Annotated in this window: 34 protein-coding genes, 1 tRNA gene and 2 pseudogenes (1 of these 37 cut by a window edge); 14 read left to right on the plus strand and 23 right to left on the minus strand. The window is 64.9% G+C overall.

What is annotated here, in order from left to right; genetic code table 11:
- From CXY71_RS11820 to CXY71_RS11865, 10 genes and pseudogenes are all read right to left on the minus strand, one after another.
- Positions 1-47 carry the 5' portion of a Gfo/Idh/MocA family protein gene (locus CXY71_RS11820; protein ID WP_104135838.1) on the minus strand. It extends 979 nt beyond the left edge of the window, so 47 of the gene's 1,026 nt are visible here — the first part of the coding sequence; it begins with the start codon at positions 45-47; its stop codon lies off the left edge, out of view.
- A gap of 46 nt (positions 48-93) precedes the next feature.
- Positions 94-1,009: pseudogene (locus tag CXY71_RS11825) on the minus strand (sugar phosphate isomerase/epimerase family protein).
- A 2-nt stretch (positions 1,010-1,011) separates the two neighbouring features.
- Positions 1,012-2,919 (minus strand): 3D-(3,5/4)-trihydroxycyclohexane-1,2-dione acylhydrolase (decyclizing), encoded by a 1,908-nt coding sequence (gene iolD, locus CXY71_RS11830; RefSeq protein ID WP_104135806.1) that lies wholly within the window; start codon positions 2,917-2,919, stop codon positions 1,012-1,014.
- A 48-nt stretch (positions 2,920-2,967) separates the two neighbouring features.
- Positions 2,968-3,873: a 5-deoxy-glucuronate isomerase gene (gene iolB / locus CXY71_RS11835; RefSeq protein ID WP_104135807.1), complete on the minus strand. Its 906-nt coding sequence runs from the start codon at positions 3,871-3,873 to the stop codon at positions 2,968-2,970.
- A 2-nt stretch (positions 3,874-3,875) separates the two neighbouring features.
- On the minus strand, positions 3,876-5,387 hold the full coding sequence (locus CXY71_RS11840; RefSeq protein WP_104135808.1) for a CoA-acylating methylmalonate-semialdehyde dehydrogenase: 1,512 nt from the start codon (positions 5,385-5,387) through the stop codon (positions 3,876-3,878).
- Positions 5,388-5,424: 37 nt separating this feature from the next.
- On the minus strand, positions 5,425-6,306 hold the full coding sequence (locus CXY71_RS11845; RefSeq protein WP_104135809.1) for a deoxyribose-phosphate aldolase: 882 nt from the start codon (positions 6,304-6,306) through the stop codon (positions 5,425-5,427).
- A complete protein-coding gene (iolC, locus tag CXY71_RS11850) occupies positions 6,303-7,265 on the minus strand; it encodes a 5-dehydro-2-deoxygluconokinase (protein WP_104135810.1) in 963 nt (320 codons plus the stop codon). Before iolC ends, CXY71_RS11845 begins: the two co-directional genes overlap by 4 nt.
- 265 nt (positions 7,266-7,530) lie before the next feature.
- A tRNA-Met gene (locus tag CXY71_RS11855) sits at positions 7,531-7,604 on the minus strand.
- Positions 7,605-8,121: 517 nt separating this feature from the next.
- Positions 8,122-11,055, minus strand: a complete 2,934-nt coding sequence (locus CXY71_RS11860) for a UPF0182 family protein (RefSeq protein WP_199184288.1) — start codon at positions 11,053-11,055, stop codon at positions 8,122-8,124.
- Positions 11,056-11,177: 122 nt separating this feature from the next.
- Positions 11,178-12,278, minus strand: a complete 1,101-nt coding sequence (locus tag CXY71_RS11865) for a PDZ domain-containing protein (RefSeq protein ID WP_104135811.1) — start codon at positions 12,276-12,278, stop codon at positions 11,178-11,180.
- A 226-nt stretch (positions 12,279-12,504) separates the two neighbouring features.
- Between CXY71_RS11865 and CXY71_RS11870 the strand changes: the two genes are divergently transcribed.
- Positions 12,505-13,806, plus strand: a complete 1,302-nt coding sequence (locus CXY71_RS11870) for a zinc-dependent metalloprotease (RefSeq protein ID WP_104135840.1) — start codon at positions 12,505-12,507, stop codon at positions 13,804-13,806.
- Between the two features lie 1,056 nt (positions 13,807-14,862).
- On the opposite strand, the gene CXY71_RS11875 is transcribed toward CXY71_RS11870, so the two are convergent.
- Together CXY71_RS11875 and nudC are read right to left on the minus strand one after the other, a co-directional pair.
- Positions 14,863-16,578, minus strand: coding sequence for an ATP-dependent helicase (locus CXY71_RS11875; RefSeq protein WP_104135812.1), 1,716 nt, complete (start codon positions 16,576-16,578; stop codon positions 14,863-14,865).
- Complete coding sequence (gene nudC, locus CXY71_RS11880) at positions 16,575-17,564, minus strand: NAD(+) diphosphatase (RefSeq protein WP_104135813.1); 990 nt, start codon at positions 17,562-17,564, stop codon at positions 16,575-16,577. The genes CXY71_RS11875 and nudC overlap by 4 nt, the downstream gene beginning before the upstream one ends.
- Before the next feature lie 84 nt (positions 17,565-17,648).
- Here nudC and CXY71_RS22050 point away from each other — a divergent pair, with 84 nt between their 5' ends.
- Positions 17,649-18,806, plus strand: a complete 1,158-nt coding sequence (locus tag CXY71_RS22050; RefSeq protein WP_104135814.1) for a phosphotransferase — start codon at positions 17,649-17,651, stop codon at positions 18,804-18,806.
- A 17-nt stretch (positions 18,807-18,823) separates the two neighbouring features.
- On the opposite strand, the pseudogene CXY71_RS11890 reads toward CXY71_RS22050, so the two are convergent.
- Positions 18,824-22,066 (minus strand): annotated as a pseudogene (locus CXY71_RS11890) (UvrD-helicase domain-containing protein); the annotation flags it as partial.
- A complete protein-coding gene (locus CXY71_RS11895) occupies positions 22,063-25,383 on the minus strand; it encodes an ATP-dependent DNA helicase (RefSeq protein ID WP_104135816.1) in 3,321 nt (1,106 codons plus the stop codon). The pseudogene CXY71_RS11890 and the gene CXY71_RS11895, both read right to left, overlap by 4 nt.
- Before the next feature lie 95 nt (positions 25,384-25,478).
- Between CXY71_RS11895 and CXY71_RS11900 the strand changes: the two genes are divergently transcribed.
- Both CXY71_RS11900 and CXY71_RS11905 read left to right on the plus strand, forming a co-directional pair.
- Positions 25,479-25,703 (plus strand): DUF3107 domain-containing protein, encoded by a 225-nt coding sequence (locus CXY71_RS11900; RefSeq protein WP_092108379.1) that lies wholly within the window; start codon positions 25,479-25,481, stop codon positions 25,701-25,703.
- Between the two features lie 6 nt (positions 25,704-25,709).
- Positions 25,710-26,009: a hypothetical protein gene (locus tag CXY71_RS11905; protein WP_104135817.1), complete on the plus strand. Its 300-nt coding sequence runs from the start codon at positions 25,710-25,712 to the stop codon at positions 26,007-26,009.
- Positions 26,010-26,019: 10 nt separating this feature from the next.
- On the opposite strand, the gene CXY71_RS11910 is transcribed toward CXY71_RS11905, so the two are convergent.
- Complete coding sequence (locus CXY71_RS11910; RefSeq protein ID WP_104135818.1) at positions 26,020-26,739, minus strand: ferritin-like fold-containing protein; 720 nt, start codon at positions 26,737-26,739, stop codon at positions 26,020-26,022.
- 145 nt (positions 26,740-26,884) lie between these two features.
- On the opposite strand from CXY71_RS11910, the gene CXY71_RS11915 reads away from it, so the two are divergent.
- Positions 26,885-28,447, plus strand: a complete 1,563-nt coding sequence (locus CXY71_RS11915; protein WP_104135819.1) for a DEAD/DEAH box helicase — start codon at positions 26,885-26,887, stop codon at positions 28,445-28,447.
- A gap of 29 nt (positions 28,448-28,476) precedes the next feature.
- On the opposite strand, the gene CXY71_RS11920 is transcribed toward CXY71_RS11915, so the two are convergent.
- Positions 28,477-29,346 carry a PHP domain-containing protein gene (locus CXY71_RS11920; protein ID WP_104135820.1) on the minus strand — a complete coding sequence of 290 codons (870 nt, stop codon included), beginning with the start codon at positions 29,344-29,346 and terminating at the stop codon, positions 28,477-28,479.
- A gap of 88 nt (positions 29,347-29,434) precedes the next feature.
- Between CXY71_RS11920 and CXY71_RS11925 the strand changes: the two genes are divergently transcribed.
- Both CXY71_RS11925 and CXY71_RS11930 read left to right on the plus strand, forming a co-directional pair.
- A complete protein-coding gene (locus tag CXY71_RS11925) occupies positions 29,435-30,481 on the plus strand; it encodes an endonuclease/exonuclease/phosphatase family protein (protein ID WP_104135821.1) in 1,047 nt (348 codons plus the stop codon).
- 87 nt (positions 30,482-30,568) lie between these two features.
- Complete coding sequence (locus tag CXY71_RS11930) at positions 30,569-32,113, plus strand: aminopeptidase P family protein (RefSeq protein WP_104135822.1); 1,545 nt, start codon at positions 30,569-30,571, stop codon at positions 32,111-32,113.
- A 71-nt stretch (positions 32,114-32,184) separates the two neighbouring features.
- On the opposite strand, the gene CXY71_RS11935 is transcribed toward CXY71_RS11930, so the two are convergent.
- Both CXY71_RS11935 and CXY71_RS11940 read right to left on the minus strand, forming a co-directional pair.
- Positions 32,185-32,763 (minus strand): general stress protein, encoded by a 579-nt coding sequence (locus CXY71_RS11935; RefSeq protein WP_104135823.1) that lies wholly within the window; start codon positions 32,761-32,763, stop codon positions 32,185-32,187.
- Between the two features lie 47 nt (positions 32,764-32,810).
- The gene (locus CXY71_RS11940; protein ID WP_146072815.1) at positions 32,811-33,338 is read right to left on the minus strand and encodes a hypothetical protein; all 528 of its coding nucleotides are present in this window, start codon (positions 33,336-33,338) and stop codon (positions 32,811-32,813) included.
- A gap of 264 nt (positions 33,339-33,602) precedes the next feature.
- Here CXY71_RS11940 and CXY71_RS11945 point away from each other — a divergent pair, with 264 nt between their 5' ends.
- Genes CXY71_RS11945 through CXY71_RS11955 form a run of 3 tightly spaced genes read left to right on the plus strand, consistent with a single transcriptional unit; the run spans position 33,603 to position 36,626 of the window.
- Positions 33,603-34,934, plus strand: a complete 1,332-nt coding sequence (locus tag CXY71_RS11945) for a CBS domain-containing protein (RefSeq protein WP_104135841.1) — start codon at positions 33,603-33,605, stop codon at positions 34,932-34,934.
- Positions 34,921-35,463: a DUF1003 domain-containing protein gene (locus CXY71_RS11950; protein ID WP_104135825.1), complete on the plus strand. Its 543-nt coding sequence runs from the start codon at positions 34,921-34,923 to the stop codon at positions 35,461-35,463. The genes CXY71_RS11945 and CXY71_RS11950 overlap by 14 nt, the downstream gene beginning before the upstream one ends.
- Positions 35,460-36,626, plus strand: coding sequence for an Mrp/NBP35 family ATP-binding protein (locus tag CXY71_RS11955; protein ID WP_104135826.1), 1,167 nt, complete (start codon positions 35,460-35,462; stop codon positions 36,624-36,626). The genes CXY71_RS11950 and CXY71_RS11955 overlap by 4 nt, the downstream gene beginning before the upstream one ends.
- 42 nt (positions 36,627-36,668) lie before the next feature.
- Here the strand turns inward: CXY71_RS11955 and ppk2 are convergent, their stop codons facing one another.
- Both ppk2 and CXY71_RS11965 read right to left on the minus strand, forming a co-directional pair.
- Positions 36,669-37,490, minus strand: a complete 822-nt coding sequence (ppk2, locus tag CXY71_RS11960) for a polyphosphate kinase 2 (protein WP_199184289.1) — start codon at positions 37,488-37,490, stop codon at positions 36,669-36,671.
- Between the two features lie 17 nt (positions 37,491-37,507).
- Positions 37,508-37,897, minus strand: coding sequence for a sec-independent translocase (locus tag CXY71_RS11965; RefSeq protein ID WP_104135827.1), 390 nt, complete (start codon positions 37,895-37,897; stop codon positions 37,508-37,510).
- Positions 37,898-37,984: 87 nt separating this feature from the next.
- Here CXY71_RS11965 and CXY71_RS11970 point away from each other — a divergent pair, with 87 nt between their 5' ends.
- On the plus strand, positions 37,985-38,617 hold the full coding sequence (locus CXY71_RS11970) for an O-methyltransferase (RefSeq protein WP_104135828.1): 633 nt from the start codon (positions 37,985-37,987) through the stop codon (positions 38,615-38,617).
- 67 nt (positions 38,618-38,684) lie between these two features.
- On the opposite strand, the gene CXY71_RS11975 is transcribed toward CXY71_RS11970, so the two are convergent.
- The 3 genes from CXY71_RS11975 to dapE form a co-directional block, all read right to left on the minus strand.
- Positions 38,685-38,861, minus strand: a complete 177-nt coding sequence (locus CXY71_RS11975; RefSeq protein ID WP_092108645.1) for a DUF3117 domain-containing protein — start codon at positions 38,859-38,861, stop codon at positions 38,685-38,687.
- An 81-nt stretch (positions 38,862-38,942) separates the two neighbouring features.
- Positions 38,943-40,220 carry a hypothetical protein gene (locus CXY71_RS11980; RefSeq protein WP_233204608.1) on the minus strand — a complete coding sequence of 426 codons (1,278 nt, stop codon included), beginning with the start codon at positions 40,218-40,220 and terminating at the stop codon, positions 38,943-38,945.
- Positions 40,221-40,235: 15 nt separating this feature from the next.
- Positions 40,236-41,348 (minus strand): succinyl-diaminopimelate desuccinylase, encoded by a 1,113-nt coding sequence (dapE, locus tag CXY71_RS11985; protein WP_104135829.1) that lies wholly within the window; start codon positions 41,346-41,348, stop codon positions 40,236-40,238.
- Positions 41,349-41,365: 17 nt separating this feature from the next.
- Between dapE and dapD the strand changes: the two genes are divergently transcribed.
- The 3 genes from dapD to CXY71_RS12000 all read left to right on the plus strand — a co-directional run bounded on the left by dapD (position 41,366) and on the right by CXY71_RS12000 (position 45,741).
- Positions 41,366-42,349 (plus strand): 2,3,4,5-tetrahydropyridine-2,6-dicarboxylate N-succinyltransferase, encoded by a 984-nt coding sequence (gene dapD / locus CXY71_RS11990; protein WP_104135830.1) that lies wholly within the window; start codon positions 41,366-41,368, stop codon positions 42,347-42,349.
- A gap of 67 nt (positions 42,350-42,416) precedes the next feature.
- Complete coding sequence (locus CXY71_RS11995) at positions 42,417-45,062, plus strand: penicillin acylase family protein (protein WP_104135831.1); 2,646 nt, start codon at positions 42,417-42,419, stop codon at positions 45,060-45,062.
- 160 nt (positions 45,063-45,222) lie between these two features.
- Positions 45,223-45,741: a hypothetical protein gene (locus tag CXY71_RS12000; RefSeq protein ID WP_146072816.1), complete on the plus strand. Its 519-nt coding sequence runs from the start codon at positions 45,223-45,225 to the stop codon at positions 45,739-45,741.
- Positions 45,742-46,032: the final 291 nt, after the last annotated feature.

Here is a 46,032-nt window from a genome sequence, read left to right on the forward strand (position 1 = left end):
CCCATAAGGCCGGCACCGACGACGGCAATTTTCAGATCAGGCATGATTTTTCCTTCGAAACGTTTGGGTGGGCATAGAACGGATACTGCGGGGCTAGCGGATGCGCGCGGCCCGGGTGCAGCTGAAGATGTGCTCACGAGTGCGCTGGGCGATCGGGAACGGAAAGTCGATGGCGCAGCCGTACATGTCCTGCTCGATGATGGCGAACATCTCGGGGTTGATTTCGGCAGCTTTTTCAATGATCGGTGCCAGCTCCGGCACGCCCTCGAAGCCCGGTTCCGTCATGACTCCCAGCGCCACGGCCTCGACGAACGGCAGGTCGTTTTTTAGCACATCGGCCAAGATGTTGGGTTCTACCTGCTTGAGGTGCAGGTAGCCGATGCGATCCGGGTAGGCCGTCATGAGCTTGACGTTGTCACCGAGGTAGTACGCGAAGTGTCCGGTGTCGAGACACAGGTTGGTGAAGGCCTGGTCGGTCTCCTGAAGAAAGCGTTCGACCTCGCGGTAGGTGCCAACGTGGCTGTCCGCGTGCGAGTGGAACTGCTGCTTGATTCCATACTGCTTCAAGCAGGGCCTGGCCGAGCTTGTCGTGGCCGGCGGAGAGCTTCTTCCACTGGTCGCTATCGAGGTTTCGCGATTCGAGCACCTCGGCCGTGGCATCGGAACGCCACAGGTCCGGAATCACAACGAGGTGTTCGACGCCCAGCTGCGAGACCAGCCCGGCAACGTCGAGCGCCTGGTCCCAGGCCCGCTTCCATTGGTCTTCACCCTTGTGAAAACCGGTGAAGACGGTTCCAGCCGACAGCTTCAAATCTCTCTTAGCCAGCTCATCGGCGAGCTGCGCCGGATCGGTGGGGAGGTAGCCGAACGGGCCGAGTTCCAGCCAGTGGTAGCCGGCCGCCTGCACCTCATCGAGAAAGCGTTCCCACGGAATCTGCTTCGGGTCGTTCGGAAACCATACGCCCCACGAGTCGGGAGCGGTGCCGATGCGAATCTGGGATTCCGACATGACTAGTTGTTCCTTTCGAGGGCGCCGTTGCCGAGGAGCGGCTTCTGGCGGGACCGGTGGGCAAGATATTCGGTGCGGGCCTGCTGCGTACTTGGCAGGGAGGAGACGGCGGCGACGGGTACGTCCCACCAGCCTTCGCCATCGGGTGCATAAAGCCTGGGGTCGTTGTTGATGTGGATCATGGTGGCGCGGGTCGAAGCCTTGGCGGTCTTCATCGCGGCTGAGAGATCGGCGATCGCGTTGGCACTGGGTTCGATGGAAATAACGTCCAGGCCGTAGCTGGCGGCGTTCGCGGCCAGGTCGATCGGCAGAATCTCACCCTGCTCGAAGTTGTTACCCGCCTTGTCCTGATAGCGATAGAGGGTTCCGTAGCGTTGCGATCCGACGTCCTCGCTGAGGTGTCCGATCGAGGCGTAGCCGTGGTTCTGGATCAGCACGATGATGAACTTGATGCCCTCGGCAACAGCCGAGACGATCTCGGAGTGCATCATGAGATATGACCCGTCGCCGACCATCACGATGGAATCGCGGGTCGTGTCGGCCCGAGCCACCCCGATGCCGCCGGCGATCTCGTAGCCCATACAGGAGAAGGCATATTCCACGTGGTAACCGAGGTCGTCGCGCACGCGCCACAGCTTGTGCAGGTCCCCCGGAAGCGAGCCGGCCGCACAGACGACGACGTCGCGGGGGTCGGAGGCCTGCTGTACGGCACCGATGATCTCCGACTGACTCGGAAGGGACCGACGGCGGTCCACGAAGGACTCGTCGACAGCAGTATCCCAGGTGACCTTCTGGCGCGTGTAGTCCGACTCGAAGTCGGCCGAAACATGGAAGCCCGTCAGGGCTGAAGTGAGCTCGAGCAGCGACTCGCGGGCATCCGCTACAACCGGAATGGCGCTGCCGTGCTTGAACGCGTCGAAGGAGGCAATGTTGATGTTGATGAAGCGCACGTTGGCGTTCTGAAAGGCCGTGCGGCTCGCGGCGGTGAAATCGCTGTAGCGTGTACCGATACCGATGATCAGATCAGCCTGGGCGGCAGCGCGGTTGGCGGCGGTGGTTCCGGTAGCTCCGACCGAACCGAGGTTCTGGGCGTGGTCCCAGCTGAGCGAACCGACGCCTGCCTGCGACATGCCCACCGGAATACCGGTATCTTCAACGAATTCGCGCAGGGCCGCGGTGGCATCGGAGTAGATCACGCCGCCGCCAGCGACGATCATCGGGCGCTGGGCCCGGGAAATCGCGCGGGCGACCTCGGCGATGACGCCGCGGTCGGGGCGGGGGCGACGGATATGCCATTCGCGGTCGGCGAGAAATTCCGCCGGCACGTCAACGGCCTCGGCTTGCACGTCTTCCGGCAGGGAAATAGTCACGGCGCCGGTCTCGACCGGATCGGTGAGTACTCGCAGGGCGCCGAGGGCGGCCGAGAACAGCTGCTCGGGGCGATTCACCCGGTCGAAGAAGCGCGAGAGCGGCTTGAAGGCGTCGTTGACGCTCATGCTCGCATCGTGCGGAAGCTCGAGCTGCTGCAGCACCGGGTCGGAGACGCGGGTGGCAAAGGTGTCGGAGGGCAGCAGAAGGACGGGGAGGCGGTTGGTCGTCGCGACGGCTGCACCGGTCAGCATGTTAGTAGCACCGGGGCCGACGGATGCCGCGCAGGCGAAGGTGGACCGGCGACGGGTCATGCGCGAGTAGGCGATGGATTCGTGCACCATTCCCTGCTCGTTGCGCGCCTGGTGATACGGCATCAGGGTGGGGTCTTCAACCGAGAGCTGCTTGAGGGCCTGGCCGATTCCGGCGACGTTTCCGTGGCCGAAGATGCCGAATGTGCCTACGATCGTGCGCTCACGCACCTCGCCATCGACCGTGTACTGGTGGGCCAGAAACTCGATGAGTGCCTGGCTGACTGTCATGCGACGGGTAGTCACTACGCTGTGTCCTTTCGGGGTGCTGCGGTGAAGTTAAGAAGTGTACGGAAGTCGGGAATCGAATTCCTGACCCACCCAGGTATCCCGGATCCAGCCGTGCGCCGGATCATCGCTGATGCGCCACGAACGGTCGGGATCCGGCCCGGCCATCACGTTGAGGTAGTAGAGGTCGTAGCCGGGGGCTGCGACGCAGGGGCCATGCCAGCCGAAGGGCACCAGCGCGACATCGCCGGTGTGCACCTCCGCCATAATGTCGATCGTGCCAGCCTCGGATGAGTAGGTACGCATCAGGCCGAACGGGCTCGCCGTGTCCGGCACGGGCTGGCCGCGCGTGACGCTGCTTTCGAAGTAGTAGATCTCCTCGAGCTTCGACTCCACACCGTCCCGGTATTCGTCGTGCTTGTGCGGCGGGTAACTCGACCAGTTCTCGGCCGGGGTGATCACTTCACACACGATCAACCGGTCGGCCGCGAGGCTCGCCGGCGTGCCGAAGTTGTGTACCTGGCGGCTCGAGCGCCCCGCCCCGCGCAGCTCGATTGGGACATCCGCTATCGGAATGTAGGCCACCGGAAACGCCTGGTCGGTCGGCGCCTCGGCCACCGCCACCCGGCCGGCACCCTCGATCGAGAGCGCGGTGCCGGTGGGCAGGTAAAGCGTGTCGGTGGGTCCGTGAAAAACGGATGCTCGCCCCGCGAGCACCTGCACGCGCGCCTCGGTCTCTCCCACGAGCGTGTAGCGCACCGTGAACGATCCGCTCAGGGGAACCACGATGCGTTCGACCGCTTCTGCGGCGAGTAACACGGAGTCTTCCACCTCGAGGGCCGCGACGCGGATGCCGGTATAGCGCCATCCACTGATAGCCCGGTCGACGACGGTTTCCCAGCCGTCGCGTTCGAGGGAGCCCCGCGCGTAGAACCAGTCTGCGGATGGCGTTGTCATCGTTAGTTGTTCTCGGGGAAGCCGAGGTTGATGCCGCCGTGGCTCGGGTCGAGCCAACGACTGGTGATGGCCTTGCCGCGCGTGAAGAAGTGCACACCCTCGACGCCGTGCGCCTTGGTGTCGCCGAACAGAGAGTTCTTCCAGCCGCCGAAGGAGAAGTACGACACAGGCACCGGGATCGGTACGTTGATGCCGATCATGCCCACCTCGATCTCGTTCTGAAAACGGCGAGCCGCGCCGCCGTCGTTGGTGAAGATGGCGGTTCCGTTGCCGAAGGCACCGGAGTTGATCAGGTCGACGCCCTCCTCGAAGCTCGCCACCCGTACCACCGAAAGTACCGGTCCGAAGATCTCTTCGGTGTATGCCTTCGACGTCACCGGCAGTGCATCGATCAGGGTCGGGCCGAGCCAGAACCCGTTCGGGTCGCCGTCCACCTCGATGCCGCGGCCGTCGACGACGATATTGGCACCGTCATCCTTGGCGATGTCGATGTAGCTCGCGACCTTGTCGCGGTGTACCTCGGTCACGAGCGGACCCATGTCGCAGGAGCGACGGCCGTCGCCTACGGTCAGGGTGTTCATGCGGGTGACGATCTTTTCGATCAGCACGTCGGCAACGGGTTCAACGGCGACGATCACGCTGATGGCCATGCAGCGCTCCCCCGCACTGCCGAAACCCGCGTTGATGGCGGAGTCGGCGACGAGGTCAAGGTCGGCGTCGGGCAGTACGAGCATGTGGTTCTTGGCTCCGCCGAGGGCTTGGATGCGCTTGCCGTGGCGGGTGCCGGTCTCGTAGACGTACTGGGCGATCGGGGTCGAGCCCACGAAGGAGATGGCCCTCACGTCGGGGTGCTCAAGCAGGCCGTCAACTGATTCTTTATCACCCTGCAGCACGGTGAAGACGCCGTCGGGGAGGCCGGCTTCCTGGAGCAGCTTGGCCATCCAGATGGCCGCGCTCGGGTCTTTCTCGCTCGGCTTGAGGATCACCGAGTTACCGGCCGCGAGAGCGAGCGGAAAGAACCACATGGGCACCATGGCCGGAAAGTTGAACGGGCTGATCACAGCGACGACGCCGAGCGCCTGGCGGGTAGAGTACACGTCGACGCCGGTGGAGACGTTTTCGGAGTAGTCGCCCTTGAGCAGGTGCGGAATGCCGCAAGCAAATTCCACGACTTCCTGGCCGCGGGAGATCTCACCGAGCGCGTCGGAGAGTACCTTGCCGTGCTCGCTCGTGATGATCTCGGCCAGCTCGCCCTTGCGGGCGTTCAGCAGTTCGCGAAAGCTGAACAGAACCTGCTGGCGCTTGGCCATGGACAGGTCGCGCCAGGCTGGGAAGGCAGCCTTGGCGCTGGCGATGGCGGTCGCTATTTCGGCTTGGTCAGCGAGCGACACAGTCTTGCTCACCGTTCCCAGGGCTGGATCAAAGACCGGCGCAATACGGCCGGAGGTTCCCGGCTGTTCCTTTCCGTCGATCCAGTGCGGGGCGGTGGCTAAATCCGTGGCTGTTGCGGGCATGGTTGCTTTCCTTGTGTACGAGAGTGGATGAGAGTTCTTAGGCGCCGTGCACGAGTTCGGCGGCGGTATCGATGGCTGTTTGGACGTTGCCGTCGCTCGGGTAGAGCAGGCTGCGGCCCACGACGAGGCCGCGCACGCCGGGAAGCTCGAGGGCGTTGCGCCAGGATTCGAAGGTTTCGGTCTGATCGCCGACCGGGTCACCGCCAAGGAGCAGGGTCGGCAGGGTGGTCGCCGCCATGACGCGAGCCATGTCGGCAACGACCGGCAGCTTCAGCCACGAGTAGGCACTGGAGTTGCCCAAGCCCTCGGCGATGGCGATCGAGAGGATGACGGCATCCGCCGTGAGGTCGTTCTTGACGCGACCGTCGACCCAGGAGCTCATGAACGGCTCCAGCATAATCGGGATGCCGGCCGCAGCCGCTTCGCTCACGGCCAGCGCTGTGGCCTCGAGGGTAGCGAGCGAGCCGGCATCTTCGAGGTTGATGCGCACGAGATTCTTGGCGAAGTCGAGACGGTCGCGCTTGATTTTGTCGATGTCGTAGGCGGTGTAGCGATCGTCCATCTCGAAGGAGGAGCCCCAGAGCCCGCCACGGTTCATCGACCCGACCACGACCTTGTCGTCGAGCAGCCCGAGCAGGGCCAGGTCGTCGATGATGTCGGGGGTGCCCAGCACGCCGTCGACGCCCGGGCGGCGCAGAGCTGTCGCTAGGCTCTCGAGCAGGGCGTAGCGGTTGGCCATGGCGTTGGCGTCCTTGCGCACGCCCAGGGCGCCACGAGCGCGGTGGTCGGCGGCCACGATGAACAGCCGGCCATCACCACGAATCAGCTCACGCCGGGTACGGCCGGCCAGAATCTCACCGATGCGCTCGGGGTGCGCCGCACGGGCGTCGCGCAGCGCGTCGAAGTCAAGCCTGGTCATGCCGGCAGTCCCTTCATTATCTCTTCAACCTCACTGGTTGTGGGCATGGCAGTGGAGCATTCGCGGCGGCCGGCGACGATGGCGCCGGCCACGTTGGCGAATTGCAGGATACGGCGGAGCGGCCAGTCCTGTAGCAGGCCGTAGCAAAGCGCCCCGCCGAAGCTGTCGCCGGCGCCGAGGCCGTTGACCACGTCGACGAAGTACGGCGGTACCTCGACGGTTTCGGTGCGAGTTTTTGCGAGCACGCCCTTAGGCCCCTGCTTGACGATGGCCAGTTCGATGCCACGCTCCAACAGCGCGTCGGCGGCGCGCAGCGGGTCGGTCTCGCCAACGGCGACTTCGCACTCCTCTTTGTTGCCGACAGCGACCGTGACGTGGCCGAGGGCCAGGGCTACCTGGGCGCTCGCCTCTGCGGGCGAGGCCCAGAACATGGGCAGATAGTCTAGATCGAGAATAGTCAGCGGGCTGCGTCCCCGGGCTTCCCAGGCTGCGAAATGAGCGGATCGGCTGGGCTCTTCGCTGAGACCGGTCACGGTCGACCAGTAGATGCGGGCATTCGCGATGGCGGTCAGGTCGAGCTCGTCGGCATGAATGACCAGATCGGGCGCTTTGGGCGCTCGATAGAAGTACAGGGGAAAGTCGTCGGGCGGAAAGATCTCGCAGAACACTACGGGGGTGTTGAGGTTGGCAACCCCAGAGACGAATTCGTCGCTGACGCCCAGGCGCACGAGCTCTTGGTGCACGTAGTTGCCGAAGGGGTCGTTACCGGTGCGGGTGATTACCGCCGAGTTCAATCCGTGGCGTGCGACGGCGACGGCGACGTTGGTCGCGCTGCCACCGAGATACTTGCCGAACGTTGACACGTCTTCGAGGCCGACACCATCCTGCAACGGATAAATATCAACGCCGACGCGACCTATGGTCAGCACATCGTGGGGGGTTCGCGGTGAAGTCGTCATACGTCGATGTACAACTTTCTGTACTAGTAGTGGTCGGCTTATCGCCGTTCCTCCACAGTAGCGCCCTCTGCGCTTAATGTCATGACATATTTACAATTAGATATTTCAGAGCGGATGCGGGATGGCCGGGTCGCCCTGATTTCGCGCGTCGGTCAATGGCGATCTAGACCGGCTCGATCAGCGGGAGGGCGGTGGGCGCCTTGTACAGACGTAGCCACAGCGGGTACAAAAAAACCCCCGAAACCAAGGGTTTCGGGGGCATTCGTTGCGGGGGCAGGATTTGAACCTACGACCTCTGGGTTATGAGCCCAGCGAGCTACCGAACTGCTCCACCCCGCGCTACAAATACAAATTTAGCACACCCCGAAAGCCCGGTCGACCACATTGGGTTGATATCACCCATTGAGCACCGAATTACGCTTCTCTTCTGGTATCAAACACCCGCGACCACAATGGCCGCAAGCCCCCTTTGGCAACGGTTGGCAATGGAGCTCAGCGGGCCCTCTGTGCACCGCGCCAATAACCGTCCACCCCCACCTCGCTTCTCGGGTGCGGACCGAACCACGCGCGAGCACCAGAGTAAGCCGGCAGCACCGCCACACGATCGCGGCGTAGAAGAAAAATCAATCAGATTGTCTCAATAACTTGACAGGCGCACTCCCTGGTAATGAACATTCGCGCGGCCAACTTCGAGGTCGACACCCCGTTGATTTTTCGCCATCGTTGAACGCCATCGTTGAATAATTGCAATCTGGCCGATTTAGGGCCCTGCAGCTACAGGATGGTTGGAGTCCGGAAATGCCGCAAGCCCTCACCCGAGAGAGTGAGGGCTTGCGGCAGTCGTCGTGCGGTCGGGCTACTCGCCAAGCAGGGCGAGCATGCTCGCGATCGTGTCTTCGAGCTTCGCGTCGGCGGTGCCGTAGTCGGCGAAGTTACCATCGGCGAGTGCGGCTGCCTTCTCCGCGAGCGCCGTCTTGGCGACGGCGAGCAGGGACTTGAGCTCGGCATCCGTTGCGGCATCACCGGTCGAACCGGCCGGTACGTCGGTGCTGCCATCGGTTGACCCGTCGGTGCTCGGGTCGGCCGGGCCGCCATTGTTCGTGGTGGCATCCTCGGGCACATCGGTGTCGCCGGCCGTGGCACCCGAGTCACCACCGAACAGCACGTCGAGGGCGCCGTCAAGGGTGTCCTCGAACGCGATCTGGTCACCGAAGGCGACGAGCACCTTTTGCAGCAGTGGGTAGCTGGTCTCACCGGTGGACTGCACGTAGACCGGCTGCACGTAGAGCAGTCCGCCACCGACCGGCAGGGTCAGCAGGTTACCGTTCAGCACGGTCGATGAGCCCTGTCGCAGCAGGTTGAGTTCGGTGGAGACCGTCGGGTCAGCGTTGAACACGTTCTGCACCTGGCCGGGGCCAGGAACGGTACCGTCCTTGGGCAGGTTCAGCAGCCTGAGCTGACCGTACCCGTCGGCGCGCACCCCGTCTTCCGCTCCTGCGTCGGCGTCTACGGCGAGATAGCCATAAAGCACGTTTCGGCTGGATTCGCCGGTTGCTTCCGGCTGGAAGGTCGTGTACAGCGAGAACGACGGTTTATCCGACCCCGGTACCTGCATGGTGAGGTAGTACGGCGGCTGCAGGGTCGGGTCGGTGGCGGGCGAGTCCGGGTCGTTGGGCGAGATCCAGGCGTCGTCCTTGGAGTAGAAGGAACCCGGGTCGGTCACGTGATACTGACCGAGAATGGAGCGCTGCACCTTGAACAGGTCGGCCGGGTAGCGCACGTGGCTCATCAGGTCGCCGCTCATCTCGCTCATGGGTTTGAGTGACGACGGAAAGATCTTCTGCCAGGTCTGCAGCAGCGGGTCCTCGTCGTCCCAAGCGTAGAGGGTGACCTCGCCGCTGTAGGCGTCGACGGTGGCCTTGACCGAGTTGCGCATGTAGTTGATGCTGTCGAGCGCATACGGCTGCGCCGGTGTCTGCGTATCGGCGATGGCCTCACTCAGGCTGACCGGGGTGGAGTACGGGTAGTCCGCCGAAGTGGTGTAGCCGTCAACGATCCACATGACCCGATTGTCAACGACGGAAGGATAGGCCTCGGAGTCGAGCGTCAGGTACGGCGCGACTTTCTGCACGCGGGTGACCGGGTCGCGGTCGTAGAGAATCTCCGACTTGTCGTTGACCGAGGCGGCCAGGAAGATCTGCTCCGACTGGAATTTCAGGGCGTAGATGAGTTTCTTGAACGCGTTGTCCAGTTTCGGCCCACCGTCTCCCGAGAACGTTGTGTAGGTCTGGCCAGCACCCTCTTCACCCGACGGATAGTCGAGCTCGATCGGATTGGCCCCCTCTTCGTCACCGACGATGGAATATTCGGGTGAAGTCTCGCCGAAGTAGATCCGCGGTTCGAAGTCGCCGAGCGCGCCGCTGGTGGGAATGCCGGATTCGAGGAACACCGGCTGTCCGTCGACCGAACGCTGGTTGCCGTAGGCGGCCACCATTCCGTAGCCGTGGGTGTAGACGGTCTTCGAGTTGACCCAGGTGTTACCGGTGTTCAGTCCGTCGATGTTGAGGTCACGCACGGCGACGACGGCATCCTGCGACACGCCGTCGATCACGTAGCGGTCAACATCGAGGTTGTCGGGGAACTGGTAGTACTGGCGGAACTGTTCTAATTGACGGTACGAGTCGCTGACCAGGGCCGGGTCGAGAATACGAATGTTGGCGGTGGTCGCGGCGTCGGCGCGCAGAGCGCCCGGCTCGGCGGTGGTCGTCGCGTTGTACGGGATCTCTTCGATGTCTGCGACATCGTAGGCATCCCGCGTGAGGTCGATATTTCGCTCGATATACGGTTCCTCGAGTGCCTTCGCGCTCGGCTCCACTTGGAAGCGCTCTACCACCCAGGGGTAGAGCGATCCGATCAGCAGGCTGGACACGATCAAAAGCGCGGTACCAATGACCGGCAGGCGCCAGCGGCCGATGATGGCCGTGAGAATGAAGAGCAGAGCGACGACGGCGGCGATGCCGGCGAGGATCGCTCGGCCGGGAATAGTCGCGTTGACGTCGGTATAACCGGCACCGGTGATCAGTGCGTTGTTGTTGGTCAGGGTGGAGTACTGGTCGAACCAGATACTCACGGCCTGCAGCAGCAGGTAGATGGCGGCCGTGACAGCAATCTGCACGCGCGCGGCCTTAGAGATGAGCACCTCACGCCCGGACACCCGAATGGACCCGTACAGGTAGCTGGTCGCGACCGAAACGAGCGCCGAAATCAGCACCACAGCCGATGCGAAGGCGAGCACGGACTGGTAAAACGGCAGGTCCATCAGATAAAAGGAGATGTCGAAGTTGAACTGCGGGTCAACCCGCCCGGTTTCGGTGCGGTTGAGCCACATCAGCACGGTCTGCCAGCGGGTGGCAGCGGCCACACCGGCAAACAGCCCGAGGAGGGCCGGAATGCCGTACATCGCGAGGCGACGCAGCGGCTCGATGACCTGCTGGTAGCGATCAAGTTGCGAGTTGAGCTTCGCGTAGACCGGGCGCAGGCGGTAGGCCAGCTGAATACTCACCCAGACCGGAACGGCCATCGCGACGAAGCCGATCAAGAACAGAACGGTACCGGCGATCCATTGGGTGGTCAGCACGTTGACGAACCCCAGCTGGTCGAACCACAGCACATCGGTATACAGTCCGGCGAAGATAAAGAACAGGATCACCAACCCCGCGATAATGGCTGCGGTAATTGCTAGCGGGGCTCGACTACGCCGTGGGGCGTTGTCGGCTGATGATGAAGTCACGAATTGGCCTCTTGCGCTCAGTTATTAGATACAGGGTGATCACTTGCTGCGTGATCAGGGTTTGCCACCATCATACTTTGGCGGCCCTGAGAGAGTCATCACTACTGCGCGTTGGCCGAGGCTCAACTGGCCGGGCAGCTCGGCAGGTCGCTCGTGTCGGCGCCGGTCTTGATCGCGTCGAGGGCGTTGAGCGCTTCGTCGAGGGTGGCGACCGAGAACACGGTCAGGCCGTCGGGGATATTGCCGGTTACCTCGTCACAATTCTCCGCGGGGGCGAGAAACCAGGTCGCGCCGCTCTCGAGCGCGCCATAGAGCTTTTGCTGGATGCCGCCGATCGGGCCGATGGCGCCGGACTGGTCGATGGTTCCGGTGCCGGCGACGTTCTCGCCGCCCTGCAGCTCGCCTGGAGTGAGCTTGTCGATGATGCCGAGGGCAAACATCATGCCGGCGCTCGGGCCACCGACCTTGTCGAGCTGAATCTGAACCTCGAACGGAAAATCGTAGGCGACCGACACGTTGATGCCGGCCACGATCGTGCCGTCGTTGTCGATCGGAGTGACCTCGACGGTCCGCGCGACGCCGCCCCGCACAACGTCGACGCTCGCAGCGGCCTCGGCGCCGTTGACCTGTAACGCGGCACGCAGTTCGGCGACGTTGGCCACCGGGGTACCGTTCACTGCGGTCACTTTATCGTCGGGTTCGATCAATCCCGCGGCCGCAGAACCTTCGGGCAGGCTCACCACAGACACCGTCGTGGGGTAGTCGTAGCCGAGATGAGTGAGTGCGGCGGCGATGGCATCCTGTTGGGAATTGATCATGTCGGCGCTGCTGCGAGCGTCGCGCTGCTCGGTGCTGACATTGTCGGGAAAAACCTGGTTAATGGGGAGTACTGCCTCGCTCGGGTCGAGCCAGGCGCCGGCCACGGCGAGCCAGCTCGGGCGGTCTTCCCTGTTGCCGAACAGCGACACGGTGAGCAGATCGAGGGTTCCGCCGGTCGGGTAGACGGTCTCGTCGGGGATGGTGATGAGAGCGGTTTCGACGTCATCGTAGGTGGCGGTGCCGAGGGTGTTGAACACTGGACCCGGCTTCTCGATGACGTACGGCGCCGGCATGATGCCTAGAATCACTCCGGCGACGAGGGCGATCAGCAGCGCCGTCCAGCCGAAGGACGGGCCGGAGCGCCGGGCACGTCGAGGTGCCGATGCATCGGTGAATAGCGCCATCGTGATCCTTTGAGTGTTGATTTGTGCGAGGTTGCTGGTCGTGTTCGCGACGGGCGCACAGCAAGCCCTACAGCCTAGGATGTTTCCCAGCCCCGAGCGGGCTACTCGCACTAGCGTAGAAGTATGCAACTGAGAGGGGCCTGAAGTGGCCGACGACTCCCTACCCCCGAACGACAAAAATCCCGGCGAACCCAACGCTCATGACGACGGTGACGAGTTTCGTGACATGCTACGCGACATTCTGAGCGGCAAGAGCGGCATCGACCCGAGCCAGCTCGCCGGCGCTGCCGGCCTGCCCAACGACCCGGCCAGCGTCGCCGCGCTCATGCAGCAGTTGCAGGGCGCGATGAACTCCCAGGGCACCGGCGTTGACTGGAAGATTGCGCTCACGCAGGGTGAACAGCGAGCGGCCACTGGCCAGCTCAGTGCGACCAATGAACAGCAGGCTCAGCTGCGCCAAGCTTTTCACATCGCGGCTCTCTGGCTCGATGACATCATCAGTGTGGCCGAACTCACCGTCGAACCGCGCCTAATGACCCGCCGCGAGTGGGTCACCGCGACCATGCCGCTCTGGACCCAGCTCGCCGAACCGGTCGCCACGAGCATCTCCGATTCCCTTACCCGGGTCTTCGCCGAACAGGTTCCCGAAGAGATGCAGGGCATGGTCGCCAATGCGAGCCAGCTCGTGCGCAGCATCGGCGGCACCCTGTTCGCCATGCAACTCGGCCAAGTCGTCGGCCAGCTGGCCAGCGAGGTTGTCAGCGGCGGCGATGTCGGCATTCCGCTGCTCGGTGAGCAGCAGGCCGCCCTGCTCCCCCAGAACGTTGCCGACTTCGGCGCTGGCCTCGACGTTCCGCGCGACCAGGTGCAAATCTACCTCGCCGTGCGCGAGGTAGCCCACGCCCGATTGTTCCGCCACGCCCGCTGGCTGCGCCTGCACCTGACCAGCGCGGTCACCGCCTATGCGCGCGGCATCAGCATCGACTCCAGCCGGCTCGAAGAACTGGCCGGAAGTTTCGATCCGTCCAACCCCGAAGACCTGCGCCAGGCCATGGTCGACGGTTCGCTTATTCAGCAAAAGTCCGAGTCACAGCTCGCGGCCCTGTCCCGCCTCGAAACGATGCTCGCCCTAGTCGAGGGCTGGGTCGACGTCGTCACCGCTCGCGCCACCGTTCGACTTCCCAAAGCGGATGCGATCGCCGAGACGGTCAAACGCCGCCGGGCTTCAGGCGGTCCGGCTGAGTCCGCTTTCGCGACCCTGGTCGGTCTCGAACTACGTCCGCGGCGGCTACGGGAGGCAGCAGCGATGTGGCAGGCCGTGACGGATGCCGTCGGCAACGAGGCGCGCGACGCGCTCTGGTCGCACCCCGATCTGTTGCCCACTTCGGAGGACATCGACGATCCCCAGCCACTGATCATTCGGCTGACCAGCGTTGCCCGCGGGGAACCCGAGGTGCTCGACGACGTCGACCAGGCCCTCGAAGACCTGCTGCGTGACGACGGCGCCGAGCGCCCGCACGAGGAGTAGCGGCGCTTTTCCTCCGCCTCGCCGAGCAGAACGGCGGCTACCTTGTGTACACCCGCCAAGACATAGAAAAGCCCTGCAGCTCTACGCGCGCGGCTAGATTCACCCGACGGTCTCGGAGCGCCGCATCGACGAGGTCAACGAGGTGCTTGGGGAGATGAAGCACGGCAAGATCGACGGTCGGGTGATCATCCACTATTAAAGCGGCCTGACGATGCTGGCCGAGCGATCGCCGAATCCCACTATTCGGTGGAAGCGCGCCCGCACTCCCGTACCTGTGGATAACTTTTACGCGCGACCACCAGACGCGTCATCATGTCGGCATGGCCCTGAGACTGAATCCGCGGTATCCGCTGGTGTGGCGTACACCGAATTGCGTGCAGCTCGGCATCGACCGCGCCATTGTCACGATCGGCGGGTTGACGCCCGCGCACGAGGCCGTGCTGTCAGCACTTTCTGCGGGGGTACATCGATCGGGTGCGATGCTCCTCGGAACTGCCGCCGGGGCATCCGTTGTCGAGGTAACGCATTTGCTCGACTTGCTCGAACCGGCCCTGTTGTACGTGCCAGACGATGCGCCGGCACCGGTCACCCCGCTGCCCCGCACCGTGCTGGTTGACGGCCACGGACCAACCGCGATCCGGCTGCGCGCGCTGCTGGCCAACCTCGGAATCGAAGAGCCATCACCCGACAACGACCCGGAGCTGGCCGTGTTGATCGGGCAGTACGTCTTCTCTCCTGAACGCCACGGGCACTGGCTGCGCCGCGATATTCCGCACCTGCCGGTGGTCTTCAGTGACAGCGCCGCGCGGGTGGGGCCGCTCGTCGAACCCGGCCGCGGACCCTGCCTGACCTGCCTGGAACTCGCCCACGTCGATGACGATCCGTGCTGGCCGGCCATGGCCTGCCAGCTCGTGCTGCGCGAGGCCCCGAGCGAAACTCCGCGGCTGAGCTTCGAGCTCGCCGCCCGGGTGGCCGGACTCGTTCAGGACCGCCTGGAAACAGGCCGATCCGTGTTGTTCACGCGGTCACTGCGCCTGGACGCGCGGGGCGGTGCGCTCAGGGCCTCTGTACACCGGCTGCACGAGCGGTGCGGCTGCCAAGCTCTTCCAGAAAACGCGAGCGTTCGCGAGCTCCTCGCGCCTGCACTCCCGAGGACGACCAGCTCAGCGCGAGCCGTTTCCGGGCGCGGGTGATGCCGACGTAGAGCAGCCGGCGTTCCTCGTCGATCTGCTCGAACGTGCTCGCATAGCTGATCGGCACCAGGCCCTCGCTCAGGCCGACCACAAACACCGCATCCCACTCGAGGCCCTTAGCGGAGTGCATCGTGGCGAGCGTCACGGCCGACACCGTCGGTTCGTGCTGGCCGGCCTGACGCTCCATCAGCTCGTCGGTGAACTGTCTGAACGTGGTTCCGGCTGCGGCCTGGTCGACCAGACCCATCAGGGCGTTGAGCGATTCCCACCGCGCCTGCACTGCGCCGCGGGTCTCCGGAGCAGCCTGGCTCCAGCCGAGCGAACGCAGAACGTCACTGACCGATTTGAACAGCGGTTCCCCAATGATTGAAACGGATGCCGCGCGCAGGCTCATCACCGCCTGCTTCACCTCTGGGAGGTCAAAGAACCGTTTCGCGCCGCGAATCTGGTAGCTTACCCCGACCTCGGTCAGCGCCGTTTCGATCAGCGCGGCCTGCACGTTGACCCGGAACAAGATGGCCACGTCTTCGGGTTTAGTGCCCGCGTCGATAAGTTGCAGAATCTGCTCGGCCACGCCGCGGGCCTCGGCCATGTCGGAGGCGTAGCCGCGCACCGTTGGGTCGGGGCCGCTGTCGGTCTGGGCAGACTGCAGGGTCAGTGCGCCGGACCGGCCACGCATCAGCTGGTTCGCGGTGGCGACGATCGGAGCGGTCGACCGGTAATTCTGTTCGAGCCGCACTACCGTGGCGTCCTCATAATGCTTCGGAAAGTCCAGCAGGTAGTCGCTGCGAGCACCGGCAAAGGAGTAGATGGTCTGGCTCGCGTCGCCGACGACGCAGAGGTCGCGGCGGTCGCCAAGCCAAAGGGCGAGCAGGTCGTGCTGCAGCGGCGAGACGTCCTGGTATTCGTCGACGACGAAGAACCGGTATTGTTCGCGCACCTGCAGGGCCACGGAGGGCTCGGCCTCGATCATGCCGGCCATGGCGAGCAGTACGTCCTCAAAGTCGATCTGCTTGCGATCGTCTTTGAGCTTCTCGTAGGTCTGCTGCAGGGCGACGACCTGGTCGACGTCGAGTCGGCCGGGCAGGCTGCGGCGGGCGATACCGGCCGCGTACTGCTCAATGCTCAGACCGCTGGTTTTGCGCCATTCCACCTCGGCGGCGAGGTCGCGCAGGGTGGCGGTGTCGAGTTTGAGGTGCAGAGCCTCGGCGGCGTGCCCGAGAATGCGGCCCTTGCCGTCGAGGATGCGCGGCGCCTGCCCGCCGACGACGTGCGGCCAGAAGTAGTTCAGCTGGGACAGCGCTGCGGCATGAAAGGTGCGCGCGGCCACTCCCCCGGCGCCGAGCTGACGCAGGCGTCCGCGCAGTTCGGCGGCCGAGCGGCTGGTGAAGGTGAGCGCCATGACCCGGTTCGGGGCGTAGGCGCCGGTCAGCACGCCGAGCGCAATGCGGTGCGTTATGGCGCGGGTCTTGCCGGTTCCGGCGCCAGCGAGCATGCAGACCGGGCCGATCAAAGCTTCGGCGGCAATACGCTGCTGTTCGTCGAGGCCCGCAAGCAGCGAGTCGGCGGTGACCGTCACGGACGAATCAATTCCGTCGCGGCGGGTAACGGCGCGCCGAGCCAACGCTCGATCATGGCGTGCGCGATGGAGGACGGGCCGGGCAGCAGCATCCACTCACCAGCATCAAGCAGGTCTTTTCGGCTGAACCAGCGCAGCGCGAGAATCTCAGCTCCGTCGGGCAGCAGATCATGAGCTTGCTGGTCGTCGACGAGGCGAGCGGTGAAGCCGCACATAACCGAGGCCGGGAACGGCCACGGCTGGGAGCCGACGTAGGCCGCATCGGTGACGCGCAGGCCGGACTCTTCGAACATCTCGCGGATCACGGCCGCTTCAAGGGCTTCGCCGGGTTCGACGAATCCGGCCAGCAGTGAGTACCGGTTGTTCTCCCACATGGCGTTGGAGCCGAGCAGAATGCGGTCGTCGGCGTCGGTGATCAGCACGATCACGGCGGGGTCGGTGCGCGGAAAAACCTGGCTGTTATCGACCGGGCAGCGGCGCACCCAGCCGCCCTCCTCGACCAGGGTGACGGCACCGCAGCGGGGGCAGTGCCCGTGCGAGGCATGCCAGTTGAATACGCCGAGTGCTTCGGTGAACAGCCCGGCGTCGCGGTCGTCGAGCACGGTCGCGACGGTGCGCAAGGCCGCCCAGCGTGTCTCGTCGGGTTCGAGGCGGGCGGCGGCGTCATCCTCGAGCTGCACGGCAACGATGCGGGTACCGGCCGGTTCGGGCAGATCAGCGGGCAGGGACCGGCCGAGGTAGACGCGCAGGCCGGCGTTGTGCAGACTCGTCGGCGACAGCAGGGCCAGGTGCACGCCGGTGCTGGTCGCATCGGTGCTGGTCGCATCGGGGGGCGCGAGCAGTATTTTGCCGTTCCAGACGGGCAGAAGGCGGGTGGCGGCATCCGCCCAGAGCTGGTCGAACAGCTCAGTCAGGTCGCGGGTAAGGTGGTCGCGGTCGACCGCGTGGCGAGACAGCGGCAACCTCGTCGTGAATGTGAACGACATGGTTTATCTCCGAGCTCTGCGAGAACGCGTTATGGAGGCGTGGCGGATAACCGCCAGACCGCAAGTCGATCTAACCTAGAAGGCATGGCCAGAACTCAACTCACTCTAGCCGCGTTAGCCACCTCCGCTGTTCCGGGGCTCGACGTGGCCTACGCCCGCAAGCACAGTGCCGGCGCGCACGGGCTGTTCGACTCGGCGCTCGTCATCGACAAGGCCGGTCGTGCGCTCATTATTCGCGTTCCCACCAGCCAGTCGGCCGAAACGGAGCAGTCCGCGGACCTCGTGGCGCTGCGCGCGCTCACCACCGGCAATCGCAGCCGGCTGCCGTTCGACGTGCCCGAGTACGTCGGCCAGACACCGATTCAAGGGACCCGTGCTGTGGTCTATGAGCTGCTGGCCGGTGACAGTTTTGATGCGGATGCCCTCACCGGGCATGAGGGCGTCGCCGGGTCGATCGGGCGCGCGATAGCCGCCATCCACTCGCTGCCGAGCGCCTTCATCGGCACCGCCGGCCTGCCGCAGCAAAGCGCCGAACAGTGCCGCAAGGACGCAATCGACCTGATCGACCGAGCCGCCAGCACCGGTTATCTGCCCGCCGCGCTGCTGCGCCGCTGGGAACAGGCCACCGACGACGAGGCCCTGTGGCAGTTCGCGCCGGCCGTGGTGCACGGGTCGATGTCGGCCGATTCCATTCTGATCACCGACGACGCCGTGTCGGGGATTCTCGGCTGGTCGGGTTTGGCCGTCGGCGATCCGGCGCGCGACCTGCACTGGCTGCTGGCCGCCCGCGGTGACGCCGCCGAACTGGCCATCGATACCTATTCCAGCACCCGACAGGGCAGCGACACGCACATCACCCAGCGCGCCATGCTGTACGCCGAACTGGAACTGGCCCGCTGGCTGCTGCACGGTTCCAGCAGCCACGACCAGTCCATCGTCGATGACGCCGTCGCCATGCTCGACGGCCTGGTCGACACTGTGCACAGCCACACCCAGCAGCCGCTCTCCCCCGAAACCGGCCCGATCATGAGCGTCGGTGACGTGGAGAACATGCTCGACCACATGCCGCGCGCCGCCCGCGACTACGACCAGCACGCGGCCATGCACACCGATAGCTATAACTTTTCGGGACTGACCGCTGACTCCGACCGTGACGACGCGGACTCTGACGACGCCAACACCGGGGCCAACACCGGGGCCAATGCCCCGGACCAAGCCGCAAGAAGGTCGGACTCCGAGTAGAGACGCTCGGGGGTGATGACGATATCGTCGGCGACGAAATAGAACACGGCATCGACGATGCTCGGATCGATCCCCTTCCACCGGGCGTAGGCGAGCCGGTACAGCGCGAGCTGAGTCTGTTTGAGTTCCAGGTCGGCGGCGTTCTTGGGCGCCCGCCCGGTTTTCCAGTCGACTACCTGGAACCCGGTTTCGGTACGGTAGACGGCGTCGAGCTTGCAGACGAAAACCTGCCCGGCGAGCACGTGGTGAATTTCGATCTCAACGTCAACCGGCCGGCGATCAGCCCATTCGGAGCGTTCGAAGGTGGCCTGGAGAATAGCGAACTGCGCCTGCTCCGGCACGTCGAGCTGCCCGAGTGTTCCCGTGCCCTGGCCCTCGTCTGCCAGATCGAGATCGAGGTCGAACAGATCGGCATCGACGCGGTCGGTGCCAGTGGCTCCGCCCGCCCGACGCTCGACCCAGGAATGGAACAACGTGCCGAGCCGAGTGGCCCGGTACGGACGCTGCGGCATCGGGCGGCGCAGCTCCGCCGCGACACCGGCCGGATCGTCGACGTAGTCCTTGAACCGGGAGGCCGGGATGCGAGTGGGCACGGGCGCAACCCCGCCGCCTTTGAGGCGCAGGGCGCGTTCCTCAAGCAGCAGGGTTACGGCGTGCGACCAGCGCGTGGGGGTATCCGCTTCGCTCGCGCTCACCCTTGCCGCAGCAGCCTCGACCAGCGCCCGGCGGCCACCGAGTGGGTCGAACGGCCACAGTTCAGTGCCATCATCGACCGAGGCGGGCTTTTCGAACTCGACGGGCACGTCGGGGATTTCGGCGATCAGCCCGGCCTCGACAAGTTCGGTGAGGTAACGGCTGGGCTTGCGGGCGGTACTTCCGGGACCCCAGAATGAGCCGGTCAGCAGCAGCTCGCGCTTGGCGCGGGTGGTCGCGACGTAGATGAGACGGCGTTCCTCGTCGTCGTGCCGGTCGGCCAGCTCGGCCTTGTAGGCCTGAAACGCCAGATCGAAGTCGAACTGGGTGACGTGGCCGGCGATATCGAGATCGGGCAGCTCGGACCGGTCGCCTCGGAACGCATAGGGCAGCTCGCCGAAGCGCAGCCATCCGCTCGTATCGCGAGAGGCGGCTGGCAGGCTCTTCTCGGTCAGGTTAGGAATGGCGACGAAATCCCATTCGAGACCCTTGGCTCCGTGAACGGTCAGCAGCTGCACGGTGCCTTGCTCCGACATTTCAGCGCGAGGGCCGAGATCATCTTGCAGTTCAGCCCGCTTGAGCCAGCGCAGAAAGCTCGCCAAGGTGCCCTGCTCGTCACTGTCGAGAAAGGCCGAGACGGTGTCGTGGAAGGAATACAGGTTAGCCAGGCCGAGGTCGTTGGCCTCGTTCGCGATCAGTTCGACGTCGAGCCGAAATTCCTGCTCGATCAAGCGCACAAGGTCGAGCAACGGCAGGCCGGCCCGGGAGCGCAGCCAGGCCAGCTGACGACCGGCCGACTGTACCCGGGCCCGGCCGAGTTCGCTGAACCCGGCAAGCTGGCCGTGCGAGTCGGGCGCTGAGCCGAGAAAATCAAGCGCATCGACGAGCGAGCTGCCCTCATCGCCGGCAACGGATGCGCGCAGCTTGCCGCGCAAATCGGCCGAGATGGCTTTCTGCGCCCAGTCGTGCCCGGCCAGCCAGCGCGCCACGTCGGCGAGCGCTTGCAGGTCGCGCGCGCCAACGCGGTAGCGGGCACCGCTGAGCAGCCGCACCAGTTCGCTGCCGGCGGCGGGGTCGTGCACCACGCGCAACACACTCACGACATCGGCGACCTCGGGGGTGGAGAGCAAACCACCGAGTCCGAGCACGTGGGCACGAACGCCGTGCACCCGCAGCACCTCGGCGAAGTATTCCATCTCACGACGGGCCCGAAACAGCATCGCGCCGCTGTGCTCGCCGACCAGTCGGGTGGCGAACCAGTCGGCGATGGCTCCGGCCTCTTCGGCGATGGTTTCAGCCATGAGCGCGTCGACCGCGCCGAGCCGGGTGCCGGTGGGCACCTTGAGAGTTTCGACCTGGATTCCGCCTGGTTTGGCGCGGAGCGCGGCGCTCAGCGGGGCGACGAGAGTGTTGGCAGCATCGAGCACAAGGGCAGGATTGCGCCACGTGAAAGACAGCGACATGGTCGGGGCCGTAATCGCTGGGCTGAAGTCGCTGGTGTTGAAATCTCGGCCGAAGCCGAGCAGGTTTGCGCTACTGGCACCGCGCCATCCGTAAATGGATTGGTGGGGATCACCGACGGCCATCACCGGGTGGTCGCGAAACAGGGTATGTAGCAGCTCGGTTTGCAAGACCGAGGTGTCCTGGTACTCGTCGAGGAGCACCACGCGGTATTGGTCCCGGTATCGGTCGACGACGGTGTCGACCTTTTGGCAGACCTGCAGTGCCAGGGCGACCTGATCGGAGAACTCGATCAGTCCGAGGCGACGCTTCTCACGGCTGTAGCGGGCGGCGAGCTCGGCCAGAACGGGGAGCGGGACGACCGCGGCCAGGGAATCAGTGACCGAGGCGTACGGTGTCTTCTTGCGCGGATTGCCGTAGGGCAAATCGGGCAGGTAGCCGAAACTGTCGGCCAGACCGGTGAGGTCGTGGGGAGCCCCGGGCTGACCGAGGTGAACGGCTGGCGGATTCTCGGCCAGGGCACGGCTGAGCTGCAGCACGGCATCGGTGACGAGGTCGAGGCTCTTGCCGAAGGGCACGAGCCGCCCGTCGCCGTAGTCGATGACGACGCGACGGGCCAGGAGCCAGGCGCTGGTTTCGCTCAGCAACACCGACTCGGGTTCGCGGCCGAGCAACAGGGCGTTGTCGGTGAACAGGCGGCTGGCGAAGGAGTTGTAGGTGGACACGCTCGGGGTGTTGAACAGGTCGGAAGACTCCGCAGCCGTGCCATGGTCGGAGTCGGAGTCGGCGTCGACGGTGATCGGCATGAGGCCGGCTGTTTCGAGGTCGCTGATGCGCTTGTTGATGCGCTCACTGAGCTCGCCGGCGGCTTTGCGGGTGAAAGTGAGTCCGAGAATCTGGTCGGGTCGGGCGTGGCCATTGGCGAGCAGCCAAAGCACCCGGTTGGCCATGGTCTCGGTCTTACCGCTGCCGGCTCCGGCGACGACGAGGGTCGGCGTGAGCGGCGCTTCGATGACCGCCTGCTGCTCAATAGTCGGCGCGAACATGTTGAGCGCCGCCGCGATATCGAGCGCGGAAACCGTAGTGGTCGTGGAAAGAAGACTCATGAGCTGACCTGCTTGATGACGTGGATGCGGCAGGACCCGTGAGACCTGGGGTCGAGACAGTGCGAAGTGATCTCGGCGATGAAGGTGGCACCGCCCATTCCGGCAGCGTCATCACCCACCCGGATGCGAAAAGCCTCAAGCTGCTCCGGCGTGAACGCGGGCTGGGTGGGATTGCGATAGTTCTGCTTGACAGTGCCCGAGGAGACGATGACCAAGCGGGCACCGGCCAGAGCCATATCCGAGGACACACCGTCGATGGCGCCTTCCTGAAAGGCCAGCTGGTAGGCGCCAAGCTGCGGATGCTCCGCGACTCCACTGTCGCTCGTCGCATCGCCCTTGCCAGTTTTGAGGTCGACGATCACGGCCCGACCATCAGCCTGGCGCTCGACCCGGTCGATGGTGCCCGACAGCACGGCACCGCTCACCTCGAGCTGAAAGGTGCCCTCGGCGCTCAGCAGCTCGCCGCCGCCGTGCTCGAAATCCAGCAGGTAGGAGGCCAGTCGATCGGTTAGCTTCCGCGCTGCAACCTTCTGCACCCGGGATTGCCAATCAGCATCGAAGTCAAGCTCGTTCCAACGGGCCTCCACCCCCTGCCACAGGGCTTCTGGGCGCCGATCGGTGGCGTCTTCCATGACCTTGTGGATGATCGTGCCGAGGTTAGCGGCGGAGTTGGAGTTGCCGCCACCGACCTGACCGATCAGCCAGTGCAGCGGGCAGGTTTCAAAGGCTGCCATGCGCGACGGCGATACCCGTACCGGTTGGTCACCGGCCTCCGGGTCGTTGAGCAGACGCACGGTGCTCGGATCGGCCAGACCGTACCACTCGTCGGGCGAGGCACCGGGAACATTTTCGTCGGCGAGCCGGGCCAGCGTCGCGGCGGCATCCGCTGCCCGGGTGGCAGAGTCGAACCGACCCGGCGAGTGGATGGCACGGGTCAGGTCGCGACGCAGTCGTGCGGTCAGACCGCGAAGCGACACGGGGTAGTAAGCGGGGTCGTCGGCTCCGAGAGCCGGGGCAGGCTGCGGCAACAGGCGAAAGAACACCGATGGTTCGTTCTCTTCGTTATTGACGGCGGTCACGAGCAGTTCAGTCGTGGCCCGGCTGGCCGCCTGAGCGAACATGCGTAGCTCGTCATGGAGCACCGCCGTTCGGGCGTCGGTATCGGGGACGTCTTGCCCCGAGGCGATGAGGGCGAGGTCGCCGGCGCCGAGCAACGAACCGCGAACACGCAGATCGGGCCAGACGTTGGCCTGCACACCGGCGAGAACGACGATATCAAAATCGCGCCCGATGATACCGCTCGGCGTGGACACGGTGACCGCCGCGCCCAGGGCGCGCGGCGCTAGGGTATCTTCGGGCACGTCAGTGTCGACGAGGTGTTCGAGGAACAAAACCGGTGGGGCCGCGGGGGTACGTTCGACGTAACGCTGAGCGGCCGAGAACAGGGCGACGACGGCATCGAGGTTGTGGTTGGCCTCGTCGGCGACGATTCCGGTGCTGGTGGACTGTTCCTTCCATTCGCGGTCGAGGCCACTGCGCTGCCACAGGCCCCAAAGAAGTTCTTCGATGGTCGCGCCGGCCGCATACTCGATGGCGGCCTGGCGCAGGCTCGCTCCGCAACCGGCTGCGCGGCGGGCGGTGCGGTTGTCGATGGTAGCGAGCAGCTCGGGGTCGTGCAGGGCGGCGACGAGCAGTTCATCGGCGCTGCGCGGGGAGGGGATGTCGTCGCCTAGCTCGTGTTCGCCTAGCTCGTGTTGCCCCAACTCCTGTTGACGCAGTGCGGCGCGCAGCCGACGCAGGGTGATCGGGTCGAGGCCGCCGAGCGGGCCGCGCAGCAGCTCGATCGCGGCCTCGGAGTCGAGCTGTTTACGGCCGAGGGTGACCTCGAGGGCGAGAATAAATGCCTTCACGGCGTACTCGTCGCGCAGCGCCGTGCTGGCAGTCGACACCTGCGTCGGCACCTCGAGAGCGGCGAGCCCCTTGGATATCGACGGAACGAGCGAACCGGTGCGCACAATCACGGCCATGCGCGACCACGGAATGTCGTCGATCACGTGCCGCTCGCGCAGCAGCCGGGCGATCACCGCGAGCTGGTCGGCCGGGCTGGTCGCGATGACGGTGTGCACGGATGGTTCGGGGACGACGTCCGGCGTGGTCACTGCGCTCGGGGCCGAGAGCGCAGGATCATCGGAGCCTTCGACAGCAATCTCGCTCACCACGTCGGGCGCACCCAGCACGCTGCCCGCCGCGCGCTGGGTGCCGGCCGCGGCCGCGCCGATGCGGCTGGTGATCTGCTGAATCACCTGACGGATGCCCGCGCCATGGCGGTAAACGGTGCCGAGCACGATCGGCGGCGCTATCCCGCCGAAAGGCAAAGCCGCCGCGGTGCCGGCGGAGGTCCGCACCGGCGTACCGACCGCGCCGATGCCGAGGTACTGACCGAGGCGGCCGAGGGCATCGGGATGCGCACCGTGGAATGAACCGGTGCTGATGTCGGGGTCGCCAACGGCGATGATCGCGACTCCGCGCGCCTGGAACTGCGCCAGCAGGGTGAGCGTGGCCTGGGTGACTTCCTGGGCATCGTCGAGCACGATCAGACGCAGTCCGGCCAGGGTGCCGAGCGTCGCAGCCCCGGCCGGGCCGGCCTCGGCTCTGGCCACGATCGCCGCTGCATAGCGGGCGAGCTCGGTAGAGTCGTACTGCTCTGGGCGGGCTTGGTCCTTGGCCTCTTCGTAGCCGCGAATAAACTCGGCAGCAGCCACCCACTCCGGCCGGCCCAGGCCGAGACGCTCCAACTGGCCCGGGGTGACGCCATATTCCACGGCGCGCATCATCAGATCGCGCAGTTCGGTACGAAAACCGCGGAGACTGCGCACATCCGCGCCAAGAGTGGTCGGCCAAACCGGGCCGCTCGGCGCTCCGGCCGTCTCGTCGTCTAGATGGCCCTGTAGCAGTTCGGCGATGATCTGGTCCTGCTCGCCGCCGGTGAGCAGGGTCGGAGTCGGCCCACCGGCCTGGGCGACCGCGGAGCGCACGATTTGAAAGGCCACGGAGTTGGCGCTGCGAGCTAGCGGTCCGTTGGTCGGCACGGCCAGGCGCAGCGCGATCCGGTCGCGTAGCACGGTGGCACCGGCGCGCGTCGGAACCAAGACCAGCACCTCGCTCGGTGAATACCCCCGGTTCAACACTCGGTCGGCGACGAGTTCGACGAGTGTGGTGGTCTTGCCGGAGCCGGGCGCACCAATAACGGCGGCGCTCTCCGCTTCGGGGAGGTCGAGAACGGCCTGCTGGTCGGCGTCGAGGTCGTGGTTGGTCACATTTCAACGGTAACGGGTTGCGCCGACAGTGAAATCGGTCAGGGCGGGGGCGCGTTCTGTCGTAATCTGAGCGCAAGGCTACGAAAGGCAGTTCGGTGGATATTCGCATTGGTATTTTCAACTCTCCCCGGGAGATCGGTTTTGAGACTTCGCAGCCAGCGACCGAGATTGAGGAGACCGTTGCGGCGGCCCTCTCCGGTCAGACCGGCTATCTGAAGCTCAGCGACAGCAAGGGTCGCGTCTACATCGTTCCGACCGTTGGGCTCGCCTACGTGGAACTCGGCAGCGAAGAGTCGCGCCGCGTCGGCTTCGTCGCCTAAAACGCCATGGAGTTGTTGTTCGTCGCGCTGTTCGGCACGCTCATAGGCCTCGGCGCACGGTACTTCTTACCCGGACGCTCCACCCAGGGCTCGGTGCTGGTCCCGGCGATCGGAACGGCCGCGGCATCCTTTGTCTGGGTCGCACTGACCTGGCTCGGCTGGAATTGGGCCGGCGGATGGATCTGGTGGGTGTCCCTCGGGGCCGCCTGTGCTGCATCCGTTGTGCTGAATCTTCTGATCAGCCGGCGACGCATTCACGCCGATCAGCGGCTGCTGCAAGCCCTCGCCAAAACCGGAACGGCCTAGTCTCACATTTTTATGCAGTGAGGCCGAGGCCGTCCATGCGGCGGGTGTGCGCCGCGATGAGTTCGGTGAAGACCGGTTCGATGCGTGCCTCATTGCTGTCTGCGGGAGCGTTCGCCAGATCAGTGGCCGACCTGGCCACGAGCAGGGTGTCACCGACGAGCCGACGGCCCCACATCGCCAGCCGTGAGCCGAGCGCCTGGTCGTTTTCGATCGCGGTCTGTAGCTCGTGAATGAGCACGTCGGTACCGGAATCCTCGCCCAGCAATTGCGCGACGCGAGGCCCGATATCACGCGGCAGGCCGTCGGACAGCCGAATGAAGAAGTCGTCGAGCAAGCCACCAACCAGGTAGCAGCTCAGCAGTAATTCATGCCAGTCAGTACCGGCCGTTTTCGCGCGGAACGCATCGAGGCTCAGGACGAACGGGGCCATCTCGACGGCTGGTTCGTGGCCGCGTCGACGAATCTCGGTGATCAGTCCGTGGTGCTTGCTCAGCGCCCGACCGGCAGCGGCGCTGAGGCCTTCTTTCACTGCGAGGTTCGGTGCGGTCGCCACCGCGCGGGCCAGGCTATCGAATTCGCCGAGCTCACTGTAAGCGGCCTGGCCGAGAAAATGTTGCACGCCCGGTGCGAGCGAACTGATGTCTACTTTTTCGGCTGGCTGGGGCGCCCCGCGGGCCGAAAGCCTCGGAGCTTCATTGCGCTGCGGGCGCCGACCGAACCACGTGACCACGGGCCTAGTTTAGAACAGCGCGCCTGTGGCCGCTGTCCAGACGGGGCAGTAAGGTGGAATTACGTCGCCGACAAGGATCGGCGGCCGCTGCCCGAGACGCAAAAACGGGCGCACTTCGCTTCCAGTTAATGACAGGCATACATTCGTGACTTTCTCCGAACTTAATATTGACCAGGACATGGTCGACTCCCTCGCCGCCACGGGCATCCTCGAACCGTTCCCGATTCAGACCCAGACCATCCCCCTCGCCCTCGCCGGCCAGGACATCATCGGTCAGGCCAAGACCGGCACCGGAAAGACCTTCGGCTTTGGACTTCCGGTAATTCAGCGCCTCGGAATCGACCCGGAGCCCGGTGTGCAGGCCCTCATCGTCGTGCCGACCCGCGAACTGTGCGTGCAGGTCTCCGAAGACCTCGAACTTGCCGCGGCGAACCGTAATACCAAGATTGTCTCCATCTACGGCGGCAAGGCCTATGAAGGTCAGATCGAACAGCTCAAGGCTGGCGCTCAGATCGTCGTCGGCACCCCTGGCCGTCTGCTCGACCTCGCCGGCCAGCGTTTGCTTACCCTCGCCAACGTGCGCGAAATGGTGCTCGATGAGGCCGACAAGATGCTCGACCTCGGTTTTCTCTCCGACATTGAGAAGCTCTTCGCGCAGACTCCGGCGACCCGCCACACCATGCTGTTCTCGGCAACGATGCCCGGACCGATCGTGGCCCTGGCCCGTCGTTTCATGAACCGCCCGATTCACATTCGCGCGACCGATCCCGACGAGGGCCTCATGCAGGCCAACATCGAGCACCTGGTCTACCGTGCCCACAACATGGACAAGGACGAGGTCATCGGCCGCATCCTCATGGCCGAGGGCCGCGGCAAGACCATCATCTTCACCCGCACCAAGCGTGCCGCCGCGAAGCTCGTCGAGGAACTCGGCGACCGTGGCTTCAACGCCACCGCAGTGCACGGCGACCTGAACCAGGAACAGCGCGAACGCGCCATGGCCAGCTTCAAGAGCGGCAAGAAAGAGATCCTCATCGCGACGGATGTCGCCGCGCGCGGCATCGACGTGGAAGACGTCACCCACGTGATCAACCACACCATTCCCGAAGACGAGAAGGCCTACCTGCACCGCGTCGGCCGCACGGGTCGTGCCGGCAAGACCGGAATCGCCGTCACCTTCGTCGACTGGGACGACCTGCACAAGTGGTCGCTCATCAATAAGGCCTTGGACTTTGGCCAGCCGGAACCGATGGAGACGTACTCCTCGTCACCGCATCTTTACACCGACCTGAACATTCCAGCCGGTTCCAAGGGCCGCCTGCGCGCCACCCCGGTGAAGGAGGTCACCGTGGGTGACGCTCGCACCGGCGGGGCCGGACGTACCGGCGCATCTCGTTCTGCCGGAGTGGGCAGCCGATCCGGCGCGGCACGCTCCGGTCGCTCCGAGAGCGGTCGTAGCTCCGGCCGTGGCGACTCTGCGCGCACCGGTTCCGACCGGCCAGCGACGAGCCCGGCCGCCGCCGACGCCAGTCGCCCCGCCCGGTCACGCACCCGCGTCGGCTCCAGCACGAACCCGGATGCCCCGGCGGCGACTCCGGCCGCCGGAACACACGATGGCGGTGGAGCCGAGCACCACGACGGCAATAACGCCCCGCTGCGTCGCAGTCGCACCCGTCGTCGCTCGCCGCAGACCGGCAGCACAATCTAGTCGCTGCGCAGCGCCACTCGAACAAGCAATCAGCCGTAAACCGGAGCCGAGCCGCGGCCCTCGGCGATGATGCGGTCGAGAACGTCGGGGGCTGTGGTGTTCTCGCCGAGCAGGTTGGGCTTGCCGGTGCCGTGATAATCGCTTGAACCCGTGACGTACAGCCCGAATTTGGCGGCGAGCTCGTGCAGCCGTTTGGTGGGCTCCGGATTGTTCTCGCGATGCTCGAGTTCAAGCCCGAACAGTCCGGCGTCGACCATCGTCTTCAAGCTGGATTCAGCGACGACGTCGCCGATGCCGCGGGTGGCGGGGTGGGCGATGACCGGCACTCCCCCGGCTGCGCGCACGAGTTCGATCGCTCGCAGGGGTTCGGGGGCGTAGTGCGGTTGAAAATAACCGGCCTTCCAGTGCAGAATGTCGGCGAAGGCCGCGCTGCGATTGAGGGCGTGCCCGCGAGCCACGAGAGCATCGGCGATATGCGGCCGCCCGACCGTGGCTTCAGGAGTGGTCTGGGCGAGCACGTCGTCCCAGCTCAGGTCGTAATCCACTCCGATGCGGGCGACCATCTCCTCGGCCCGGCTGAGCCGGGCTGCACGAACGCGGGTCATCTCGGCCAGCAGCGCAGAATCGTCCGGGTCAAAAAGATATGCCAAAAGGTGCACGCTGGAATACCGCACCCGGGTGCTAAATTCCATTCCCGGAATAAGTGTCAGGTGCTCGATGCGTGCGGCCGCGGAACCCTCAGCCCAGCCAGCCGACGAATCATGGTCGGTGAGAGCGATCGTGCCGAGCCCTGCTACGGCCGCGGCGTGCACGAGCTCCGCCGGAGTTTCGGTACCGTCGGACACGCTCGAGTGTGCGTGAAGGTCGATCGGACCCCGAAATTGCCGCGCGACTGCCATGACCCCATGCTAGTTGGACACCTGCGCCCGTTCACCACCGCCCACGGCACGAGTTATTCCCCAGAATACTGATCTAGGGTTCAGAATAATGTTCACCAGACTCCTTCGGGCACTGATTCTGATCGGTGCCGCCGTCATCCTGCTGGTCGTGACCTGGCCGCAAGCGTTCGGCTTGCATAACAGCTGGGTCGTCGCCCATCTGGTCTCCTTTCGCGCCGTGGCCGTCATCGGCACGGTCGTCGGGCTCGTTCTGCTCGCCGTACTGCGGTTCATTCTTCCGCACCGTCGAACATTGGGAGTGGCCATGGTGCTGCTCGCCCTGTTCGGTATCGCCAGCGTCGGCGTTCTGGCCTCCCGCGGTTTCTCGACGACGGTATCGCCCACCGAGGGTCTGGTCAGCGCCGAAGCGGATGCCGACTCCGTCACCGTGCTCAGTTGGAACACGCTCGGAGACGCTCCCGGTGCCGCGGTCATCGCCGCGCAAGCGCTGGCCCACAACGCCGATGTCGTGACCCTGCCCGAAACGACGAAGGAGACCGGCATTCTGATCGCCGAAGCGATGCGCGACGCTGGCCGCCCTATGTGGGTACACACCCTGGCCTTCGATCTGGTCTCCAAGGCCCGCTCCACCACCGTGCTGATCAGCCCCGACCTGGGCGCCTACGCGGTCACCAACGCGGCCGGGTCCGGGCCGCCCGGCAACACCAACGTGCTGCCGACCGTCGTGGCCGAACCGGTCGATGGTTCCGGCCCCACCATTGTGGCGGTGCATGCCGTTGCGCCGATTCAGTATGAGATGTCGAACTGGCGCAGCGATCTGGACTGGCTCGCTACCCAGTGCCAGGGCGACGACGTGATCATGGCGGGCGACTTCAATTCCACGCTCGACCATATGGCGGACCGCGCGAGCGGCGGCGACTCGGTGCTCGGCAACTGCTCGGATGCGGCGCTGTCCGTCGGTGCAGCATCCGTCGGCACCTGGCCGACCGCGTTGCCCGCGCTGCTCGGCAGCCCGATCGATCACGTGATGGCCACCCCCAACTGGCGGGTTTCCGGCCTGCAGGTGATCGAGTCGCTCGACGAGGCCGGAAGCGATCACCGACCGATCGTAGCGACACTGACGCCGGCCAGATAATTTCGGACAATCACGCAGGATCCACTTATCGCAGCATCTGCAGCACCAGATCGGGGGCTGTCCAGAGTGCGGTGCGAGAATGGGGGAATGGCTGATACTACTGCTCCCGCATTTATTCCTGCCGCGCGTTCGAACGAAAACCGTTCGACCACTCCGGGGTCTACCGGCTTCAAAGCTTTCATCGCGAGCGGGTGGGCCGAACGCACCGACGTTCTGCCCCCAGCCCGCGAGCAGGCGCCGTTCGCCGCCGAACGTCGCGCTCGGCTGTCCGCGCAGTACCCGGGCCAGCGCCTGATCATTCCGGCCGGCCGCCTCAAGCAGCGCTCCAACGACACCGACTACGCTTTCCGCGCCCACTCGGCCTTCTCCCACCTCACGGGCTGGGGCAGCGACAGTGAACCCGGCGCCGTGCTCGTGCTGGAACCGGCGGCCGCCGGCGGCCACGACGCTGCCCTGTACTTTCGCGAGCGGGCCGGTCGTGACTCCGACGAGTTCTACGCCAACCCCGACATCGGCGAATTCTGGATCGGACCGCGTCCATCCGTCGCCCAGGTCGCCAGCGACCTCTCCCTTGAGGTGCGCGGCATCGCCGAGCTCGCCGCCGTGCTGAAGGTCATCGATAGCGAAACCCTCGTGCTGCGTGAAGCCGACCCGAACTTCACCGAGCAGGTCGACGAAGCCCGTCTGCGTTTCGCCGCCGAGCGGGTGCTCAGCAGCAACGCCACCGATTCACCGTTCAGCATCGAAATCAACGCCGAACACGAACCCGACGCCGGTCTGGCCCTCGGCCTCTCCGAACTTCGCCTCGTGAAAGACGCCTTCGAAATTGCGCAGATGCGCCTGGCCATCGCGGCCACCTCGCGCGGCTTCAACGATGTCATTGCCGACCTTCCACGGTCGAGCGTGCACGCGCGTGGAGAGCGCCTGGTAGAAGGCGTGTTCAACACCCGCGCTCGCAGCGACGGCAACACGGTCGGCTACGACACTATTGCCGCCTCCGGCCCGCACGCCTGTATTCTGCACTGGACCCGCAACGACGGCGTCGTAGCTCCCGGCGACCTGATTCTCATCGACGCCGGCGTCGAACTCGACAGCTACTACACCGCCGACATCACGCGTACCCTCCCAGTGAATGGTGTCTACAGCGACGTACAGCGCCAGGTCTACGAAACCGTGCGCGAGGCAGCGGATGCCGCTCTGGCCGTCGTTCGCCCCGGCGCCATCTTTCGCGACGTGCACGCCGCCGCGATGCAGGTCATCGCGAAGCGCACCGCTGAGTGGGGAATGCTCCCGGTCACCGCGGAGGAGGCCCTGCTTCCGGACAACGGCCAGCACCGCCGCTACATGGTGCACGGTACCAGCCACCACCTCGGCATCGACGTGCACGACTGCGCGCAGGCGCGCCGGGATATGTATATGGACGGCGTGCTCGAACCGGGCATGGTCTTCACGATCGAACCCGGGCTGTACTTTCAGCCCGACGACCTCACCGTTCCGGCTGAATTCCGCGGCATCGGCGTGCGCATCGAAGACGACATTCTGGTGACCGCGACGGGTGCCGAGAACCTCTCAGCAGCGATCCCCCGCACCGCGAGTGAAGTAGAGGCCTGGATCGCCAAAGCCCAGCGCTAACAGGTTCGCTAGAGCGGGATAATGTTTGCTTCAGCCCTGCCGAAGCAAACATTTTCCCGCTCTAGCGTGAGTTAGTTGGGGGTGGGTGGATCCACGGGTGGGGTCACGGGTGGGGTCGCCGGTGGGGTCACCGTGGGTACCACGGGTGCTGGCTCGGCCTGGCGGAAGCCCGCGAGCAGGTTGCGGGCCCGGTTGACCAGCTCAACGTCGACAATGATCTGGTAGTTGGTCGCGATGACCTGCATGGTCGAGGTAAAGTCGCGGCGGCGGCGGTTGATCGCGTAGCTCGTAATGCCGAGTAGCATGCCGAAACCGGCACCCATGATCAGGGCGGCGAAGACGAACGGCAGGCTCGATCCGGTCGGCGAGAACAAAAAGAATAGAATCCCGAAGAAGATTCCCAACCAGGCACCGGATGCCGCGCCAGCGAGCGCGACCCGGCCGTAGGTGAGTTTGCCGGTCACGCGCTCGACACTCTTGAGGTCGTTGCCGACGATCGCCAGCTGCTTCACCGGAAAGTCCGCCTTGGCGAGCGCGTCGACCGCGCTCTGCGCATCGGCATAGGTGCTGTACGTCCCGAGCACCTCGCCGCGCGGCAACACGGGAGGCAAAACTGGGCGACGCCGGGGAAACAGACTCTGGTTGCTCATAGCATCATTCTTTCACGCAGACCTGTTGACCTGCCTGAGCGCGCACCTCAGGTTATCCATTCAATGGACTCGGCGAACGTCTCCTCACCGTCGTCGTCATCAAAGACATTGGCCACCATGTGGGTGACGAAGAGCGCAAAGCCCAGAGCAATGTCGTTGAAGAGCTTGCGGTCGAACGGACCATACCACGAGACACCTCCCGGGCTCTCGGGGTCCAGGTCGAGCCGGGTGATGGCGAAGTCCCCCTCCAGGGAGAGGATAACGATGCGGAGTGAGCGAAACGGCGCTTTTCCGCCGATCAGGTCGCCGAGGCCCCGTGCTTCCTCAGCGTTGAGTGCCAAGAGATGGGACAGCGAGACGGCATTGTCTGCGGTGCGATCGGTTGCGACCGCAAATTTCAGGTAGCTCATCCGGTCGCCGGAGACCAGGTGGATGGATTCGGCCTTGATCGATAATTGCCGATAGGCGACGATGTCGTGCGCTGCGTTCAGGAGGCCGGTGAGAGCCCGGCCGGCGGCGGCGCTGTCGCCGACTTTGCTGTAGTCGGGTGCGACTGCGCTCCAGATCAATTGCACGGCTCGCCTTGCCGCAGGAATGCCGCCCTTCGCCAGAAAGCTCAACGCTCGCCCTGCGCCCGGAAAGCGGGCCCGGCCGAGCACCGTGCAGCGACCGTTTCTACCAGCCTTCGACGGAAATCATGGACAAGTTTGCAAACGGTCATGAGCGCAACCCTATTCCGTGCCAGCAATTCGTGCCTGGCCGCCATTGTCGGGCTAGTAGCCGACACGGGGAAGTCGTGCCGGGCCGCCAATGTCGCACCAGTGGCCTACATTTATATTGTGAGTTCCACAAGAGTTTTTGTCGCCCGACTGGCCGGGTGCACCGTTTTCGACCCCGCGGGCGACCGCGTGGGCAAGGTGCGCGATGTTCTTGTGGTGTATCGAAAAAATGACCCGCCCAGCGTCGTCGGATTGATCGTGGAGATCCCCGGTAAACGACGCGTGTTCGTGTCAATCAACCGGGTCACCAGCATCGGCAGCGGCCAGATCATCACGACCGGCCTCATCAATGTGCGCCGCTATGAGCAGCGCGGCGGCGAGGTGCGCGTCATCGCCGAACTTCTCGGCCGCAAGGTGCTCTTCACTGACGGCTCGGGCGAAGCCACCATTGAAGACGTCGCGATCAAGGAGGGTACGGAGGCCGACTGGGCGATCAGCCAGCTCTTCGTGCGTCGCCCAAAGACCAGCGCCTCCCCCTTTGTCAAGGGCATCACGACCTTCGCAACCTGGGCCGAGGTCCGCGAGAAAGAGACCGAAGGCCAGGCGCAGTCCGCCGAACACCTCATCGCGACCTATTCCGATTTGAAACCGGCCGACCTCGCCAATACCCTGCTCGATCTGCCGCGCGAGCGCATGTTCGAGGTGGCCGGTGAGCTGCCCGACGATCGCCTCGCCGACGTGCTCGAGGAAATGCCCGAGACCGATCAGGTCGGCATTCTGACCAGCCTCGGCGATGCCCGCGCCGCCGATGTGCTTGATCAGATGCAGCCCGACGATGCGGCCGACCTGATCGCCCAGCTGCCCGAGGAGCGTGGCGAGCAGCTGCTCGACCTGATGGAGCCCGAAGAAGCCGAAGACGTGCGGTTTCTGCTCTCCTACGCCCCCGACACGGCCGGCGGCCTCATGACGACCGAGCCGATTATTGTCTCGGCCGATGCCACCGTCGCCGAAGGGCTCGCGCGCATCCGTCGTCACGATCTTGCCCCAGCACTCGGCGCGGCGATCTGCGTGACTCTGCCCCCCTACGAAGCACCCACTGGTCGTTTTCTGGGCATGGTCCATTTTCAGCGGATGCTGCGCTACCCACCCCACGAGCGGCTCGGCACGCTGCTCGACGCGGGTCTGGATCCGGTGACCGCCGACACGTCGGCCGCCGAAGTCAGCCGTATTCTGGCGAGCTACGACCTCGTATCGGTGCCCGTGGTCGATGAGAACTACCGACTGGTCGGGGTGGTGACGATTGATGACGTGCTCGACTACTTGCTGCCCGACGACTGGCGCAGCCATGACGGTAATGACGACGTGCGTCGACGCGCCGCCGCCCGCAGCGAGATAAGAACCGGCAGTATCCCGCTACCCGGAGCGCAAAGGACGACTCGTGGCCCGCAATAATCGTGCCGACCTGCGCCTCGATGCGCCCAAAGGATTGCGAACCGGCAACCTCGTGGGTCTCGGGCGCAACGGCGGCCACAGCCGGGACCGGTTCGGCCGCTTCACCGAGGCCATCGCCCGCGGCATGGGAACCCCGTGGTTTCTGCTCGGGCTCACCCTGTTCGCCGTCGCCTGGATCTCCTGGAACACTCTGGCGCCGGTGGCGTGGCGCTTCGACTCGGTCGCCCTCGGCTTCATCGCGCTCACCCTCGTGCTGTCCATGCAGGCGTCCTATGCTGCTCCGATGATTCTGCTCGCGCAGAACCGGCAGGACGACCGCGACCGGGTGCAGTTCGAACAAGACCGTCAGCGGGCCGAACGCACCCTCGCCGATACCGAATACCTCGCCCGCGAGGTTGTGGCGCTGCGCATCGCCATCAAGGACATGGCGTCGAAGGACTTCATTCGCGCGGAACTGCGCGCGTTGCTTGAGCATTTGGACGAACGCACAGACCCAGACAGCACCAAGGAAAGCCGCCCCACCGTATGACTCTTGATCCACTGATTTCAACGAACGATAGCATCCGCTCCCGCGTCTTCATCGCCCTGGCCCGGGTGACCGACCCCGAGATTCGCAAGCCCATCACCGACCTCGACATGGTGTCCGGGGTGACGGTGAGCGACGACGGGCAGGTGAACGTCGGCATCCGCTTGACCATTGCCGGTTGTCCGGCCGCTGTGCGGATCGAGAGCGACGTTCTCGCCGCCGCCGAGTCGGTATGCGGACCGGGGCGCGCGAGCGTCGAGGTCGCGATCATGACCCGCGAGCAACGCACCGCACTGACTGAGAAACTGCGCGGCGGCCAGGTAGCACGCAGCGTGCAGTTCGGCCCGGAGTCGCTCACCCGCGTCTATGCGATCACGAGCGGTAAGGGCGGCGTCGGCAAGTCCACCGTCACCGCGAACCTGGCTGTTGCGCTCGCCGGCGAAGGCCTGCGAGTGGGAATCGTAGACGCCGACGTGCACGGTTTCAGTATTCCCGGTCTGCTCGGCCTGGTGCACGACGGCCTCGCAGTCAAACCGACCCAGGTCGGCGACATGATTTTGCCACCGATCGCGCACGACGTGAAGGTCATCTCGATAGGCATGTTCATCGACGACGCGTCGGCCGCGGTCGCCTGGCGCGGACCGATGCTGCACCGCACGATCAAACAGTTCCTGACCGACGTGTACTTCGGCGACCTCGACGTGCTGCTGCTCGATCTTCCACCGGGCACCGGCGACGTCGCCATCACGGTCGGCCAGCTGCTCCCCCACGCCGAGGTCATCGTTGTGACCACGCCACAGTCCGCGGCGGCGGACGTGGCCGAGCGCAGCGGAATCGTTGCCCGCCAGACGGGGCAGAGCGTCTACGGCGTGATCGAGAACATGTCGGCGATGGTGCAGCCCGACGGTAGCCTGCTCGAGCTGTTCGGTTCAGGCGGCGGCGCTGAGGTCGCCACGCGCCTCTCCGTCGGCCAAGATGTTTCAGTGCCGGTGCTAGCGGAGGTTCCGCTGAGCCTGGCCTTGCGCAGCGGCGGTGATGCCGGACTCCCTGTTGTGCTCGGCGCGCCCGACGACCCGGCCGCTCGCGTCATTCTGGAGCTCGCGCACCGCATGAAAACGCGGGCACGCGGGCTGGCGGGCCGCAGTCTGGGCCTCACGCCGCAATAGCCGACTCGGCGGAACCGCCCGGGGAAACCGCCCTGCGGAGCCTTATTCCTTCGGCTTCACCAACGTCGCCGCATGGTCGGGAATCTGATGGTTCTCCTCCCGCGGCGGCCGTTCATAGTCCGAAGCCGGTGGTCTGGGCGGAATGTGCACCTTCGGCGGGTCCGTTTTCTCGTAGGGCACGAGCGAGAGCAGATGGCTGATCACGTTCAACCGACTGGCCCGCTTGTCCTCACTCTCGACCACCCACCAGGGCGCTTCGGCGATGTCGGTGTGCACGAACATCTCGTCCTTAGCCTTGGAATACTCGACCCACTTGGTGATCGACAACACATCCGTTTCGGAGAGCTTCCAACGCCGCATCGGGTCCTTCTGCCGGGAGCGAAACCGTCGTTCCTGCTCCAGGTCAGACACCGAGAACCAGTACTTGACCAGCAGAATTCCATCTTCGACGAGCATCCGTTCTAACAGGGGTGTCTGGTGCAGAAACCGGCGATATTCGTCGGAGCTGCAGTAGCCCATCACCCGCTCGACGCCGGCCCGGTTGTACCAGGATCGGTCCATCAGCACGATTTCACCGGTCGAAGGAAGGTGCTCGAGATACCGCTGAAAATACCACTGGCCGCGCTGGCGCTCGGTCGGCATCGGCAGGGCGACGATGCGAGCGACCCGAGGGTTGAGGTATTCGGTGATGCGCTTGATCGCCGAACCCTTGCCGGCGGCATCGCGGCCCTCGAAGATCACCACAACGCGGGCACCGGACGCCTTCACCCACTGCTGCATCGTGACCAGTTCGGCCTGCAGCCGGGCCAGTTCGGCCTCGTAGACAGACTTTTTCACTCGTTTGGGCTGCTTCGACTCGGTCATCCGTTCTCCTTAGAGCGTTAGGTGGCCTCAGAGTCGAACGGGGCCGGCTCGAGCGCGGTCAGGGCGGCTTCCCTGGCACGTTTGCGTTTCAGATAGGCGCCGTCTGGGTTGGGCTCGGCCCGGGAAATCGACGCGGATTGCTCCTTGACCGGGTCTTCATCGGCGAGGGCTTCTCGAATGATGCGTCGCGGGTCATACTGCCGCGGGTCGAGTTTTTTCCAGTCCAGATCGTCGAACTCCGGGCCCATCTCGTCACGCATGCGATCTTTGGCACCGTTGGCCATGTCGCGCAGCTGGCGCACGAGGCGAGCGAGTTGGGCGGCATAGTGCGGCAATTTGTCGGGACCGAGCAAGAAGACAGCGATGATCCCGATCAGCAGAATCTTCTCGAATGTCAGCCCAAACATGTCCCTAGAATATCTGCCCGGCGGGGCATCCATGGACCATGCCCACCTCGGCCCTAGTCTTGAGCTAATCATCTACTGGAGTTATTTGTGTCTGACATTGAATTGAACTGGAAGTTCTCCGACGACTGTGTCGTCGAATCCGAAGCCATCTCGCGCGCACGTCAACAATCCCTCGAACTCGGAATCGACGCGATTGCACCCTCGGTGGGCGCACAATCCGCCGTGATCGCCGCCACCACCGGGGCGCGCAGCATCCTCGAGGTCGGTACCGGGGCCGGAGTATCGGGGATCTGGCTGCTCACTGGCGCGCCCGGCGCCACCCTGACCTCGATCGATACCGAGGTCGATCATCTGCAGCACGCCAAGGCCAATTTCACCGAGGCGAAGATTCCGGCCAACCGGGTTCGCCTGATCACCGGGAAGGCCGGCGAGGTGCTGCCCCGCATGAACGAAAATTCTTACGATATTGTGTTCGTGGACGCCGACCCGCAGTCGGTCATCGAATACGTCGAACATGGCCTGCGCCTGGCCCGCCCGGGCGGAACCGTACTCGTGGCGCATGCCCTGTGGCGCGGACGCGTCGCCGACCCCGCGCAGCGCGACGACGTCGCCACCGGTTTCCGCACGCTGCTGACCGAGATCGCCGGGTCGAGCGCCGTGATCAGCGCGCTCTCCCCCGTCGGCGACGGACTGCTGCAGATCACCAAGCTCAACGCTTAACCTCCCATACATAAAAAGAACGGCTGCGCGAGCAGCCGTTCTTTTTATGTTCTGTACTCGAAAAACGCTACTTCGCCGCAGCGACAACCCCTGCGAGTGCATCGTGAAGTTCCTTGGCCTCGGCGTCGTTGACTGAGACAACGAGCCGACCCCCACCTTCGAGCGGTACACGCACGATGATCAGGCGCCCCTCTTTTACCGCCTCCATTGGACCGTCTCCGGTCCGTGGTTTCATGGCCGCCATGAACTCCCCTTCCATTCGTCTTTGTATACCCATTATCGACTATCTCGGCCCGAGACGTAAATTAGGGCCCTTCGCGGTCGTTTAAGGCGGCGTCCAGTCGTAGCCGTCCACTCCCCAGCAGATCAGCAGCCAGCCCCACTGCCCGGCCGCGCAGACCAAAACGATCGCCACGCGATAGGCCCGGTTACGCGGCATCGCGGCCGCGCCGAGCAGCGGAAACATCGGCATGAGCAGCCGAAAAGTGCTCGACTGGGGAAAAAACACCGCGAGCAGGTACAGAGCGTAGCTCGCCAGCCACAGCCGCAGGTCAACGCCGAGACGCCGTACAGCGGGTGTGAAGAGCAGCAGGGCGAAGGCCAGAATCAGCGCGGTCACCACGACGATGCCCAACGGGCTGCCGAGCCACCAGACGCCGCTCTGGAACCAGGCCGTGAACGGCACGAGCTCCTGATAGCCGATGTAGGGTGCTCGCCAAGCGAGTTCCGTGTCGGTATAGGCCATCAGGTCGCCGGTTACCGCCCAGGCAGCGAGCGGCCAGACCAACCCCAGCAGCGCACTGAACAGGGTAACGGATGCCGCCAGCATCCGTTCTCGAGGCGCAAAAGGGTCACGCCCGCGCGTGACGAACCGATAGATCACGTGCAGCCCGAGCGCGAGCGCGAAGGCCAGCCCGCTCGGCCGGGTCAGGGCCATCACCGCGATCACCGGAAACAGCAGCCAATAGTGGCGTTCGAGCAGCAGGTAGAGCGCGAGGGTCAGAAAGAAAAGGTACATCGACTCGGCGTAGGCGAACTGCAACAGGGGCGACAGCGGGGCGACACAGAACAGCACGACCGCGAACAGGGCCGTGGCCGGCGACTGAACCCGGGCCATCAGCCGGTAGAACAGCAGGGCGGTGCCGAGGCTGAAGACGACCGAGACGAACACCGCCACCGGCGCCCAGGTGAACCCGGTCAGTTCCATCAGCAGTCGCGCCAGTACCGGGTATCCCGGCATGAACGCCCAAGCATTCTCACCGACCTGACCGGTCTCGGTTACGGGCAGCACACTCGGGTAGCCGACAACAGCGACGATGTTGTACCAGTTGCCGTCCCACATATTGGCAAAGTCGGTGTATTTCGGGCTCGCGCCGGTCCACGCGTTGGGGCCCTGCACGCTCGCCAGAATAACGACAAGGCTCGTCGTGACCACGTGCGACAGCGCCCAGACCGCGATCACCTTGCCCCACCACGGAGTCAGCCGATAGCGGGCGTGCCAGGTGGCGGGTATCAGGTGGGCGGGCGGGCGGTGGAAGTGTGGGCGGTGGAAGTGTGGGCGGCGGGTGGCCTGGCTGCGGGAGCGCAGCATCCGCTCAGTCATTGTTCTGTCGCTGCGTTAGCGAACGGATGCGCTCAGCCAGGCGCGCAGACCGCTCTCGCAGGCCGTGATCTCTTCTACGGCCACGCGCTCGTCATCGGCGTGCGCCTTGAGCGGGTCACCGGGCCCGTAGTTGACGGCCGGAACTCCGAGGGCCGAGAAGCGAGCGACATCGGTCCAACCGTATTTGGGCCTGGCGATACCGCCGACGGCGGCGAGGAATTCGCGGGCGAGCGGGGCGTCGAGGCCGGGCCGGGCGCCCTCGGCACGGTCCACGACCGTTAGGTCGTAGCCGGCGAACAACTCGCGCAGATGAGCGACAGCCTCATCGCCGCTGCGGCTCGGAGCGAAGCGGTAGTTGACGTGTACCATGCACTCGTCCGGGATGACATTGCCGGCGACGCCGCCGGTGATGCCGACCGCGTTGAGTCCCTCGCGGTAGACGAGGCCTTCGACCTCGACCTCGCGGGCCTGATACCCGGCCAAAATGTTCAGAATGGCTGCAGCCTTGTGGATGGCGTTCTCGCCGACCCAGCTGCGCGCGGAGTGCGAGCGCAGTCCGAAACAGCGAATCTCGACCCGCAGGTTGCCGTTGCAGCCGCCCTCGATCTGGCTCTTGGTCGGTTCGCCGAGAATGGCGAAATCGCCCTTGAACAGGTCGGGCCGGTTACGGGCCAGACGGCCGAGGCCGTTGAGTTCGTCGGAGACTTCTTCGTGGTCGTACCACATCCAGGTCACGTCGACGCCGGGGGCGCTCAGTTCGGCGGCGAGCTTGAGTTGCACGGCGACGCCGGCCTTCATGTCGGTGGTGCCGCGGCCCCACAGGTAGTCGACGCCGTCGATGGTCTCGTAGCGGGTCGGCAGGTTGTCGTTGAGCGGAACGGTGTCGATGTGGCCGGCGATGACGACGCGCTGGGCACGATTCAGGTTGGTGCGAGCGACGACGGTGTCGCCATCGCGAATGATTTCGAGGTGCTCGAAGCCCTCCAGCGCGACGACGATCGCGTCGGCCAGGGCGGTCTCGTTGCCGGAGACCGACTCCATATCGCAAATTTGCCTGGTCAGTTCGACCGACGTCGCCGTCAGGTCGAGTACGGTGAGTTTCGCTGGGGCCGGAAGTCTAGAAGTCACTCTACTAACCTAGAGGTATGCCCTCCGTTCTTACCGAAAACGTCACAGCCGCACCGACCCAGGCGTGGGGGTACGGTCTCGCGACCGTCGCCACCGACGGCACCGTGCTCGACACCTGGTTTCCGTCCCCGGCGCTCGGTACACTGCCGACCGGCCGCGATCGCTGGATCGTTCCGGCCGAACTCTGTGAGGCAGCCGGCGACGACGCCCGTCGCGCGGTGCGCCTCGAAGCCGTCACCGTAGAGATCACCCTCGACGCGACCCCGGCCAACACGTCGGATGCCTATCTACGGCTACATCTGCTCTCCCACCTGCTCGTTCTGCCGAACAGCATCAACCTCGACGGCATCTTCGCGCACCTGCCCACCGTGGTCTGGACCAACGTCGGCCCCATGCTGCCGGTCGACTTCGCACGGCTTCGTCCGGCCCTGCAACGTGCCGGAATCCAGGCCAGCGGCGTCGATAAGTTCCCGCCGCTGCTCGACTACGTCGTACCGGCCAGCGTGAGAATAGCGGATGCTTCACGCGTGCGGCTCGGCGCCCACCTCGCCCCCGGTACCACCGTGATGCACGAAGGCTTCGTCAATTTCAACGCCGGAACCCTCGGCTCCTCAATGGTCGAGGGCCGTATTTCGCAGGGTGTCGTGGTCGGTGACGGCGCCGATATCGGTGGCGGGGCATCCATTATGGGAACTCTCTCCGGTGGCGGAACCCAGCGCATTTCGATCGGCGCCCGCGCCCTGCTCGGCGCCAACTCCGGCGTCGGCATCGCCATCGGCGACGACAGCGTCGTCGAGGCTGGGCTCTACGTCACAGCCGGCACCAAAGTGATTCTGGTCGGCGAGCCGGTCGGCGACGACGGCACGCGGCCGACGGTGAAGGCCGTGGAGCTCTCTGGCGTGCCCAACCTGCTCTTTCGCCGCAATTCCATCTCCGGCGCCGTCGAGGTACTCGCCCGCAGCGGCAGCGGCATCACACTGAACGCCGCGCTGCACGCGTAGCTGCTGCAGAGCGGATGTCAGCGGGTTCCGCTAGCATCCCGGTAGAGGCAACACACGAGGGAGTGATGTGGGGACCGACGCACCGCGCAGCAAGGGCCATCGCCACATTCGGCGGTTATTGATCGCGCTCGGTGTGGTGCTCAGCCTCGTTCTGGTCACGGCCGGGCTGGGCGTTTGGACGGTGACACGCTCGTTTCCGACCCTGTCCGGATCCGTCAACATCGAGGGCTTGTCGAGCACGGTAACCGTGACCCGTGACGACGCCGGAATACCTCAGATCACGGCGAAGACCGCGGCCGACCTGTTCCTGGCCGAGGGATACGTGCATGCCCAGGACCGCTTTTGGGAGATGGATTTTCGCCGGCACGTGACGAGCGGTCGACTGTCGGAGCTGTTCGGCGAGAGCCAGGTGGGCACCGACACGTTTGTGCGTACGCTCGGCTGGCGCACCGTCGCCGAACAGGAGGTAGCACTGCTCGACCCGGTCACACTCGGCTACTACCAGTCCTACGCCGACGGGGTGAACGCCTACCTCGACACCCATGACGGCGCCGATCTGTCGTTAGAGTATGCCATTTTAGGCCTGCAGAACCCTGGGTATGAGGTCGAACCGTGGACTCCGGCGGACTCGGTCGCCTGGCTCAAGGCAATGGCCTGGGACCTGCGTTCCAACCTCGATGATGAGATCGACCGAGCGCTGCTGTCGATGACGCTCACACCGAGCGAGGTGAACCAGCTGCACCCCGAGTACCCCGCGGGAACGCACCCGACCATTACCGGCAGCCAGACGGTCGTCGTTCCTTCGGCCGGGGCGCCGGATGCTGCCGAACCGACCGCTGAACCTACGTCCGAGCCGTCCGCCAGCACCAGCCTTGACTCGACCATCGAGCCAGCGTCCGTCGATTCCTACGCGGGAGCACTCACCGAGTTGCGCGCCGCGCTCTCTTCGGTTCCGGAGCTGCTCGGACCGGCCGGCGGCGAGATCGGTTCCAACTCCTGGGTCGTCGCGGGCTCTCTCACCGACACCGGCCTGCCGCTACTGGCCAACGACCCGCACCTCGGGCCGGCACTGCCCTCGGTCTGGTACCAGGTCGGGCTGCGCTGCCAGTCAATCAACGCCGACTGCCCGTTCGACGTCGCCGGGTACAGCTTCTCCGGCTTGCCGGGCGTCATCATCGGTCACACCGCGCGCATCGCCTGGGGTTTCACTAACCTCGGACCCGACGTCGCCGACCTCTATATTGAAAAAGTAACCGGCGACAGCTACGAATTCGACGGCGCGGCGAAGCCGCTTTTGCTGCGCGACGAGAAGATCTCGGTCGCCGGCGGTGACGATGTCAAGATCGAGATTCGCTCGACCGAGCACGGACCACTGCTCAGCGGATTTAAGGGCACCACTTACCAACGCATCGCCAGTGACTATCCGACAGTGGCTGAACTACCGCCGGCTTCCTCCGGGGCAGAGTCCGTCGCTGAGGCCAGCACGTATGAGCTATCCCTGCAGTGGACCGCGCTGGCACCCGGGCGAACGGCATCCGCAATTTTCGCGCTCAACCAAGCGACCGACTGGACCAGCTTTCGGGCGGCCGCAGCCCTGTTTGAGGTTCCGGCGCAGAACCTGACGTATGCCGACGTCGACGGCAATATCGGCTACCAGGCTCCCGGACTCATCCCCATTCGGGCCAGTGGAAACGGCACCCTCCCGGTGCCAGGCTGGACCAGCCAATACGGCTGGACCGGCTACATTTCCTTTGATGCGCTGCCGAGCACTTTCAATCCATCGAGCGGATACATCGTCACGGCCAATAACGCCGCCGCCGACCCGGGTTCCCCGAACCTGCTGACGGCCGACTGGGATCTCGGATATCGAGCGAACCAGATCACCGCTCGACTGCAGAACCTCATCGCGGTCGGGACTCCGCTCACCGCAGAGCTGATGAGCGACATTCAGGGCGACAACTACAGTGCGATCGCCGCGGCGCTGGTGCCACGGCTACAGGAGGTGCGCCTCACCGGTTCAGCAGCCGAGGCGCAACAGCTGCTGGATGGTTGGGACTACCAGGTAGATGCCGACAGCGCGGCGGCCGCCTACTTCAACGTGATCTGGCGTACGTTGCTGAAGGACATGTTCACCGGCAAGATCGACGACGGCGCCCATCTCACCGGTGGTGACCGGGCGTTCTCCGTGGTGACGAGCCTGCTCGGCCAGCCTGACTCGCCGTGGTGGTCCAACCCCACCTACGGCACCGTCGGCCAGGAGAGCATGTTGCGGCGGGTGATGACGAGCGCCGCCACCGAGAGTGCCGACCTGATGGGGTCTGACCCGGCTGACTGGCAGTGGGGCAGCATTCACACGCTCGACCTCAAGAACGCGAGCTTCGGCGAGTCGGGGATCGCCCCGCTGGAGTGGCTGTTCAACCGCGGACCCTACGAGCTGGCGGGCGGATCTACCGTCGTGAACGCCGTCGGGTGGGATGCCACCCAGGGCTACCAGGTCGACTGGGTACCCTCGATGCGGCAGGTGATCAGCCTGGAGGACTTCGACGACTCCACCTGGATCAATCTCACCGGGGCATCCGGTCACGCCTTCCATTCCAACTACATCGATCAGGCGCCGCTCTGGCGCGATCATGAGACGCGTCCGTGGTTGTTCACCCCGACGACTATCAAGGACGACGCGACCGACACGCTCACCCTCGAGCCCGCCGCGTAGCCTGATTCTGGTCCCAACACCAGCCTGTGGAGAACTTTGACGGGGTTGTAGCAATCCGGTCTATGGTGGCCCCATGCGAAACCCGCCGCATGGACACCCCGTGCACAGAGCTGTGCTCACCGCTGCCGTGCTTTTCCTTGCCAGTACGCTGAACGGATGCATGGCCGCTCCCGTCCCGCCCGATTCGGGTCCGCCCATCGTGGAGGCGACCGCCACTCCCAGTGCGAGTCTCCCGGCCTTCGCCTCGAACGACGAAGCTCTCGCTGCCGCGAAGGCGGCGTATACGACCTACCTTGCAGCAGGTGATACTGCCCGTGCAACGGATTCTGAATCATGGAAGGCATATTTGTCCCTTACTACAGGCACGGAACACGACGGCGCAGAGCAAGCCGGCAAGCTGATGGAGGAAAAAGGCTGGTCGTTTACCGGGGTCACCCTGTTTGATTCAATGACCATTCAATCATCCCAGACCCTGGCAGATTCCACTTGGGAGATACGCACATACCTCTGCCTAGATCTCAGCGCCTCCGACACGGTCAACGAGGCCGGTGAGTCCGTGGTCAAACACGACGATTCCCGCTCGCCGATGGTCGTCGTCTTCGTTACGCCCGACAGTAATTCCCGACAACTGCTGATTTCGGAGTCCCCAATATGGTCCGGTTCAAACTTCTGCTCATAGTCTCAGCTCTGGCGACGATGGCGCTCACAATTACGCCTACAGCACCCTCTTACGCGGATCCTGAGGACTGCACCTTTGCGCAGAAAAAGGCAGGAGTCTGCCCTACATCTCCACAGACAGGCGGTATCGCCAATGGCGAAGGAGTCGACCTCTCAGCCGAAAGCGATGAACGTTCAGTTGGCGAATCGGATAAGGCGAAGGAAGCTGGCCGCGGCTCGGCGGGCAGCCAAGTACGACCGACTATGTGCGTGAGCCACAAAACGACAACAACAGCCAGCCAATAGGTTCCGT

Source organism: Cryobacterium sp. Y62 (assembly GCF_002929785.1).
Lineage (GTDB): Bacteria > Actinomycetota > Actinomycetes > Actinomycetales > Microbacteriaceae > Cryobacterium.

Excerpts from the sequence above, each read along its gene's own strand:
- iolD (WP_104135806.1), bottom strand. The coding sequence starts at position 2,919 with ATGACAGTCAGCCAGGCACTCATCGAGTTTCTGGCCCACCAGTACACG.
- iolB (WP_104135807.1), bottom strand. The coding sequence starts at position 3,873 with ATGACAACGCCATCCGCAGACTGGTTCTACGCGCGGGGCTCCCTCGAA.
- CXY71_RS11840 (WP_104135808.1), bottom strand. The coding sequence starts at position 5,387 with ATGCCCGCAACAGCCACGGATTTAGCCACCGCCCCGCACTGGATCGAC.
- CXY71_RS11845 (WP_104135809.1), bottom strand. The coding sequence starts at position 6,306 with ATGACCAGGCTTGACTTCGACGCGCTGCGCGACGCCCGTGCGGCGCAC.
- iolC (WP_104135810.1), bottom strand. The coding sequence starts at position 7,265 with ATGACGACTTCACCGCGAACCCCCCACGATGTGCTGACCATAGGTCGC.
- CXY71_RS11865 (WP_104135811.1), bottom strand. The coding sequence starts at position 12,278 with ATGGCGCTATTCACCGATGCATCGGCACCTCGACGTGCCCGGCGCTCC.
- CXY71_RS11870 (WP_104135840.1), top strand. The coding sequence starts at position 12,505 with ATGCTACGCGACATTCTGAGCGGCAAGAGCGGCATCGACCCGAGCCAG.
- nudC (WP_104135813.1), bottom strand. The coding sequence starts at position 17,564 with ATGTCGTTCACATTCACGACGAGGTTGCCGCTGTCTCGCCACGCGGTC.
- CXY71_RS22050 (WP_104135814.1), top strand. The coding sequence starts at position 17,649 with ATGGCCAGAACTCAACTCACTCTAGCCGCGTTAGCCACCTCCGCTGTT.
- CXY71_RS11905 (WP_104135817.1), top strand. The coding sequence starts at position 25,710 with ATGGAGTTGTTGTTCGTCGCGCTGTTCGGCACGCTCATAGGCCTCGGC.
- CXY71_RS11920 (WP_104135820.1), bottom strand. The coding sequence starts at position 29,346 with ATGGCAGTCGCGCGGCAATTTCGGGGTCCGATCGACCTTCACGCACAC.
- CXY71_RS11925 (WP_104135821.1), top strand. The coding sequence starts at position 29,435 with ATGTTCACCAGACTCCTTCGGGCACTGATTCTGATCGGTGCCGCCGTC.
- CXY71_RS11930 (WP_104135822.1), top strand. The coding sequence starts at position 30,569 with ATGGCTGATACTACTGCTCCCGCATTTATTCCTGCCGCGCGTTCGAAC.
- CXY71_RS11935 (WP_104135823.1), bottom strand. The coding sequence starts at position 32,763 with ATGAGCAACCAGAGTCTGTTTCCCCGGCGTCGCCCAGTTTTGCCTCCC.
- CXY71_RS11955 (WP_104135826.1), top strand. The coding sequence starts at position 35,460 with ATGACTCTTGATCCACTGATTTCAACGAACGATAGCATCCGCTCCCGC.
- ppk2 (WP_199184289.1), bottom strand. The coding sequence starts at position 37,490 with ATGACCGAGTCGAAGCAGCCCAAACGAGTGAAAAAGTCTGTCTACGAG.
- CXY71_RS11965 (WP_104135827.1), bottom strand. The coding sequence starts at position 37,897 with ATGTTTGGGCTGACATTCGAGAAGATTCTGCTGATCGGGATCATCGCT.
- CXY71_RS11975 (WP_092108645.1), bottom strand. The coding sequence starts at position 38,861 with ATGGCGGCCATGAAACCACGGACCGGAGACGGTCCAATGGAGGCGGTA.
- CXY71_RS11980 (WP_233204608.1), bottom strand. The coding sequence starts at position 40,220 with ATGACTGAGCGGATGCTGCGCTCCCGCAGCCAGGCCACCCGCCGCCCA.
- dapD (WP_104135830.1), top strand. The coding sequence starts at position 41,366 with ATGCCCTCCGTTCTTACCGAAAACGTCACAGCCGCACCGACCCAGGCG.
- CXY71_RS12000 (WP_146072816.1), top strand. The coding sequence starts at position 45,223 with ATGGCCGCTCCCGTCCCGCCCGATTCGGGTCCGCCCATCGTGGAGGCG.